Genomic DNA, 53407 nt, shown 5'->3' on the forward strand with positions numbered 1-53407 from the left:
ACGACAGCGAGCCCGTGACGTCGTGGTTCCGGGTGAACGTGACGGGCGCGGCCGACTGACGTCGCGCGCGTTCACCGGGGGTTCCCCCCGACGCCCTACGCTGTCCCCATGACGACCGAACGACCGGCGGGCGGCGACGGCGACGCCCTCGCGACCGCGGCGAGCCCGATCTTCGCCGACAGCTCTTCGGAGCGCACGATCCCGCCCGGTTGGGTGGCGTCGTGGGCGCTGTGGGATGCCGGCGGCGCGGCCTTCAACGCGGTCATCACCACGTTCGTCTTCACGGTCTACCTGACCTCCAGCTACTTCATCTCCCCCGGGCTGGTCTCCGCCCAGGACGCGGAGAAGAACGCTTCCGGGCCGGCGCATCACGCGGTCACCGGCGCGATCGCCGGCCTCTCCAGCGGGCTCGCGTGGGGGATCGGGATCGCCGGGATCGTCGTCGCCGTGCTCGCGCCGGTGCTGGGCCGGCGGACGGACGGGTCGGGACGCCGCAAACTGTGGCTGGGGATCAACACCGGCGTCGTGGTGGTCATCACCGCGCTGATGTTCTTCGTCGTCGGGGAGCCGTCCTTCTTCCTGTTCGGCGTCGTGCTCGTCGCTGTCGGGACCGTGTTCTACGAGATCGCGACCGTCAACTACAACGCGATGCTCGTGCAGGTGTCCACGCCGAAGACGGTCGGCCGGGTGAGCGGGCTCGGCTGGGCCAGCGGCTACTTCGGCGGCATCCTGCTGCTCGTCATCGTGCTCGTGCTGCTGGCGTCGCCCAACGGCGACGGCACGGGCGGCATCCTCCACGTCACCACGGACCAGGGGCTGAACTACCGGCTGGTCGCGCTGGTCGCCGCGATCTGGACGCTCGCGCTGTCCATTCCGGTGCTGCTGACGGTGCCGGAGGCGCCGGCCAACCGGCGGCTGCCGCGGGTCGGGTTCTTCGCGTCGTACGGGCTGCTGTTCCGCGACCTCGCGGTGCTGTGGAAGGAGAGCAGGAACACGGTGCTGTTCCTGATCTCGTCGGCGCTGTTCCGGGACGGGCTGGTCGGCGTGTTCACGTTCGGCGGCATCCTCGCCAAGGGCACGTTCGGCTTCAGCCAGTCGGGCGTGATCGTGTTCGCGATCGCGGCGAACGTGGTCGCCGGGCTGAGCACGGTGCTGTCCGGGCGGTTCGACGACCGGTTCGGTGCGAAGCCGGTGATCGTCACGGCGCTGGTCGGGCTGGTGATCGCGGGGCTCGCGGTGTTCTTCCTGCACGACGCCGGGGCGATCGCGTTCTGGATCTTCGGACTGGTCCTCTGCCTGTTCGTCGGCCCGGCGCAGTCGGCGAGCCGCACCTTCCTGGCCCGGGTCACGCCGGCCGGGCGTGAGGGCGAGGTGTTCGGGCTGTACGCGACGTGCGGGCGCGCGGTTTCGTTCGTGGCGCCGCTGCTCTTCGCGTTGTTCGTCGCGATCGGCGGGGCGCAGTACTGGGGGATCCTCGGGATCGTGCTGGTGCTGCTGGTGGGACTGGTGCTGCTGGTGCCGGTGCGGTCGCCGCGGTAGGTCCCGGGGCGCGCGTCGGTAACGGAGGAGATCCGGCGCGACACGCCGGGCCGGAGCGGTGAACGGAGGAGATCGCGGCGACCGGAGGGGGATGTCCTCCGTTGGCGGCGCGGGCGTGCGGTGCGGTGCGGGATGTCCTCCGTTGGCGGCGCGGGCGTGCGGTGCGGTGCGGGATGTCCTCCGTTGGCGGCGCGGGCGCGGTCAGCGGGGCCAGGCCTGGACGAAGCGGGCGAACAGCTCGGCGAAGGTGCGCGCCTCCTCGGGGGTGAACGAGGCCAGTGCGGTCTCGACGGCGGAGCGGCGGTGGTCCTGGACCTCGCCGAGCTGGGAGCGCCCGGCGGTGGTGAGCTGGATGAGGGCCCGCCGCGCGTCCGACGGGTCGGGGACGCGCCGCACGAGCCCGCGCTCGACACCCTCCTGCACGAGCCGGCTCGCGCGCGGCTGATCGACGCCGATGGCGGTGGCGAGGGAGCTGACCGAGAGCTGCCGGCCCTCCGCGTCGGCCGCGGCGAGCGCCTCCAGCATGCGGATGCGGGCGAAGCGGCCGAGCGAGCCGTCGCGCCCGCGGCGGCCGGGACCGGGGCGCGCGGAGTCGCCGAACGGACCCGGGAAGCCGCCGCCCCACGGTCCGCGGGCGCCCCAGGCGTGCGGGTCGAAGCCGTGCGAGGCGGGGTGGGAGTGGGCGTTGTGGTGGTCGTGGAGGGTGGCGCCGTTGCGGGCGTCGGTGTCGGCGTCGCCGGCGGTGGAGTGGGGATTGTGGTGGTCGTGGGCGGTGGCGCCGTTGCGCGCGTCGGTGTCGGCGTCGCCGGACGTGGAGTGGCTGTGGTCGCTGCCGTCGGCGTGAGCGCCGTCGTTCCCGTTCCCGCTGCGGTCCCGGTCGGACCCGGCACCGGCGGGGTCGGTGCGGCCGTGACCGCGGCCCGGGTAGCCGCCGTGGTCCCACGGACCCGTCGGGCGGCGGCGCGACTGGTCGCGGCGGACGGCGACCAGCGAGCGCTCGATGAGTGCGACCACGTCCGCTTCGGGCGAACGGCCCTGCTCTTGACGATCCTCAGCCATGCATGTAACTATACATTCACTTGTAATAGTACATAGAAAACGAAGGGAGTCTCCCGATGACGACCATCGACGACTCGAACACCCACGACTCATCCGACGCCCCGCCGTACTTCTGGTTCGGCGAGATCAGCGCACGCCTCCGGGCGCGGACCCGCGACGAAATCCACGAGCTCGACCTCGGCCGCCGGGGCTGGCGCGTGCTGCACACCCTCGCGGACGGCCCGGCCACCGCCGACGAGCTGTACGCCTCCCTGCCGCATCGCGGACGCCGAGGCCGCCCGTTCGGCGACCGGCCCTCCGGCGACCGTCCCCCCGGCGACCGTCCCTCCGGCGACCGTCCCTCCCAGGCGGACGCGCGCCCGGACGGCGACGCCCCCTCCAACGACGAGACCCACGCGGCCTCCGCACCGCGGGAGTGGCGCGGCCGCCCCGACTGGATGCGGCGCGAGTGGGAGCGCCGCCAGCAGATGTACCGCGCGTGGATGGAGCACGACAGCTCCCGCGCGCAGGGTGGACTCCCGGCTCACGAGGGGCACGACCATGGCGACGACCATGTCGGCCACGACCCCGACGACGGCCAGCTCGGCCGGCCGGACAACGAGCACGAGCACGAGGGCCACGAGCACGAGGGCCACGAGCACGAGAGCCACGAGCATGGCGATCACGAGCACAACCACGGCGACCACGACCACGACCACGACCACGACGACCACGCCCATCACCACCCGCACCACGACCACCACGGCGCCGAGCAGGCGTTCGAGCGCGGCTTCGAGCGGGGCTTCCTGCGCGGCGTCGAGCGCGGCGGGCCGTTCGGTCATGCCGGGCACGGCTTCGGCCCCGGCGGCTCCGGGTACGGCGGGTTCGGGTACGGCGGGTTCGGCCCCGGCCGCTACGGTCGCGGCTTCGGGCCCGGCCGGTTCGGTCCCGGCGCCTGGGGCCCCGAGCACGTCGGGCACGGCCGTCCCCCGTTCGTCGGCAGGGACGCGTACAACGGGCTCTGCCGTGGCGGCGTGGACCGCATCCTCGCGGACTTCGTCGAGCGCGGCTGGGTCTGGTTCGACGGCGACCGCGCGACGCTGACCGACGAGGGACGCGCGGCCCACGACGCCGCCGCCGAGCGCATCCATGCCGTACGCGCGAAGGTCACCGAAGGGATCGACGCCGCCGACCTGGCCACCACCCTCGCGACCCTGGAGGCGATGGCGCGCAACCTCGGGTGGACGCCTCCCGCCGCCCCGAACGACGGCACCGGCGACGGCATCCCGGCCGGCGCCGACAGCATCGAAAGCACCGACATCGACGAGGGCACCGCGGCCGACTGACCGCCTCCGCACACACCTACCGGCGGGGCGCGACCGTGAGGCCGCACCCCTCCGGCGTCGCGGCTCGCCCGCGCCTAGGATGGACGCATGACGTCACCGCGCGAAGAGGTCGTCCTGCTCGCCGAGGACGGCACCCCGATCGGGACCGCGGACAAGGCGACCGTGCACACCACGGACACCCCCCTCCATCTGGCCTTCTCGTGCCACGTGTTCGACGGCGAGGGCCGCATCCTCGTGACCCGCCGCGCGCTGGGCAAGGCGACCTGGCCCGGGGTGTGGACGAACTCGTTCTGCGGGCATCCCGCGCCCGGCGAGCCGATGGAGGACGCGATCGCGCGCCGCGCCGCGGACGAGCTCGGCACCACCGTCGAGAACCTCGCGCCGGTGCTCCCCGACTTCCGGTACCGCGCCACCGACGCCGCCGGGATCGTCGAGTACGAGGTCTGCCCCGTGTTCACGGCGACGATCGCCGGCGACCTGCGTCCGGCCGCCGCCGAAGTCGCCGAATGGGAGTGGGTCGACCCGCGCTCGCTGCTGTCGGCGGTGGAGGCCACACCCTGGGCGTTCAGCCCGTGGCTGACGCTTCAGCTACCCGCGCTCTACGCCGATGATGCACCCGAAGCTTCAGGTCAGCTGTGAGTCTGACTCACTATTTTCCACCTGTGTAATCGACTGTGGATAACTCGCGGCACGTATGCCACGCGCCGCATCCATTCGGAGACGAAGCAGTTCGCCGGCGTAGAAGTTGCAGCGCCGCACATTCACTGCGCAGGACGGATCAGCCGGTGCGTTCTGCGTCGATATGCTGCTCGAGCCACCACGTCCGGCCCTCGTCATTCGAGACCCAGCCGTCCCACTCGAACGACTCCGCGGTGATCTTCGAGAAGTTCCAGCGGATCGGCCGCCCGTCGGTCTGCGTGCCGTCCTGGCGGATGCCGTCGCGGCGATGCGGTGTGGCCACGAGGGTGCAGAAGTCGCCGGACGCCGCGCCGAACCAGCTCACCCGCCACGCGCCGAGCGTCGAGTCGTAGACGCGCACGGTCGAGCCGTGCGCGTCGAGCTCGCCGGGACGCGAGGGGTCGCGCGCCACCAGCACGTCCTGCACGGCCCTCCCCCCGAGCGTGTACGCGAACACCCACTCCTCGACACGCTCGGTCCACGCGCCGGAGGCCTCGTCCAGGAAACGGACGTCGGCCCGCCAGGCCCCGACGAGGCGCCCGAACAGGTGCATCCGCTGCGGACGCTCCGGGGTCGGCCCCTCCGCGATCAGGGCTCGCGCGAAAAGGGAATCGGTCGACTCGCTCATGGGCAGCCCTCTCGGGTCGGGGTCTAGCTGGACGGACGTCCGGCTTCGGTCGCGGACACGTCGGTGCGGTGGAAGTTGAGGTGCGAACGCGAGGCCGTCGGGCCGCGCTGACCCTGGTAGCGCGAGCTGTACTCCGCCGACCCGTACGGCTTCTCGGCTGCGGACGACAACCGGAAGAAGCACATCTGGCCGATCTTCATCCCGGGCCAGAGCTTGATCGGGAGCGTCGCGACGTTGCTCAGCTCCAGGGTAACGTGCCCCGAGAAACCGGGGTCGATGAAGCCCGCCGTGGAGTGGGTGAGGAGGCCGAGCCGCCCGAGCGAGCTCTTGCCCTCCAGCCGCGCGGCGACGTCGTCGGGCAGGCTCACCAGCTCGAACGTCGACCCGAGCACGAACTCGCCCGGGTGCAGGATGAACGCTTGATCCGGGTCCACCTCGACGAACCGGGTCAGCTCCGGCTGATCGACGGCTGGGTCGATGAACGGGTACTTGTGGTTGTCGAACAGCCGGAAGAAGCGGTCGAGCCGGACGTCGATGCTCGACGGCTGGACCATCGCCGGCTCGTACGGCTCCAGCGCGATCCGCCCGGCACCCAGTTCGGCCTTGATGTCACGATCGGAGAGAAGCACGCGCCCAGCCTATCGGGTGCGCCGGTACCGGCATCGGGGGTTACGCCGGAGGTCGGCAGTTCACAGCCGCAGCCCGCCCTCCAGGAACGAGAACGCCTGGTCCACGAGGTCCGCCAGCTCGGCGTCCGGGTCGTCGGCGAGCTGCGACAGCACGGCGAACATGCTGCCGACGATGGCCCCGGCGATCGTGCGGACGGCGAAGTCGTCGTGTCGGCGGCCGGCGCGGTCGGCGATCGCCTCGGAGACCAGCAGCATCGACTGGGAGAGCTGGTCGAGAATCGCGCCGCGCAGCGCGGGGACGTCGAGGACCAGGGCTAGTCGCTCGCGCTGCTCCTCCAGCTGCTCCGCGGTCAAGCCACCGAATGCCTCTCTCAGCGCGACGCGCATCGCCGCGACCGGAGGGAGATCCGCGGGCTGGGCGAGGAACGCCGCGACGATCTGCGGGTCGAAGTCGTCGAACAGGACCACCGACTCCTTGGTCGGGAAGTAGCGGAAGAACGTGCTCGCCGAGACCTCGGCCGCGTCGATGACCTGGTCGATCGTCGTCGCGTCGTAGCCCTGCTCGGTGAACAGGCGCAGCGCGTGGGACTGGATGGCCGCCCGCGTGCGCGCCTTCTTGCGCTCGCGGAGGCCGGGTCTGTCAGACGTGCCGTCCGGCATGCGTTCTCCTTCGGTCCGGGGTGAGGGTGGCGGGTGGCGTTGCGGCGGCCGCCGGTACGGGCGCCGCCGCGAGGTGCGCACCGCGCTCCACGCGCGGCAGGACCACCATCGCCATGATGCCTCCCGCGCCCGCGATGCCCGCGGAGACCCACAGCGACACGCTCATCCCCTGCGTGAACGCGTCGCGCACGGCCGCCGCGAGCGCAGTCGAGTGGAGGCGGTCGGCGACGGCGATCCCCGCGTAGACGCTGGACTTCGCCGCCGACGCGACCGCCGGCGGCACCGGGGCCGACGCGAACACCGAGGCGAGCTGCGCCGTGTAGACGGCGGCGACCACGCTGCCGAGGATGGCCGTGCCGAGCGGGGCGCTCGTCTTCTGCAGCGCCTGGACGACGCCGGAGCCCACCCCGCTGTGCTCGGCGGTCAGCCGGGACAGCGCGGCCGACATGGCGGAGGTGAGCGCGAGGCCCGCGCCCGCGCAGACCGTCGCCATCCAGGCCGCGATGACGACCTCGCTGGTCGAGCCGGTCGTCCACGAGCCGATCGCCGAGCCGGCCGCGATCACGACGAAGCCCATGGTCACCGTGGCGCGGAAGCCGATGGCCGCGGCGATCCGGGAGGCCGGCAGCGCGCCGATCAGCATGCCGCCGACGAACGGGAGCAGGCGCAGCCCCGAGGCGAAGACATCCACGCCCTGCACCGCCTGGAAGAACTGCGGCATCACGAACAGCAGCCCGACCATCCCCATCCCGGCGACCCCGGCGAGCGCTGCTCCCCCGGTGAAGGTCCGCGAGCGGAAGAGGGTGGTGTCGACCAGCGGCGAGCGGCCACGGCGGGTGAGCGCCACCTCCCACGCGACGAAGCCTGCGAGGATCGCGGCGCCGAGCACGAGCGCGGTGAGTGCCCCGGCGTCCGACCAGCCGTGCTGGCCCGCCTCGATGATCCCGTAGGTGAACACGACGAGCCCGGCCACCGACGCGAGCACACCCACCGCGTCGAACGATGGACGCTCGGCCGCCTTCGACTCGGGGACCAGCAGCGCCACGGCGACCAGTCCGATCGCGACGACCGGCAGGTTGAGCAGGAACACCCAGCCCCACCAGAGGTTGGCGAGCATCCAGCCGCCGAGGATCGGCCCGAGCGGCAGCGACAGGAAGTTCGCCGCCGCGAACACGCCGACCGCCTTGGGCCGGGTGGCGTCGTCGAAGAACACCGTCAGCGCCGACAGCGCCATGACCGCGACGCCCGCGCCCGCGACGCCCATCAGCAGCCGGGCGATCAGGAACACCTCCGGCGTCGTCGCGAACGCGCACAGCGCCGAACCGCCCCCGAAGGCCGCGAGCGACACGAGCAGCACCGCCTTGCGGCCGAACCGGTCGCCGAGGAGGCCGAGCGGCAGCACGGCGGCGGCCAGCATGAGCAGGTAGCCGGAAGAGAACCACTCCAGCTGCGTCTCGGACGCGTGCAGCGCGCCGGCGAGGGTCGGAAGGGCGATCGAGAGGACCGTCCCGTCGATCCCGACGGCCAGGACGCTCAGGCTCACGGCGCCGAGCGCCCACCATCTCCGGGTTTCCACGTTCATGACAGTCACCTCCTTTTAGATGGTAACTCCATTTTGGTAGTTTGTGTCAGTTTTTTGCGAGGGTTGCCTGCTCCTGCTCGGCGTCCGGGTGCGTCGGCAGGAGCAGCCGGCCGGTGTCGGCGTCGTACTCGAACAACTCGCCGTAGCGACCCCAGTCGATCGCGGTGTCGAGCTGCTGCTGGGCGTCATCCTCGCCGAAGTGCGCCCTGAGCTCGGCGAGGACGTCATCCGCGCGGATCGCCCCGGTCGTGGTGTGACGGAGGTCGCGGACGATGCGCCGGACCAGCGGTGCGGCCTCCATCGCCAGGGTCGCGAACTGCTCCTTCGCCCGCAAGAGGTCGGCGGCGGCGTACCGCCGGCCCTGCTCGGTGATCCGCAGTTCGGTGCCCTGCGGGCGGGCGAGCTTCAGGAGCTGCGCGGCGTCGACGACCGGGAGGAGGTCGTCGAGCTCGTAGCGGAGCTCGTCGGCGATCTCGGCCAGGCCCTCCGTGCCGCCGCGCTCGGCGAGCAGCTCGACCAGGCCGCCGAGCGAGCCGGTGCTCGCCGCGGGCAGCGGGAAGTCGATCTCGTTCGCCGTCGCGGCCGCGGCGGCGAGCGACACGCCGACGGCGGTGCCTGTCGCGCCTGCCGCCGACGCCGCCGCCGCCCGCGGCTCGGCCCGCTGCCCGGTGAGGATGCCGTACACCTCGTCCACGAGCGCCTCGAACTCCGGGCTGCGGCGGTCGCGCGGCTGCGGGAGGTCGACGGTCAGCTCGGCCTTGATGCGGCCGGGGTTGGAGTCGAGGACCACCACGCGGTCGGCGAGCTGGATGGCCTCCTCGATGTTGTGCGTGACGATCAGGGCCGTGCGGGTGGGCAGCGTGCCGTCGCCCCACATCCGTACGAGCTCGCCGCGCAGGTTCTCGCTGGTGAGCACGTCGAGCGCCGAGAAGGGCTCGTCCATCAGCAGCACATCGGGCTCCACGACCAGCGCCCGGGCGAAGCCGACGCGCTGCCGCATCCCGCCCGAGAGCTCCTTGGGGTAGGCCGACTCGAAGCCGTCCAGGCCGATCTGGTCGATCGCGCGGAGCGCGCGCTCGCGCCGCACCTCCGGGCGCACGCCCTTGGCCTCCAGCCCCAGCTCGACGTTCTCGAGCACGGTCAGCCAGGGCAGCAGCGCGAACGACTGGAAGACCAGCGCCGTGCCGGGGTTGGCGCCGTTGAGCTCGCCGCCCTTGAACGACACTGTCCCGGAGGTGGGCGCGATCAGCCCGGCGATGCAGCGCAGCAGCGTGCTCTTGCCGGAGCCGGAACGGCCGAGCAGCGCGACGATCTCGCCCTGGTGGATGGTGAGCGTGACGCCCGAGAGCACGGTCTTCTCACCGCCGTCGGTGGCGAACGACTTGGTGACGTCGCGGACATCGATGAGTGCGGTGTCGGTGGTGATCATGATGGGAGCCCTCCTCACAGGCTGAAGCGCTTCTCGGCGACCGCGTAGAGGCGGCGCCAGAACAGACGGTTGAGTCCGACGACGAAGACGGACATGACGATGACACCGACGAGCACGCGCGCCATGTCGCCGGTCTGGGTGGCCTCGGCGATGTACGCGCCGAGGCCACTCGCGGTGTAGGTGTGGTGGTTGTAGGTGACGACCTCGGCGACGATGGACGCGTTCCATGCACCGCCCGCCGCGGTGATCCCGCCGGTGACGTAGGCCGGGAAGATCGCAGGCAGGATCAGCCTCCGCCAGCGCTGTACCCGGCCGACGCCGAAGCTGTCCATCGCCTGCCGCAGGTCGGTGGGGATCGCGCTCGCGCCAGCGATGACGTTGAACAGGATGTACCACTGCGACCCGAGCGCCATCAGCAGGATGCCGCCGTAGTCGAGCGGGATGCTCGTCGCCACGAAGAACGCGATCGCGAACGGGAAGAGGAAGTTCGCCGGGAAGCTCGCCAGCAGCTGCACGATCGGCTGGGCCAGCCGGCTGATCCGCGGGTTCATGCCGATCCACACGCCGACCGGCACCCAGACGATGGTCGCGAACAGCAGGATGACGACGACGCGGGCCATCGTGACCGCGCCGAGCCCGAACGCCTGCACGAAAGCGCCGATCCCAAGCGAGCGCTCGATGAAGAGGTACGAGGCGACCGCGCCGACCACGATCGCGGCGACGACGACCACCGTCACGACCACGTCCAGCGCGCGCTTGCGCACCTCGGGCACCCGCAGCGGATGCTCGGCCAACCCGAACGGCCGGGTCGCCCTGTCGAGTCCCCGCCCGATCGGAGCGAAGCCGCGCTCCACGACGCGCGGCAGCCAGGACCGGCTGATCACGTCGAGGACGACGCTGCGCGGCCGGTCGGTGGGGGCGGTGTCCTCCTGGCGGAACCGCTCGGCCCAGGCGACCAGCGGACGCCAGAACAGGAAGTTCACGCCCAGCACCATGATCGCCATCGTGACGATGGCCCAGCCGACCCGGTCCAGTTGCCCGGCCTCCACCGCCGACGCCACGTAGGCCCCGACGCCGGGGAGCGCGAAGCTGTGGTTGTTGACCGTGATCGCCTCGGAGGCGGCCAGGAAGAACCAGGCTCCGCCGAAGCTCATCATGCCGTTCCAGACCAGCGGGATCATTCCGGACGGCACGTCGAGCTTCCAGAACCGCTGCCACTTCGTCAGCCGCATCAGCCGAGCCGCCTCATCGAGATCGCTCGGCTGGCTGGTCAGCGAGGCGTAGAAGGAGAAGGTCATGTTCCACACCTGCGAAGTGAAGATCGCGAACACCGCGGCCGACTCCAGCCCCAGCGTGGAGCCGGGGAACAGCGCGATGAACCCGGTCACGGTCACCGACAGGAAGCCGAGGATCGGGACCGACTGCAGGATGTCGAGCGCCGGCAGAATGATCTTCTCCGCGCGCGGCAGCCGGGCGGCGGCCGTCGCGACCATGAAGGTGAAGACCAGCGACGCGGCGAGCGCCGCGAACATCCGCAGCAGCGAGCGCAGCGCGTAGTACGGCAGCAGCGCCGGGTTCGTGTCGATGGACGACGGCACCTCGGTGAGCCGCACCGGGGCGGACGCGCCGGCGGCCGCCTGGATCACCAGGTAGAACAGCACGACGATGGCGACGGCGACCAGGACATCGATCCAGCGGAAGCGGACACGGCGGAGCGTGCCGGCGCCGGGGACAGTGCGGAGCAGGGGCATGACAAGACCTCCCTGGGCCGCGACCGGCGAGGGCCGGAGGCGGCAGAAGACGACAGGGGACGTGAAGGCGTCACCGTGCCGCGCGGAGGTCAGCGGAGGCCGGGCGTCGAACGCGCGGAAGCCGCCGGCGCCGGAGCGCAGCAGGGACGGGACGGACTATGGTCGTCGCTCACGGCGGGTCACCTCCTGGCGGTCGGGGGCAGGCGTGCGCCAGGTGTCACCCGCGGCCGTTCCTGGCCGGGGGCGAGACTCCCACGTAAGAGCTTCGGCACTGCGCAACGTATCCCGCAGATCCGCTCGGATCGCCGGAAGCCACTTGGGGTCACCCCTTAAGCCGGGGAGACCTGTCCTGATCTTGGGCGTCTCTCGACGTCGTGAGATCAGTGGCCTGTGTTCGCGCAGAAGCCTCACCTAACGAAGTTCTGCCAGAAGAACCGTAGCAGAGAACCCCGAGCGGCGGCTCGAACCCTTACGGAATCCATACGGGCCAGCGGCCCTCGGATCGCAGAAAGTCTTTTGCAGAATCTCTTCTGCGATTACACTGCACGGTATGACCGACGAGCCGAACCCGTTCCCCGAGCTCGATCCGGCCCAGGACGTGCTGCTCAGCCCCTCCGCCATGCGCGGGCTGGTCAACCCGCTGCGCCTGCGGCTGCTCGACCTCCTCCAGGCCGACGGGCCCTCCACCGCCACCGAGCTCGGCCGGCGAGTGGGCCAGTCGACCGGCGTCACGAGCTACCACCTCCGCGTGCTCGCCGAGCACGGCTTCATCGTGGAGGACGCCGAGCGCGGCAACGATCGCGACCGCTGGTGGCGCGCGGTGCACCGGTCGACCTCCTTCTCGTTCCGGGTGCCCGGCGACGCCGCCACCGAAGAGACCGTCGACCAGGCCGTCCAGTTCGTGCGGCTCAATGCCGAGGAGTCCCACCGGCGGGTGCTGGCCTGGGTGGACACGCTCTCCAGCCAGGTGGACGAGCTGCCGGAGCTGCCGTGGACCGTCAGCGACTGGCCGCTCACCCTGACCGTCGAGCAGGCGCGGGAGGTCACGGCAACGGTGCGCGAGCTGGTGACGCGGTTCCGGCGCGAGCCGGGGGCGGACGCCGGCGACGGGGTCCGGGTGCACGCGCAGTTCCAGCTGTTCCCGGAGCCATGAGCGGCGCCGCGCCCCGCCGCGCGCCCCTGCTCGGGCTGATCGGCGCCTACCTGGTCTCCGGCGCCGGCACGGCCCTGTCGGCCATCGCCATCCCGTGGCTCGTGCTCGTGGCGACCGGCAGCGCCGTCGCGACCGGCCTGGTCGGGTTCGCGGAGATGGCCCCCTACGTGCTGCTGCAGGCGACGGCCGGCCCGCTGGTCGACCGGGTGGGCCTGCGCCGCACCTTCCTGATCGGCAACCTCGTGGCGGCGACGGCGGTGTTCGCGGTGTTCCTGCTCGGCGCGCTCCACGACCTCCCCCTCGGCGCGCTGGTGGCGCTGGTCGCGGTGGCCGGTGCGGTCCGTGGCGCGGCGGATGCCGCCTCCACCCCGATGATCCCGCCGGTGGCCCGGCTGGCGCACTGGAGCGACGAGCGCGCGGTCGGGCTCTACGCGGGCGCGAACCGGGCGGCGCTGCTGGTCGGGATGCCGCTCGCGGGTGTGCTGGTCGCGCTGGTGGGGCCGGCGGTCACGATCCTGATCGACAGCCTGAGCTTCCTCTGCGCGGCGGTGATCGTGGCGGCGACGGTGCCGCGAGTCGAGCCGGCCCCCGAAACGGACGCGCCTGCCGCGGCGCCGCGCCTCGGCCCGCGCGCCTACTTCGCCGCGCTGCGGGAGGGGCTGCGCTTCCTCCGCGCGGACCGCCTCCTGCTCAGCCTCATGGCGCTCATCGTGCTCACGAACCTGCTCGACCAGGCGATGAGCGCGGTGTTCCTCCCGGTCTGGGCGCACGACCGGGTGCACGACGCGGTGGCCTTCGGGGTGGTCGGCGGCGCCTCCGGGCTCGGGATGCTCGTCGGCGTGCTGCTCACCGCATGGCTGGGCCAGCGGCTGCCACGGTGGCTGACGTTCGCGTGCTGCACCCTGCTGGCGTCGGCGCCGCCGTTCTTCGCGGTCGCGGGCTGGACGTCCGTCGTCGCCGTCGCCGCGGTGTTCTTCGTGTGCGGCGTCTTCGGGGGCGTCCCGAACCCGATCATCGGCGCGGTGCAATACGAGCGGGTACCCGCGCTGCTGCAGACCCGCGTGCTCGGGGCGATGAAGGCGAGCGCCTACCTGGGCGTGCCGTTCGGGTCGCTGCTCGGCGGCCTTCTTGCGCAGAGCGTCGGCCTGACGTGGGCGTGCGTGGCGGCCGGGGGTGTGATGCTGGTTGCGACGATAGCGCCGCTGGTGTTCCCGGTGTGGCGGCGGCTCGACCGGCCGCTGGTCGCCGCCGCTCGTTAGCAGGGGCGCCGACGCCGCGCGACGGGCCTCAGTACCCCGCGGGCCAGGCGAACGCCTTCGGCGCTGAGGCCGTCGTCCCCTTCTTCGCCACGACGATGTCGATGTCCTCGTGCGAGGTGAGCGTGATCGCGCGCGGGTCCCCGGTGTACGGCTTGCCGTTCACGAAGACGCTGACGGTCTGCCTGTCGACGCCGTCCCGGTAGGTCCCGACCTGGCCGGTCCCGAGCTTCTGACCCCACTCGTCGAACACCTCGCCCAGGGTGAAGGTCCGTACTTCCGCCGACTCGACGTGGATGATCCCGGACTCGTCGTGGGTGTGGATGGGCGAGATCCGCTGCTGCGCCTCGTCGATGCCGATGCCGGCGGGGACCGCGACAGGCGTGCCGTCCACCGTGACGGTCAGGTGCTGGTGGATGTGCAGCGCCGTCCCTTCGGCGGTCAGCATCTGCAGGCCCGCGGCGCGCACGGCCCCCTCCACGTCGGCGGGTGCGGCCCAGGTCGCCGCGCTCGCGGAGGGGGTGGGGGTGCTCGCACCGGAGCCGGACGCCGACGTCTGCGACGGGCTGTTCAGGACGACCCCGGCGATGATGCCGGCGACGGCGAGCACCGCGACCACGATGCCGCCGCCGATCAGGAACCCGCGACGGCGGACCCTGCGCTGCTCCTGCAGCCGCAGCTCGGCCGCGCGCTTCTGGGCCTCGAGCCGGCGGTCGCGCTTGGGGGTGTCGTTCATCCTCACAGTCAACCAAGCCGCCGCTGTGCGCGCGCCGCGCACTGCGTGCGAAAAGTCTGGGCGTCCTCAGGTTCCGACCCGAACGCCGCCACCGTCAGTCCTCGCCGATGTCCTCGTTCCACAGCTGCGGGTTCGCCGCGATGAACGCGCCCATCGTCTCGATCAGGTCCGGGTCGTTGACGACCGCGACGTCGACGCCGTGCTCGGCCAGCCAGTCCTGGCCGCCGAGGAAGCTGCGGTCGTCGCCGACGACGACACGGCCGATGCCGAACTGCTTCACCAGGCCCGAGCAGTACCAGCACGGCGAGAGCGTGGTGACCATGACGGTGTCGCGATAGCTGCGCTGGCGGCCCGCGTTGCGGAACGCGTTCGTCTCGGCGTGCATGGAGGCGTCGCCATCCTGCACCCGCCGGTTGTGGCCGCTGCCCAGCAGCCTCCCGTCGCCGTCGAACAGGGCGGCGCCGATCGGGATGCCGCCGTCCGCGGCGCCGCGCCTGGCCTCCTCGGCGGCCACGGCGAGCTTCTCCGCGTCGGTCGCGTAGACGCGGTCCTCGTCGACGCTCACGCGACCTCGTCCGCTGCGTCCACGCCGACGATCACGGTCGGCTCGGTGGCCAGCGACGCACCGAGCCGGACCTTGAAGGCCCGGAACAGCACCCAGTACAGGACGGCGGCGAGCAGGAAGCCGACGAGCGGCGTCAGGTCGCCGATCGGGAGAGCCTTGGCGACCGGGCCGGTGTAGAAAGTCTGGTTCGAGAACAGCAGGATGGACACGGCTCCGGCGACCACCAGCGAGATCCAGCCCGCCGGGTTCCGGTACTTCGCGTGGCTCGTTACCAGGCTCGCGATCTCCGTCCCGCGGCGCAGCAGCCGGTCGGTCAGCACGACGCCGAGCCAGGGCGCGATCCAGTACGCGATGACCAGGAGGAAGTTCTCGTACTTCGCTCCCGCGTCGGGCAGGGCGCTCCAGGCGATGAAGAAGCCGATGACGCCGAAGCCGAGGGCGACGATCGCCCGGCGCCAGGCGAACGGGATGCGGATGCCGGCCGCGAGGAAGGACATCGCGCCGGAATAGATGTTCAGCGCGTTCGCCGCGATGGCGCCGACCGCGATCGCGAGCAGCGTGAGGTCGCGGATGACCACCGGCATGCTGGCGGTGAACGAGGACGTCGGGTCGTCGGGGTTGAAGCCCGCGATCGTCGCCGCGGCGGCGCCGGCTGCCATCAGCACCACGCAGCTGATGAAGTTGCCGAGACCCGCCGCCCAGCCGATGACCTTCCGGCTGGCGTCGGCCGGGAGGTAGCGGCTGTAGTCGGAGGCGTATGGGTTCCAGCCGGCGGCATAGCCGAAGGCGGCGGCCGCGGTGAGCGTCCAGCCCGCGAAACTGAAGCCGCCGCCCTTGACCGGCGCGCCGAGGTTCGCGTGCAGGAACACGGTGATGGTCGCGACGAGGAAGATCGCGCCGAGGATGTAGGTGGCGTAGCGCTCGAACAGCTGCACCAGGTCGTGGCCGATGAACGCGACGACGACCTCCACGACGACCACGATCAGCAGCGACACCACGGCGGGCATCCCCGTGAGCGTGGTCAGGGCGAACGCACCGCTGACCGAGTTGACCGCGAACCAGCCGAGGCCGGCCATGACGGTGTTCAGCGCCGACGGGAGGATGTTCCCCCGGCTGCCGAACGCGGTTCGGCCGATGACCATCTGGGCGAGACCTTCGCGCGGGCCCCAGGTCGACAGAATCCCCTGCGTCAGGGCCCCGAGCGCGGTGCCGAACACCAGCGCCGTCATCGCCTGCCAGAAGCCGAGCCCGAAGAAGGCGACCGCGATCACGCCGACGAAGATCGTCGCGAACTCGAGGTTCGGCGCGGTCCAGGTGGCGAAGAGCTGCCACGGCGAGCCGTGCCGGCGCTCCGGCGGAATGGCCTCGATGCCACCGCTCTCGATGGTGGTCGCGCTGGGGCGACGGGTGTCTTCGGGCACTGTGCCGACCGGCGGCGTTCTCGTCATGCGTGCGAGCATACGAAATCCGTTGCGCTGCTGGGACGGAGTCGGACGCAAGGGCGGCAAACGTCACATGATGTTTACACGAGGCAAGCACCGCCGGCGATCCGGGCACTGCCGGTGGCGTGGGTAGAGTGGGGGACGACGCGGGGTGCCGCCCCCTCGAGGGCCGGCTGAGAACATACCCGTCGAACCTGATCTGGTTAGTACTAGCGAAGGGACGTCATCCGTGACCTCTTTCCGTCCATCCCTCGACGTGCCTGCACTCGGCGCGCCTGCGCTCGGCGATTCGCTGAGCGCGCTCCGGGCGCAGCCTCCCCTCGTGCAGTGCCTGACGAACATCGTCGTCGCCCAGTGGACCGCCAACGTGCTGCTGGCCGTCGGCGCGGCTCCCGCGATGGTCGACAACCCGCGGGAAGCGGCCGAGTTCGCGCCGATCGCGAGCGGCGTGCTGGTCAACCTGGGCACCCCGTACGACGACACGGCCGACGCGATGCGCGCGAGTGCGGCGGCCGCGTCCGCAGCCGGGACCCCCTGGGTGCTCGACCCCGTCGCCGCGGGAGGCCTGCGCTGGCGCACCGAGCTCGCCCTGGAGCTGCTGCGGTCGTCGCCCGCGATCGTCCGCGGCAACGCCTCCGAGATCCTGGCCCTGGCGGGAGGAGCGGGAGGCAAAGGCGTCGACTCGACGGACAGCCCCGAGGCGGCGCTGGAGGCCGCCCAGCAGATCGCGCGGACCTACGGCACGATCGTGGCCGTCAGCGGCCCGGTCGACCACCTCACGGACGGCGAACGCACGGTGCGGATCGCCAACGGGCACCCCTGGATGACGCAGGTCACCGGCGTCGGCTGCGCGCTGGGAGCGCTCATGGCCGCCTTCGCCGGCACCGGCGCCGACCCGCTCACGGCCGCCACGACTGCGACCGCCACGCTGACCGTGGCGGCGGACGAGGCGGCCGCGGCCAGCCAAGGCCCCGGCACCTTCGCCGTCGCACTGATCGACCGGCTGGCCGCGCTGACCCCCGAGGGCCTGGCCGCGGCCGTCCGCCTGTCATGACCGGGCGCACGTCGCTCGATCTCTCGCTCTACCTCGTCACCGACTCCCGCCTGTGCGGGAGCCGCGGAGTCCCGACCACGGTCGACGAGGCCATTGCGGGCGGCGTGACCGTCGTCCAGCTCCGCGACCCGGGCGCGTCCGACCCCGAGTTCCTCGCGCTTGGCCGCGCTGTGGTCGCCGCGGTGCGCGGGCGCGTGCCGGTGCTGGTCGACGACCGGGTGCACCTGGTGGCCGCCGTCGGCGCAGACGGCGCGCACGTGGGCCAGAGCGACCTGCCGCCCGTCGAAGCGCGCCGGCTGCTCGGCCCGGACGCCTACCTCGGTCTCTCCGTGCAGACCCTCGGCCACGTCGAGCGGGCGCGCACCCTGCCGCCCGGGGTCATCGACTATCTCGGGGTCGGGCCGGTCTGGCCGCAGGCGACCAAGCCCGACGCGGCCGAGCCGTGCGGCGTGGACGGACTCGCCGCGATCGTCCAGGCGAGCCCGTGGCCCGGCGTTGCCATCGGCGGCATCGGGATCGACCGGGCGCCGGAGGTGCGCGCCACCGGGGCGGCGGGAATCGCCGTGGTCAGCGCGATCTGCGGCCGGCCACAGGTGGCGGTCGCGACTCGTGCGCTGCGGAGCGCGTGGGACGGAGCGGCCGCATGAGACCTCCTGTCGCCCTCAGCATCGCCGGAAGCGACCCGTCGGGCGGAGCCGGCATCCAGGCCGACCTCAAGACGTTCAGTGCGCTCGGCGCGTACGGCGCGTGCGTGATCACCGCGCTGACGGCGCAGAACACCCGGGGTGTGCACGGCGTGCACGAGGTCCCCGCCGCTTTCGTCGGCGAGCAGCTGCGTGTGCTCGCCGACGACGTGAGGCTGGACGCGGTGAAGCTCGGGATGCTCGCCAACGCGGCGGTCATCGGAACGGTCGCCGCGTTCCTGCTCGAGAGCCCGCGCGAGGTCGTGGTGCTCGACCCGGTCATGGTGGCGACCAGTGGCGATCTGCTGCTGCGCGAGGACGCGGTCCAGGCGATGCGGGAGCTGCTCCCGCTGGCGTCCATCGCCACGCCCAACGCGCCGGAGGCCGCGGCCCTCCTGGACACGGCGGAGGCGGCCACGGTGGACGAGCTGGCCGATCAGGCGCGCGAGCTCGTGCGGCGCGGCGCACAGCGGGTGCTGGCGAAGGGCGGCCACCTCGACACCCCCGACGAGGTCGTGGACGTGCTCGCGGACCCCTCCGGCGTGACGCTGTTCCGCGGCCCGCGGATCGCCACCGTCAACACCCACGGCACGGGGTGCAGCCTGTCCTCGGCGCTGGCCGCGCTCCGGCCGCAGCGCGGCTCCTGGAGCGAGACGGTGCGCGACGCCCGGAGCTGGCTCGGCGCCGCACTGGCGGCGGCGGATGGGCTCGAGGTGGGGCGCGGCCACGGTCCGGTGCACCATTTCGCGCAGCTGTGGGAGGCGCGATGACGTTCACCGACCGGGCGTGGCAGGACATCCGGCCGATCCGCGATGCCATCGACGCACACCCCTTCCTGCAGGGGCTCGAGGACGGCACGCTGCCGCGCGCGGCCTTCGCGCACTACCTCGCGCAGGACGCGGCCTACCTCGGGGCCTACTCGAAGGTCCTGGCCGCGGCGGCCTCCCGGACCCACGATCCCGACGCGCTCGCGTTCTGGAGCCGTTCGGCGGCCAACGCGATCGCCGTCGAGCGACAACTCCACGCGTCGCACGGGGTGGACGCCGCCGCGGTGGAGGCCTCCCCGACCTGCGCCGCGTACACGTCGTATCTGCTCGCCCTCACGGCGACCGCCTCCTACCCCGTCATCGTTGCCGGAGTTCTGCCGTGCTTCTGGATCTACGACGATGTGGGGCGTCGCCTCGCGGAGCGGCTCGGCGACCTCGGCGGCCATCCCTACGGCGACTGGATCGGGACCTACGGCGACCCCGCCTTCGCCGACGCCACTGCGACCGCCCGCCGCTTGGTGGACGACGCCGCCGAGTCGGCCGCGCCCGCAGACGTCGCACGGATGCGGCAGGCGTTCACGACCGCCTCGCGGTACGAGTGGATGTTCTGGGACGCCGCCTGGCGCCGCGAGGAGTGGCCGGTCTGATCCCGTGCGCCGCCGTCGTCAGAACATGACGGCGACGGCGGCCGGGAGGCACGCGACGATCGCCGCCAGGGCCAGCAGGAGCGTGTCGGCGCGGTGCCAGGGCGCCGGCTCGGCCCACGTCCGGCGGTAGCCGTGCGCGTGCGCGGCCGAGAACCCGCGCGCGTCCATCGCCACCGCCATCCGCTCGGCCGTGCGCAGCGACTGCACGAGGACTCCGAAGGTCAGCCCGGCCAGTTCGCGGGCGCGGGCGAGCGGATTCCGGCCGGCCGCCACTCCGCGGATGCGGCGGACGCCGCGCAGCCGGCTCCAGTCGGCCGTCAGCCGGTCGAACTGCTGGAGCGCCGCCGTCGCCGCGACGACCGGGCGCGCGGGCAGCCGGAGCCGTTGGGCCAGATGGTCGCCCAGCTCCGATGGGCGGACGAGCCCGGCCAGTGCCACACCCGGGAACACGAAGAACGCGATGCGCAGGCCGGCCGTCAGGGCGGCCTCCGGGCTCTGCCCCTGGCTCAGCAGCCACGACGAGAACCCGACGGACGCGACCGCGATGAGGCCGGGGACGAGCCGTCTCACCGGAACCCGGACATCCCGCATCACCAACGGCATCAGCGCGAGCCAGCCGGCGATCCCCACTGCCGCGGAGGCCGGCGAGACGACCCCGATCGCGCCCACGACGAGCAGCACGGCCGCCGCCAGCAGGGACAGCGGGCCGCACCGTGCGGCGAGGCCGCGCCCGGGAGTGGCCGCTGCGTCGCCACCGAACGAGCGCGCGGTGTCCGTCCCGGTCGGGCGGATCAGCTCCTGAGCGGCGCCGGGCCGGAGCTCGAGGATGCGGTCTGCGAGCGCGATCAGTTCCCTGTCGTGACTGGCCACGATGACCGCTACTCCGGCGCTCCGGGCGGCCGCGATGACGCCGGCGACGGCGCTCCAGGTCAGGCGGTCCTGGCCAACCGTCGGCTCGTCCAGCACGAGCAGTGCCGGCCGGGCGCCGATCGCCTGCGCGATCGCTGCGCGCCGCAGCTGGCCGCCGGAGAGCCGGTGCGGGTCCGCGTCGGCCAGCGCGCCGAGACCGAGCGCCGCCAGGAGCTCGTCCGTACGCCGGTCGACCTCCTCCGCGCTCGCGCCGCTGCGGGCCGCCCCGAGCCGGACGTCCTCCCGCACAGTCGCCCCGAGCACGGCGAGCTCCGCGTCCTGCGGCGCCCAGCCGATCCGACGCACGATCCGGGCCGAGCTCCAGACGTGCGGCCGTTCCTCGCCGCCCACGGCGAGCGCCGCCGCCACCCGCACCTTGCCCGTCGCCGGCGCGCGCAGTCCGGCGAGGAGGGCGCCGAGCGTCGACTTGCCGGCACCGCTCGGGCCCACGAGCGCGAGCACTTCGCCCGCGCGCACGTCGAGTTCGAGCGTGCCGAGACGCGCGCGCACCGCCACCTCGCCCGCTGGCACCGGCAGCTGCGGCGCGAGGAGGCCGGCGTCCAGCCTGGCTGGAGCGGGTGCCGCGAACCCGGGCACCCAGACTCCGCTCGCGGCGAGGCGCGACCCGTGGCCGACGAACACCTCGTGCGGGTCGCCATCGGCGACGATCGTCCCGTCCTCGCCGAGGGCGACGACGCGGTCGATCACCGGTAGCCATTCCTGGGCGTCGTGCTCCACGACGACCAGCGTCGAGCCGGAAACCGCGACGGCTTCGGCGACGGCCGCGCGGACGGCGCGCGCGGCCTCCCGGTCGAGCATCGCGGTCGGCTCGTCGAGCAGCACGACGCGCGGGCCGAACACGAGTGCGCCCGCCAGGGCCAGTCGCTGCGCCTCCCCGCCCGACAGCGCCCGCACCGGATGACCGAGCGGCTGCGCCAGCCCGACATCGTTGAGGGAGCGCCGGACGGCCGCCCACAGCTCGCCGCGTGGAGTGCCCGCGTTCTCCAGTCCGAAGGCCACGTCCCGGCCGATCGTCTGCGCCACCGCCGCATCCCGGGGATCCTGCAGCAGAAGGCCGGTCATCGTGTCGGCCGGCGCCGCCCCGTCCACGAGCACGGCGCCGTCGTGGTCGCCGGAGCCGGCGGTGTCGAGCGCGGCCAGCGATCCGGCGATCGCCCGGAGCAGCGTCGACTTCCCGCATCCGCTCGGCCCCACCAGGAGAACCCGCTCGCCCGGTGCGATCTCCAGCGAGAAGTCGGCGAAGACGTCCTCCCGTCGTCCGGGCGGTCGCCAGGTGAAGCCGCGGAACCGGATGGGCGCCCCGCCCGTCATCGTCGCGATCGCTCAGGCCTTCCGGACGCGACGCTCGAGGTGCTCCTGCCCGGCGGGGAACGCGTTCAACGCGCCGGATCGCGCGAGCGCACGGGTGAGCGCCCAGCCGCCGACGCCCGCGATCGCACCGCCGGAGAGGACCCCCGCTGCCAGGTAGACCAGCTTCCACGTCCAGGAGTAGGCCGGCACATACGCCCACCACTCGTAGCAGGCGATCTCCAGCGCGGCGGAGAGCATCCCGCCCCCGATCGCCGCGACCAGGCCGAACGAGCGCCACAGCAGGAGCGCGAAGACGATCTCGACCCCGACGCCCTGCAGGAAGCCGGAGAGGAGGACGCCGACGCCCCACTGGTTCCCCAGCAGCAGTTCGACGTTCGCGGCGACCAGTTCGGTGAGCACCGCCGCGCCGGGTCGGCGGACGACGAGCGCACCGAGCACCGCAGGGACCAGCCACACGCCGAGCGCGAGTTCGCCCGCGGGCGGGAAGCCGGCGGTGACCAGCGTGACGCCCGGGTAGACGAAGGTGTCGAACGCCCAGAACACCACCCCGAACGCCACGGCGATCATGGCCGCGCTGATCAGGTCGATCGCCCGCCACCGCGCGAGCGGTCTGCGCGCCAGCACGTAGCCTCCGGAGGGGCGCGCTGCCGTGCCGGAGGTCGTCGTCGTCGTGTCGCTCATCGTGGTGAGCTCTCCTCTTCCCGTTCCATGGACGATGGGGACGACAGGAGGGCGTCGCACGGACGACACCACTGGTCGCGCGCTGCAGACGTGAGAATTTCGACTCCCTTCGCCGGTGCTAACCGGAGCAGGTTCCGAGGGTCAGCGGCATGCCGCACTCTCAGCGCCCTGAAGGCGCTCCCCTGTCGTTCAGCACAATGCTAGACCACGCCACCCGCCGCCCGGCCGGCCAGGATCTCCGCGGCGTCCCGTGCCTCCTCCCGGAGTGCGTGCGCGACGGCGGCGACCGCCGGATGGCGCAGCGAGTCCGGGTGGACGACCATCCAGTACGGCAGGGTGGCGCGGAGTTCGCCGGGCAGCAACCGGACCAGGTCGTCGTGGCGGTCGGCCATGAAGCACGGCAGCAGCCCGATGCCGGCGCCCGCGCGGGTGGCCTCCACGTGCACGAACACGTTCGTCGAGGTCAGCGCGTCGCGCATCTGCGGGGCGAGGCGGCGCGGCAGGTCGAGGTCGTCCACTTGCAGGATCGAGTCGATGAAGTAGACGAGCGGGTGCTGGAAGACCTCCTCCGGCGTCGTCGGGGTGCCGTTCCGTTCGAGATAGTCGAGGGAGGCGTACATCCCGAGCGCGTACGAGCCCAGTTCGACCGTGTGCGCGCGACGGGTCTCCGGCCGCCCGACGACGATCTCGATGTCCAGCCCGGAGCGGTGCTGCAGCGCCCGCCGGGTGACGGTGAGGATCTCCACCGACAGGCCGGGATGCTGCCGCCGGAGCGCGGCGATCGCCGGTGCGGCGATGTACGCGCTGAAGCCGTCGGTCGCCGACATCCGCACCACACCGTCGATGGGGTCGGCCTCCGCCTCCGGTCGCGTCAGCGCGGCCACGGCCGACTCGATGCGGCCGGCGACGTCCACCGCGCGGCTGCCGAGCGGCGTGAGCTCCCAGCCGCCGGACGCCTGCGTCAGCAGCCGTCCGCCCAGGGTCTCCTCGAGCGCGTCGATCCGCCGGGAGACCGTGGTGTGGTCGACGCCGAGCTGCTCGGCGCCCGGGCGAACCGGCCCGCCCGCGCCACCGCGAGGAGCACGAGCAGGTCGTCGGACTTGGGCTTCTTCGACGCGTCGATGCGTGTAATGTCCGTGCGTGCAAGATCCATGCGTGCAATTATGCACACCGCGATCGCATGGTTGGGCATTGATACGCATCCCCAGCCCCGGGAGACTGGCCCGCGGATGTCACCGTCGACATCGAAGGAGAGAGTATGGAAACCACCGCGAGTCCCCGCACCCTCAAGACGATCGTCGCCGCGTCGATGGCCGGCACCGTCGTCGAATGGTATGAGTTCTTCCTCTACGCCACCGCCGCGAGCCTGGTCTTCGGCACATTCTTCTTCCCCGCCACCGGCAGTCCGCTGGACGGGGTCATCGCCGCCTTCGTCACCTACGCTGTCGGCTTCATCGCCCGCCCGCTCGGCGGCATCGTCTTCGGGCAGATCGGCGACCGGTTCGGCCGGAAGCCCACGCTGCAGGCGACCATCATCATCGTCGGCGTCGCCACGTTCCTGATGGGCTGCCTGCCCGGTTTCGCGAGCGTCGGCTACTGGGCGCCCGCACTGCTCGTCGCGCTGCGGTTCATCCAGGGCTTCGCGCTGGGCGGCGAGTGGGGCGGCGCGGTGCTGCTGGTGGCCGAGCAGAGCCCCGACCGCACCCGCGGGTTCTGGGCGAGCTGGCCGCAGGCCGCCGTCCCCGTCGGCAACCTCCTCGCGACCCTCGTGCTCCTCATCTCGTCGTGGGTGATGTCCCCGGAGGCGTTCCTCAGCTGGGGCTGGCGGATCGCGTTCTGGCTGTCCGCCGTGATCGTCCTCGTGGGCTTCTACATCCGCACCCGCGTCAGCGAGGCGCCGATCTTCATCGAGGCGCGGGCGAAGGCCGAGAACGAGCAGCGCTCCGGCTACGGCGTGGGCCAGGTGCTCAAGCGCTACCCCGGCGGCGTACTGAAGGCGATGGGCCTGCGCTTCGCGGAGAACATCTTCTACTACATCGTGGTCAGCTTCACGATCGTCTACCTCAAGGCCGCGCACGACTACAACACCGGGCAGCTGCTGCTCGCCCTGCTGGTCGCGCACGTCGTCCACTTCCTGGTCATCCCGCAGGTCGGCCGCCTCAGCGACCGGGTGGGACGCAAGCCCGTGTACCTGATCGGCGCGGTGCTCAGCGCCACCTGGGCGTTCTTCGCCTTCCCGCTGTTCGACACGCTCAACCCGCCGCTCATCGTGCTCGCGGTGACCATCGGCCTCGTATTCCACGCCTTCATGTACGCGCCGCAGCCGGCCATCATGGCGGAGCTGTTCCCGACCCGGATGCGCTACTCGGGGGTCTCCCTCGGCTCGCAGGTGGTGTCCATCGTGGCCGGCTCGCTCGCGCCGATCCTGGCGACGGCCTGGCTGAAGGACTACCACAGCTGGCTGCCGGTGGCCGTCTACATCGTGATCGCCTGCGTCGTGACGCTGGTGGCCGTGTTCACGCTGCGCGAGACGAAGGGCATCTCGCTGGAGGCCGTCGACCAGGCCGACGCCGCCCGCGGCGTCCCCAGCGCCGCGCCCTCCGTCGCGCGCTGACCACGATCCACCCCCACCGAAAGGCACCACCATGAGCCCGTTCCAGGGACGCCGCGCACTCGTCACCGGCGGCGCGAGCGGAATCGGCGCAGCCTGCGCCCGCGCGTTCGCCGCCGCAGGCGCGCACGTCACCGTGGCCGACATCGACGGCGACGCGGCCTCCCGCGTCGCCGCCGAGATCGGCGGCGAGAGCTGGAAGGTCGACCTCGCTGACACCGGCGCGCTCGCCGGCCTCCGGCTGGACACCGACATCCTCGTCAACAACGCGGGCATCCAGCACGTGAGCCCGATCGAGGAGTTCGACCCTGAGCGGTTCTCGCTGATCCTCCGGCTCATGCTGGAGGCGCCGTTCCTGCTCATCCGAGCCGCGCTGCCCGGGATGTACGAGCGCGGCTTCGGGCGCGTGATCAACCTGTCCAGCGTGCACGGCCTGCGCGCCTCGAAGTACAAGGCGGCCTACGTCTCGGCCAAGCACGGCCTGGAGGGCCTGTCCAAGGTGACCGCGCTGGAGGGCGGCGAACACGGCGTGACGAGCAACTGCATCGACCCGGGCTACGTGCGCTCCCCCCTCGTGGAGAAGCAGATCGCGGACCAGGCCCGCCTCAACGGCATCGGCGAGGACGAGGTGCTCTCCCAGGTGCTGCTCGCCGAGTCGGCCGTGAAACGGCTGGTCGAGCCGCACGAGGTCGCAAGCCTCGCACTCTGGCTCGCCGGACCCGACGCGGGGATGGTCTCCGGCGCGAGCTACACGATGGACGGCGGGTGGAGCGCCCGATGATCGCGGCGGGAATCGACAAGACGGTCAGGTCGGCGGCGGAGGCCGTCGCCGACATCCCGAGCGGCGCCTCCCTCGCGGTCGGCGGGTTCGGGCTGTGCGGCGTCCCGATGGCGCTCATCGACGCGCTGCTCGCCGCCGGCGTGGACGACCTCTCGGTGGTCAGCAACAACTGCGGCGTCGACGACTGGGGCCTCGGCGTGCTGCTCGCCGCCCGGCGCATCCGCACGATGACCTCCTCGTACGTGGGCGAGAACCGCGAGTTCGAGCGCCAGTACCTCAGCGGCGAGCTGGAGCTGGTGCTGACCCCGCAGGGCACGCTCGCCGAGAAGCTGCGCGCCGGGGGCTCGGGGATCGCCGCATTCTTCACGCGCACGGGCGTGGGCACGCTGGTGGCCGAGGGCGGTCTCCCCCGCCGCTACGCGCCGGACGGCTCGGTCGCGGTGGCGTCCCAGCCCAAGCAGGTGCAGACGTTCGAGGTCGGCGGCGTCCGCGAGGAGTTCGTGCTGGAGGAGGCCATCCGCACCGACTTCGCGCTCGTGCACGCCGAGGTCGGCGACCGGGCCGGGAACCTGCGCTTCCACGCCTCCGCGCGCAACTTCTCCCCGCTGGCCGCGATGGCCGGGCGGATGTGCGTCGCCCAGGTGGAGCGGCTGGTCGAGCCCGGCGAGCTGGCGCCCGACGACATCCACCTGCCCGGCGTCTACGTGCACCGGGTGCTGGAGGTCGGGGAGGTCGAGAAGCGCGTCGAGCGGCTCACCGTCGCGGGGGCGGGGGCCTGAGATGCCGCTGACCCGCGAGCAGCTGGCCGCGCGCGCCGCCCTCGAGCTGTCGGACGGCGCCTACGTGAACCTGGGCATCGGCCTGCCCACCCTCATCCCCAACCACCTCCCGGCCGGGCGGTCGGTCGTGCTCCAGTCGGAGAACGGCATCCTCGGCACCGGGCCCTACCCCGACGCCGGCGCGGTCGACCCCGATCTCATCAACGCCGGCAAGGAGGCCGTCACCACCATCCCCGGCGCCGCCTTCTTCGACTCGGCGCTCAGCTTCGGGATGATCCGCGGCGGCAAGATCGACGTGGCGGTGCTCGGCGCGATGCAGGTGTCCGCGGGCGGCGACCTGGCCAACTGGATGATCCCGGGCCGGATGGTCAAGGGCCCGGGAGGCGCGATGGACCTCGTGCACGGCGCGGGCCGCGTCATCGTGCTGATGGAGCACGTCGCGAAGGACGGCAGCCCGAAGATCGTGCCGGAGTGCACGCTGCCGCTGACCGGACGCGGGGTGGTCGACCGCATCATCACGGACCTCGCCGTCATCGACGTGACGGCCGACGGCCTCCGGCTCGTCGAGCTGGCGCCCGGCGTGGACCTGAGCACGGTGCTCGACGCCACGGCCGCGCCGCTGGAGGTACCGAGCGAGCGGACACCGGCGGCGGCCCGCTGACCCTCACTGCGCCGGCGGCACACTCCTCGGCAGCTCGACGGTTGCCCGGGTGCCCCCGGTCGCCGGGGACTCGAGCCGCACCGAGCCGCCGTTGCGCTCGACCAGCTCCGCGACGATCGCGAGTCCGAGCCCCGTCCCCGGGACGGCGTCGCGCTCCATGCCGGGCGCGCGGTAGAACCGGTCGAAGGCGTGCGCGAGGGTCTCCTCGCTCATCCCCGGCCCGGTGTCCGCAACGACGACCGTGACCGTCGCGTCGTCGGCGGACGCGGTGACCGTCACGCTGCCGCCCTCCGGCGTGAACTTGACGGCGTTGGCGACCAGGTTGGTGAGGATGCGGCCCACATCGCGCGGCTCCGCCCGGGCGAAGCCGGCGCGGCCCGCCGTGGACAGCTCGATGCGCTTCTTCGAGGCGATCACGCTCGACGCCCGCACCACGTCGCCGATCTGGGCGTCCACATCGGCCTCGGCCGCGGAACCGGCCCGCCGCACCGACGGCTCGCCCAGGGTCAGGAGGTCCTCGACCAGGGAGGACAGCCGGACCGCGTTCCGGTCGATCACCTCCACCCAGGCCTTCTCCTGGTCGCCGAGCGCGTCCGACTCGGCGAGCAGCTCGCAGAACCCGACGATGCTGGTGATCGGAGTGCGCAGCTCGTGGCTCGTCGTCGCGACGAAGTCCTCGCGCTGCCGCTCCAGGTCGATGCGGGTCGTGCGCGCCGCCTCCTGTTCGCGTTCGGCGGCGAGCGTCGCCGCCTGCATCCGGAGCGTGTCGGTCACGTCGACGAACTGGACGGCGAACCGGTCGGGCTCGTCCGGGATGCCGTTCGCCGCCACGGTGAGCGTGCGCGGGTCCTCGCTCACCGTGACGGCGATCCCGTCCGCGAGGGCGGTGCGGGCGGCGGTGGCCAGCTCGCCCGCCCATCGCCGGCCGCTTCCCGCAGGCAGCAGGGCGTCAGCGGTGGGGTTGCTCCAGATCACGCGCAGTTCGTCGTCCCGGGAGCGCTCCGCGATCAGCAGTCCGATCGAGGACTCGACCGCGCTGCCGGAGAGGAGCCGGGTGGTGGCGAGAAGCTGCCGGGAGGTCGCCCGCAGCTCGTACTGGGCTGCCGCCAGGACGATCGCGAAACCGGAGAAGGTGACCAGGAAGGTCTCCGCGAGCGCCGCCCGCTGCGCGAATTCCAGGGCGGCGTCGTTGAACGGGCCGCCGCCGGCGATCGTGAGCCCGAGGATCGCCGCCGACGCCAGCAGGGTCTCGGTGACCACCACGCGGATGGGGAACCGGAAGGCCGCCCAGGAGAGCACCGGGTACGGCAGGAACGCGAGCGGGAGACTCGTGCCGGGGTGGAAGACGACGACGATCACGGCCGCGAGCGCGACGCCCTGAACCATCATCTCCAGGACGGTCGCGCGCACCGGGAGGGCTGCCGGGAGCAGCCCGAACGGGGCGATCATGAACACGGCAGCCGCGTGCGAGGCGGCGACGAACGCCGCCGTGGGGAAGAAGTCGCCGCCCTCGAATACGGCGACGGCCGCGGCGGCCAGCACGCCGATCGCGATCGCGCCGGCGACCACGGCGGCGGCGAACTTCAGCGCGGAGTCGAGATCGCGCAACCGGAACCCGGGGCCGCCCAGCCGCGCCAGGATCACGAAGACCACCAGCGCTTCGACGGTGTTCGCCAGTCCGAAGGCGGACGAGATCAGGACCGGTCGCCCGGCCGCGGCGTTCGCCAGAGCCGTGACCACGAAGATCGCGCCCAGCGCCCACCCCCGCTCCCTCCGACCGCGCACGAGCAGGACGAGCAGCACCGAGAGGCCGGCGGCGGGCCACCAGATCGCGACCTGGCTGCCGGGCGGCGCCAGCCGGACGCCCAGCACCGACGCGGCGAAGATGAGCACCACGGCGACCAGCCAGCCCCACTGCGGGAAGGCGGCGCGCGACCGATCGGCGTCCTCTTCGCCGGCGAGAGCGATGTCGACGGGGCTGTGGGTCACATCAGGGACCGTACCCGCGGGCGGCGTCATCGCCGCGCAGGCTCGCCCTCCGCCCGACGGAGGCGTACGGTGCGCTGACGACAGGAACCGACGACAGGAAGGACGACGACCGATGACCGATCGCGACGCACACCACCCCGACCCCGACGACCTCCCCGACGGCTCCGGCACCCAGTCCGAGGACCCGGACGACGGCGCGGACACCGCCTCGGGCGGCGGGGCGGACGACCGCTAGCGCAGCGCCCGCACGATACGCGCCGCTCCCCGCGCGGGCAACCGGGTACGTCCTACCCGGTGCCCGCGTAGCGTCCGTTCCGAATCCTCAGGCCGCCTGAGCGAAGGAGGGGCCATGCCCGACAGCCAGTACGAGTTCGACAACCCCGTCGACCGCTACCCGCACATCCACCCGCCGGAGACGCAGGTCCCCGAACCGGGTCGCGACAGCGAGCTGGACCCGCCCGCCGACCACGGCGAGTCCAGCTATGTGGGCACCGGCCGGCTCACCGGCCGCAAGGCGATCGTCACCGGCGGCGACTCCGGGATCGGCGCGGCCGTCGCCATCGCCTTCGCCCGGGAGGGCGCGGACGTCGCGATCGTGTACCAGCCGGACGAGGAGGTCGACGCCCAGGCCATCGCGGAGCAGATCCGCGGCGCGGGGCGGACCGCGCTGACGATCCCGGGCGACCTGACCGACCGGACCTTCTGCGACCGGGTCGTGCAGCGCACGGTGGACGAGTTCGGCGGCCTCGACATCCTGGTCAACAACGCAGGCAAGCAGCTGTTCTGCCCCGACCTCGGCGAGCTGCCGGACGAGCAGTTCGACCAGACCATGAAGACCAACGTCTACGCGATGTTCTGGCTCACCAAGTCCGCGCTGCCGCACCTGGCCGCCGGCTCGACGATCATCAACACGACCTCGGTGCAGGCATACCTCCCGAGCGAGCTGCTTGTGGACTACGCCACCACGAAGGCGGCGATCAACACCTTCACGAAAGCGCTGGGCCAGCAGCTCGCGCCGAAGGGCATCCGCGTCAACGCCGTGGCCCCTGGACCGATCTGGACGCCGCTGCAGATCAGCGCGGGCCAGCCTCCCGAGAAACTGCCGGACTTCGGCTCGCAGACGCCGCTCGGCCGGCCGGGGCAGCCGGCCGAGCTGGCCCCGGCGTACGTGTTCCTGGCGTCGCCGGAGTCCAGCTACGTGGTCGGGGAGACGCTCACGGTCACCGGCGGGATGCCGACGCCGTGAGCGCCTCCCCGCCCGCGGTCACCGCGTCGCCGGCCGCCGGTTCTCGGCGCTGACCATCCAGGCGAGCTGCTCCAGGCGCTCGATGACCTGATGCAGGATGTCGGCCGAGGTCGGGTCCTCCTCGTCGACCTCGTCGTGCACCGAACGCATCGTGCGGACGACGGCCTCCAGCCGTTCGGTGACGAGGTCGACCGCCTCGGCGGTGTCGACCTCGCCGCCGGGGAACTCGGGGAGCGACGTCGTCTCGGCCACCGTGCGCGACCGCCCGTCGGTCGTCGCGTGCAGGGCGCGCAGCCGCTCGCCGACGGTGTCGCTGAACTCGCGTGCGGCCTCCACGATCTCGTCCAGCTGGAGGTGGAGGTCGCGGAAGTTGCGGCCGACGATGTTCCAGTGCGCCTGCTTGCCCTGCAGCGACAGCTCGATCAGGTCGACCTGCACCCGCTGGAGGTCGCGGGCGAGGGCGGCGGAGGCCACGAAGCCCTTTTCCGCGTTCTCACGCCGGGTCTGCTGCTCGCCGCGCCCGGCGTTCTCGTTCGTGTTCGTGTTCGTGTCGGCCGGCATGGCGTCCCTTCTTCCCTGGCGTCCCGGTGGACGCTCTCCCTGGGCACGGTAGGCCCGTGAGCCGACGCACGCGACCGCCTTCCACCGCCGGGAGGGCGCGCGTACTGTCGTCGCCGGTCGAGGCGTCGCCGTCGGGCGTCGCCCCGCCGGGACGGAGGATGATGAGAGCGTTCGTCGAGGCCGCGTGCTGGTTCGTGGCCGGGATGGTGGTCTGGATGGCGACCGTGTCCGCCATCACCCTGGCAGAGACGATCGTGGCCGTCTGCACCTCCGCGGCGCTGGGCGTCTTCGCCGTCGTGGCCCGGCGGGCGATGGGGCTGCGGTTCCGCCCCTCCGCGGCGTGGCTACGCTGGGGGCTGCTCGTGCCGGTGGCCGCGGTCGCGGACTTGGGACGCCTCTTCGCCTGGATCGCGCGCGGCGCGCACGACCCGGCCGAGCAGGACGCGCTCGTGCGCCGGCACGTCCCGGCCGGGAACGCTCCCGAGGCGGTCGGGCATCGCGCCGGCGCGATCATCGCCGTCTCCGCCACGCCGGGGTCCTGCGTCGTCGACACCCAGGACGACGGCACGTTCCTGCTGCACCGGGTGGTCGGCGGTCCCCCGTCGCTCGACGAGCGGGTGTCGTCGTGAGCCCGGTCTGGGAGGTCGCGATCGGCGTCCTCATCGTGGCCGGCCCAGTGGTCGGACTCGTCCTGGCCGCGCGCGGTGAAGCGGTCGGGCGGCTTGTCGGCCTCCAGCTGGCCGGGGTGACGACGGTGATGATCCTGGTGGCGGTCGCTGTCGGGGACGGCCAGACGTCGTACCTGATCGTGCCGCTGACGCTGGCCGTGCTGCTGACGACGGGCACGCTCGTGTTCACCCGGCTGATCCGGCAGCGCAGCCAGCGGATCGCTGACGCGCGAGCCACGGACGGCAACGGCGACGGCGGAGACGGACCGAAGGGCCAGCGCTCGTGATCGCCGTGCTCACCTGGGTGCTCGTCCTCCTCGCGCTCGCCATCGTCGGGTTCTGCGCGATCGGCGCGCTCGTCGCACGCCGCCCGCTGACCCGGCTGCACTTCCTCGCGCCGATCACCACCATCGCGGTCCCGCTGTTCTGCCTCGGCGCCGCGCTCCCCACCGGCTGGAGCCTCGGGACCGCGACCATCGTCGCGATCGCCGTCGTGGTCGCCGCGGGCAGCCCGGTGCTCACCGCCGCGGTCGCCCGCGCGCTCGCGGCCGACGCGGGCATCGAGGTCGGGAGGTCGCCCGAATGAGCGTCCTCATCGTGATCGCGCTCGTCGCCGCGCTGGGCGGCGCCGCGGTCGTGGTCTTCACCGACGACCCGGGCCGGCAGGCGGTCGTACTCGGCGTCTACGGTCTCCTGCTCACCGTCTTCTTCATGGTGCTGCAGGCGCCGGACGTCGCGCTCAGCCAGCTCGCGGTCGGCACCGCGGTGACGCCGCTCATGGTGCTGCTCGCCGTGCGGAAGGTGGCGCAGTCGAAGCGTCGGAAGCGGGACGACCGATGACCCGGCGCGTGCGGATGACGCTGCTCTGGGTGGGCGTGCTCGGCATGGCCGTGTTCTTCGTGCTGGTCTGGCTGCCGCTGCCGCCGTTCGGCGGCACCTGGCATCCCTACCGCGACCTGGCCGTGACAGCCGCGTACGCGCACTCGACCGCGAACGTCATCTCGTCGGTGAACTTCGACCAGCGCGGCTTCGACACGTTCGGCGAGGAGAGCATCCTCGTGGCCTCGATCGCCGGCGTCGCGGTGCTGCTGCGCGCCGGGCACGAGGAGGAGCGGGTGAAGCCGGACGACCGCGGCCGGCTGCTGGACTCGACGCGCGTGCTCGTCTACGTCTTCCTGCCGCTCACGCTGCTGATCGGGGTGGACGTCGTCACCCACGGAGCGGTGACCCCGGGCGGCGGATTCCAGGGCGGTGTGGTGCTCGCGACCGGCCTCCACCTGCTCTACGTCGGCGGCCGTTTCCCGCTGCTGGAGCGCTTCCGGCCGCTCGACCTGTTCCCGCCGGTGGAGTCGGCCGGGCTCCTGCTCTACGCTGCAATCGGCCTCGCGGGGCTCGCGCTCGGCGGCTCGTTCCTCGCCAACGTCATCCCGCAGGGGACGATGGCCGACCTGGTCTCCTCCGGCACCGTGCCGCTGCTGAGCGTCGCGGTCGGGATGGCGGTCGTGAGCAGCATCATCCTGCTCCTGGCGCACTTCCTCGACCAGGCGCTCGTGATCCGCGAGAAGGACCCGGCGCCGTCCGGCGACGCCCCCGACCGAGGAGCCGCTGCGTGAGCATCTTCCCGTATCTCGTCGCCGGCGCGATCGTGCTGCTCGGCATCGTCGGCATCGCCCGCAGCCGCGACCTCGTGCACACCGTGGTGTGCCTGTCCGTCGCGCAGTCCGGCACCTACGTGTTCCTCATCGCGGCCGGCTACCAGTACGGCGGCCTCGCACCGATCTTCGGGTCCGGCGTCGGGCGGCACACGCCGGTGGTCGACCCGATCGTCCAGGCGCTGACCCTGACGGACGTGGTGGTCTCGGCCGCGGTGACGTCGATGCTTCTCGCGCTCGTCGTGCAGATCGCCAAGCGCCGCCGCACCGTGGCTCCCGACGAGCTGTCGAATCTGGAGGGCTGACCCGGTGACGACCTCCGCCCTCGCGAGCACGCTGCCGCTGCTCATCGTCGTGCCGATCGCGTTCGGCTGCGTCGTGCTGGCCCTGGGCCGCTGGCTGCCGTGGCGGCTCATCGAGCTACTGTCGCTGCTGGGCGCCTGCGTCTCCCTCGTCCTCGACGCCGTGCTGCTCGCGGGCAACGGGCAGGCCCGGATCGCGGAATGGCTGGGCGGCTGGACCCCGACGCACGGCGTGAGCGTCGGGATCGCGCTGGTCTGCGACCAGGTCACCGCCGGGCTGGCCCTGCTCGCCGCCGCCCTGGTGGTCGCTGCTGTGATCTTCTCCTGGCGGTACTTCGAGGGCTCCCGCACCCAGTTCCACGGCCTGCTGCTGTTCTTCCTCGGCGGGATGACCGGGTTCGTCCTCGCCGGAGACATCTTCACCATGTTCGTCTTCTTCGAACTGATGAGCGTCGCCGCGTACGCGCTGGCCGGGATGAAGATCGAGGACCCGTCCGCGGTGCAGGGCGCGATCAACTTCGGGATCGTGAACTCGCTGGCCGCCTATGTGTCACTGATCGGCGTGGGGACGATCTACGCGCACACCGGCCAGCTCAACCTCGCGGAGCTCTCCCGCACGCTCGCGCACCAGCACGGCCCCGTCGTGGTCCTCGGCTTCGTTCTCATCTGCACCGGCTTCCTCGTCAAGGGCGCCGTCGTCCCGTTCCACTTCTGGCTCGACGACGCGCACGCCGTCGCGCCGACCCCGGTGTGCGTGCTGTTCTCCGGGGTCATGGTCGAGCTCGGCCTGTACGGCGTCGCGCGCGTGCTGGGCGTGGCTTTCGCCGCTCCGCTCGGCGCGCAGGCCGTGCAGCCGTTCCTGCTGGCGCTCGGGGCGCTGACGGCGGCGGTGGGCGCGGTGATGTGCCTCCTCCAGCGCCACCTCAAGCGTCTGCTCGCGTTCTCGACCATCGCGCACGTCGGGATGTTCTTCCTCATCCTGGGCGTCGGCGGCCGGAACGCGGGAGGCGCGCTGATCGTCTACCTGCTCGGGCACGCGGCGGTGAAGGGGGCGCTCTTCCTGCTCGCCGGGATCCTGCTCAACCGCTACGGCAGTGTGGACGAGATCACCCTGCACGGCCGGGCACGGCCGCTCCGGTTCGTGGGGATCCTCTACGGGCTCGCCGCGCTCGCGCTGGCCGGGCTCCCGCCGTTCGCCACCGCGGTCGGCAAGTCGATGGCGGACAGCGCGGCCGACGACGCCGGGCTGGGCTGGGTGCCGTTCGCGCTGCTGCTGGCCTCCGCGCTGACCGGGGCCGCGGTGCTGCGCGCGGGCGGGCGCGTCTTCCTCGGGATAGGAGCGGTGCCCGAGGGGATCGAGGCGGAAGGCATGAGCGGGGACACGGAGCTGATCGAGGTGCGCATCGACGGCGAGCGCACGCCGTCGAGCATGCTGGCGCCTCCCGCCGTGCTCGTCGGCTGCGCCCTCGTGCTCGGTCTGCTGCCCGGGTTCCCTGCCTCCGCCGTCGTGGCCGCGGGGCGCTTCCTGGACAGCGCGGGGTACGCCGGCGCCGCGCTCGACGGGCGCGCGGGGTTTGCGTCGAGCGCGCCTCCCGCGGTCGACGTCTGGTCGCCATTGGCGCTCGCGATGGCGGCGCTCACCCTTCTCGTCGCCGTGGGCGTCGCGGCTTTCGACCTGTTCGGCGTGCGCACGCGGGTCCGTCGGGCAGTGGACGCCGTCCTCCGCGCGCCCGCGCGCGTGCTGCGGCGAGCGCACTCCGGCCACGTCGGCGACTACGTCGTCTGGCTCGTCCTCGGCGTCGCGGCGATGGGGTTCGGCCTGCTCGCGCTGACCTGAGCGTACTGTGTGCGGCATGACGCACACGTCCGAGGACCTCAAGCGCCGCGGCGGCTGGCTGCCGCACGATCAGGACGAACTGGAGGCCTGGCTGGACGGCCGGATCGACCAGCTCGGCGACGACGACACGGCGCCGTACCGGCATCCCGTGATCCAGGAGTTCGCCGACCTCATCGACCGGGACGCGATCGTCCGCATGTATCTGACGCGGATGATCCAGGAGGTGCCGAAGACCCGCCAGTACAGCGCGCGCCACATCGAGAGCGTCGGCCAGCTGCTGCGGCTGATCGACGGCGTGCTCGACACGGCTCCGGAGTTCAGCGAGGGCGCGATGGTCACCACGCCGCTCACGGGCATCCTCGACTGGACGATGGGGACCACCTCGGGGATGGCCGCCTACCGCGACCCGCGGGTCAACGCGATCCTCAAGAAGGTGCTGGACGCCTGGGCCGAGTTCCTGAACGGGCCGGACTCCCTCTACGTGCTCAACGACTCGCCGGAGGGCTGGATGTCCGAGAAGGCGCGCGAGGTCGTCGGCATCGACCAGTTCCAGCACGACCCCGACGCCGAGCACTGGGGCTTCACCTCGTGGAACGACTTCTTCACCCGCCGGCTGAAGGAGGGCGCACGGCCCGTCGACTCGCCCGACGACGACGCGGTGGTGGTGAGCGCCTGCGAGTCCACGCCGTACCGGATCAGCCGCGACGTCGCCCGGCACAGCGAGTTCTGGATCAAGAGCCAGCCCTACTCGCTGCAGGACCTGCTCGCGGACGACGAGTCCGTGGACGAGTTCGTCGGCGGGACGGTGTACCAGGGCTTCCTCAGCGCGCTCAACTACCACCGCTGGCACAGCCCGGTCGCGGGCACCATCGTCCGCGCCTTCGTGCAGCCCGGCACGTACTTCTCCGAGGCCGACTCGGAGGGAGCGGAGGCGGTGGAGGCGACGGCCTCGCAGGGCTACCTCGCCCACGTCGCCGCCCGCGCGATCATCCTGATCCAGGCGGACAACCCCGCGATCGGCCTGATGGCGGTCGTCCCGGTGGGCATGGTGGAGGTCTCCTCCTGCGTGATCGGCGACGACATCGTGCCGGGTCACCATGTTGAGAAGGGCGACGAGCTGGGCTATTTCCAGTTCGGCGGGTCCACCGAATGCCTGGTGTTCCGGCGCGGGGCAATCCGGGAGTTCGCGCTCGGCGCGATCCCGCAGCCGGGCGCAGCCGATCCGTCCGTGCTGAAGGTGCGCTCGAGGCTCGCGGTGGCGGCGGGGTAGTCGGGGCGCCGGAGGCCTGCCGCGCGCCTGCTCAGACGATCGTCAGCGCGCCGAGTGGTGGCGGCCCGGCGACCTTGATTCCGGATGCCGCGCATGCGTCGGCGCCGTTCATGTGCCGGCGCTCGGCGTACCTGTCGCCGGCGGGGCCGGCCTTGCCGAAGAGCGCGATCGCGGTCGCTGCTCCGGTCGTGTACGCGGAACCGTAGAAAATCCCGTCGAAGCCACTGGCATCGAAGGTCCGCGCCCACTCCTGGGGGATGGCGTAGTCGGCGCGCGTCACCAGTTCGCGGACGATGCCGAAGTCGACCGCGCGCGCGCCGCTGACGGCAGCGCAGCGGTAGTTCGACGGAACGGTGATGACCGAGACGACGAAGGAGTCCGCCAGCTTCCGGGAGACGACGCGGCTCGCGCTGACCTGGTCGCGCAGTTTCTCCCGCACCGCGGTATCCACCTTCGTCGCCGCGTAGCACGTGCCGCGGTCGTCCCGCAGATTGAACCGGCCGTACTCGCTGCTGTCGAACCACCAGGCGCTTCGACGGGGCGCGTGCGCGCGGAAGATCGTGGAGGTCGCGTGGACTCGTCGTTCCGGGAATGTCCGATAGCTGCGTGCAGGGTCCGGCGGGCCCTGGACTGCCGTCACGCGGCCCAGCCCACTGCCGCGAGCTCGGCGTCCCGGACGACGCCTTCAACGTCTCCAGCGGCGAGTCGCTCGATGTTCCGACGCCTCGGCGGCTCCGCACCCTCTGCGACGACGGCCGACAGGTCCGGCACGGGTGTGTTCAGCCACTGCGCCCACGTCCACGGATCGTCCGGAGCGCCGAGCCGGAGCTTCGCGAGCACCTCGCGCAGGCCGCGCACGAGAGCCCCATCGACGACCTGGAAAGCCGGATACACGTAGTGACCATCCGAGGTCATCAGACGAAGCAGGCGCCCCTCGCCGACAGCCTTCGACAGCGCCGCGCGGCTCGTCCCGAGCTCACGCTGCAGCGACCCGCTCGTGTAGCACGGGCCGACGATCTCCGGCCACGGGCTCGCAACCGGCAACCGGCTGACCAACTGAGCAGCGACCTCATCCGCGTCGCCGAGCTGCACCAGCTCCGCGCCCTGGTCGACCAGTTCGAGCAGCCGAACGCGAACGGCGTCCGAGATCTCGTCAACGCGATGCTCTTCGACCTCACGGCGGAACACCGGCCGACGCTCGGGAGAAACGGTGCTCATCCGGGGCTCCCATCCATGTCAACACGTCAACTACGTCAACTAATCCTGCCACCCGGCGTCAACTGCGTCAACCGCGTCAATCCGACGACTCAGGTCACGAGTCCCCGCAGGTAGTCCGCGTACCCGTCGGGCGCTCGCCCGGCGAGCCGGCTCGAGGTGGTCACGGGATGACGCTCGCTCTCGGCCACGGGGCAGCCGGCCGCGCGCAGCCGGGACACCAGATCGACATCCTCGCCGACGAAGAGCGGCAGGAACCCGCCGACCCGGAGATACGCGTCCGCTCGCACGCCGAGGTTGGCGCCGTGCACATGGCCCAGCGTCGCTCCGGGCCCGTGGCTGCGCTCCCACGCCCGCCGGCGCGCCGGATCCAGCTCCGCCAGGTGCGGGACGACCGCACCCACGTACGCCTCCGAGCCCTTCGCTGCACGCAGATGCTCGCGCAGCCACGAGCGCGGGACCGAGCTGTCCGCGTCCGTGAACGCGATCCAGGTCCGCTCGGGCGCCGCGTCGACCTGGGCCAGCCCGGCGAGGACGGCGTCGTGCCGGCTGCGGCCGACGTTCCCGTAGTCCCGCTCGATCGCGAAGACGCCCGGGAAGCCGTGAACGACCTCCGCCGACCCGTCCGTGCAGGCGTCGAGCACCACGACCACGGACGATGCGACGTCGACCGACTCTCGGGCGCGCTCGATGGAGCGCAGGCAGCCGGCGAGCGTGGACTCCTCGTCGCGGGCGGGCACAGCGACGAGGACATGGTCGACCGTCACCCGAAGACCTCCAGGAGGAACTCCTCGTCGTGGTGCTGCACCAGCACACGGAGGCCCGAGCGGGCGGCGAAGGCGGCGTGAGCGTCCCAGCCGGACTGGGCGAAGTCGTCGGCGTGCCCCGTCCAGTGGCACAGCACCACCTGGCCGCCCTCGGCGAGCGACCCGAGGATGCGATCGATCGTCGCGGCCCACTGGTCGGTCGCGAGATAGTAGGCGACCTCGGAGACGACCACGAGGTCGAACGAGCCTTCCGGCCACTCCTCGGGCACGCGCATCCGCTGCACCACGACGCCGGCGGCTGCGGCAGTGCGCTCCGCGGCGAGCGCCACCGCGGTCGGCGCACTGTCGACGCAGACCAGCGCGTCGCACCGCTCCGCCAGCAGCGCCGACATCTCCCCGTTGGAGCAGCCGATCTCGAACCCGCGGGCATAGCGCTCCTTGGGGAGCACGGCGCACGTGAGCGTGCGCTTGCGGCGCTCGTACCACCGGGTCCGCACCGCCCAGGGGTCGGCGCTGACCCGATGCAGCGCCTCGAAGTGATCGCCGATCGCGCTCTCCTCCGGTTCGAACAGCACCTCGCGGCCGTGCACGGCCCGCTCGACGAACTCCGCCGTGAGCACCCCCTCCGGGTTGGCGGAGGAATGCAGCTGGCTGGCGAACGCGGCGAGCGCGGCACGCTTGCGCGCGCGGGCCGAGGAGGTCAGCTCGACCTCGCTGGCACGGTCCCACGGCAGGTCGTCGGGCGAGCCCCACTGCCACAGCCAGACCGGGTAGAGCAGGAGCCGGTCACCGTGCACCGCGCACACGGCGGCGACCTCACGGCCGAGCGTCCTGTGGTCGCCGTGCCGGTCACCCGGCCAGGGCGCCAGCACGAGCGTCGTGGCGCTCCGGCGGGGCTCCAGCGCCAGGTCGATCCCGTCGCGGAGGAGGTCCGCTTCGTGCTTGAGACCGCCGTCCGTCAGGCCGAGCACCGTCAGGTCGGTGGTCGTCCCGAGACGCGAGAGCGCGGACGTCAGCTCGACCACGCGGTCGTCGCGCTCGCTCGTCGCGACGATCACCGAGATGTCGATGCCGAGCTCGCCGGCCAGGACGAGGAGGCCGCCCACCCCGAGCGTCTCGTCGTCGGGATGCGCGGAGAACACGACGATCCGCGTGAAGCCCGCGAGCCAGTCGCGTGTGCGGAGAGGCACGGCCGACCAGCGCTCCGGGTCCTCCCAGACCACGGCAGGAGTCGTCGCCACGAGCGGGTCGAAGGTCACCATTGGAGCAGTCCTCCCGCCAGGTGGGCCGCCAGCGAGGCGTCGTCGCGCCCGCGGTGGTATTGGGACACGTAGAGTTCGAGGTCGGCGCAGCGGCGGGCGAGGTCCTCGTCGAAGGCCAGGGCGGCCGGGCCCAGCACGTCGCGGGCGGCGTCCAGGGTCGCGACGACCGTGTCGGCGATGGTGCCGCGGACGGCGTGAGCGAGCACGGCCGCGTCCGCGACCCGCTCCTCGTCGATCCGCGCCGCCGCATCCTCCAAGGCCAGCCGGCCGGCGTCGAGGCGGCGGTAGAGCTCGCCGGTCCGCGCCGCGAGGATCGCGTCGTCCGGCCGTTTCCGGGTGCGGGCGATCAGCGCGTCCACGACCGGGAGGCAGCCGCCCCACCAGCAGGCCGCGACGCCGATCGCGCCCCAGCGGAAGCCCGGGCGGTCCAGGTACCAGCCGTCGCCGCCGACGGGGCGCGCGGGCGAATGGTCGAAGTCGACCGGTCCGCTGACCACCTCGCTGAGGCCGCGCGCGACCCACTGCGCCGGCTCGGCCGTCACCCCGGGCGCCCCCATCGAGACCGCGAACATCCGGCGGCCGCCCTCGGGCGTGGCCGCGGTGACGAGCGCGCTGGTGAGCCGCGCGGCGAGCGAGCACCAGGGCTTGCGGCCGCGCAGCACCCAGCGGTCCTGCTCGGGGCAGGCGAGCAGCGTGGCGTCCGGACCCTCGGCGGCGAACACGCCCCACGTCGTGCCCTGCTCTGGTTCGTGGGCGTCCGCCTCCGCGAGGATCGCCACCGCGTCCAGGTGCGGCTCGATCACCCGGGCGGCCGTGACATCCACCGCGGCGATCCGGGCGAGGCCGCGGAAGCGCTCCGCAGTCCGGCCCGACCCGGGGAGCGGCAGCAGGGCGCCCGGCGGTGTGGCGCGCAAGGCGTCCAGCAGCGGCGCGACCCGCCCTCCGCAGTGCGCTGCGGCGTCGAGGTAGGCGTCCAGCCCGGTCATCGTCGTCTCCTGAGCCATCATGCGACGATCAGCGCCTGCGGCGCCGCCTGCTTCATCCGGGTGCGCAGCCAGCGCAACTGCACGGAGGTCTCGGAGTCGCAGTCGCTCACGACGTCCAGCAACTCCTGATCGCGCAGGGCCATGGCGGACTGGTTCACCATCGTCCAGGTGATGTCGGTGAGGCTCGCGAGCAGGTAGAGGTCCTGGAGGTCGCGCAGCAGGCCGAGCGGGCCGGAGCGCGGCTTGGAGATCGCGTCGGCGCGCAGGCGCTCGGGCTCGTCGTCCGCAGGCGAACGGCCGATCCGTGCGATCACCGGGTCGAGCTTGGCGCGATGCGCGTCGCACTGGGCGGCGAGGCTGCGGCAGAGGTGGTGGACGTCCGGCTCGTCGCCGTGCGCGTCCGCCACCTGCCGGAACGACTCGGCGAGCGTAGACTCCGACTCCGCCAGCAGGGTCAGATACACCGGGAGCTTCATCGGTCCCCCTCCCATTTGCGCAGCTGCACGGCCGCGGACTTGAACACGGGTTGTTTGGACACGGGGTCCCACTCGGTCGCGGTCAGCTCGTTGGCGGCGGTCGGATGCCGTTCCTCCGCACCGGGAGGGGCGTCGAAGTACCCGTAGTGGAACGGCGCGAACACGGTGCCGGGCTTGATGCCCGAGATGCGGACCGGGGCGACGAGTCGACCGCGCCGCGAACGCACCTCCACCAGCTCGCCCTCGGCGAGCCCCTGGGCGGTCGCGTCCTCCTGCGCGACCTCCAGCCAGACAGCCGGCGCGGCCTCCTGCAGCTCGGGGCTACGGCCTGTCTTGGTGCGGGTGTGGAAGTGGTACGCGCTACGGCCGGTGGTCAGCCGCAGCGGGTACACGTCATCCGGCGGCTCGTGCGGGCCCGTGAACTTCGCCGACTTGAGCATCGCGCGGCCGTCCACGCCGAGCGCCTTGTACGCCTCCTCGCCGACGCTCGCCCCAGTGAGCAGGTCGTGACCGAAGCTCTCGCAGTAGTCCGGGCGCGACGGGAAGTCGAAGTCCGTGTAGAGCCGGGTGACGCTCTCGGTCTCGCCCTCCCGGCGCGGCCAGTGGATGCCGGACTCGCGGCGCAGGTCGCCGTAGGAGATGCCGGTGTAGTCGCACGGCCGCCCGCGGCTGCACTCCTGCCAGGCGCGGTAGGCGTCCTCGGGGCCGGTCCACTCCAGCAACGGCCGGCCGTCGTTGCGGCGGAAGTCCATCCGCCGGGCGTAGTCGAGGAAGATGTCGAGGTCGGAGCGCGCCTGCCCGGGCGGCTCGACAGCCTTCTCGGACAGGTGCACGGTGCGGGTCGCGTTGGTGAAGGTCCCGGTCTTCTCTCCCCAGCCCGCCGCCGGGAGGACGACGTCCGCCAGTTCGGCGGTCTCGGTGAGGTAGAGGTCCTGCACGACGAGGAACAGCTCCTCCTTCGCCAGGATGTCCCGGATGCGCGCCAGCTGCGGCAGCGAGACCGCCGGGTTGGTCGCCGACACCCACAGGAACGAGATCGAGCCCTGCTCGACGTACCGGAAGAGTTGCATCGCATGCGTCGGCGGCGCCCAGTGCGGAATCACCAGCGGGTCCACGTCCCACAGCGCCGCGAGCTGCCGCACGTGCTCCGGGTTCTCCCAGTTGCGGAAGCCGGGCAGGTCGCCGTCGGCGCCGGCCTCGCGGTTGTTCTGCGCGGTGGGCTGCCCGTTCATCTGGAGGATGCCCGCGCCGGGACGGCCGAGCATGCCGCGGAGCAGGTGGAGGTTGTTGACCTGGCATGAGGAGGCGGTCGCCTGCGGCGCCTGGTAGAAGCCCTGCAGCACCGTGGAGAGGACGCGCTCCGAGGTCGCGAAGATACGTGCGGCCTCCCGGATGTCTGCTGCCGAGAGGCCGCACACCTCGGCGGCGTGCTCGGGCGTCCACTCCTCGCACTGCGCGCGCAGGTCGTCGAAACCGACGGTGTGCGCGTCGACGAACTCCGCGTCCACCCAGCCGTTCACGATCAGCTCGCGCACGAGCGCGAGCATCAGGGCCAGGTTGGTGCCGGGCTTGAGCGCCAGGTGCACATCCGCCCGCTGGGCCACCGGGGTGTTCCGCGGGTCCACCGCGACGAGCTTCGGCGGGTTCGGGCCGTCGAGCCGGTCGAGGATGTGCGCCCAGGTCACCGTCTGGGTGGCCGCCATGTTGTGGCCGTACAGGAACAGCGCGTCGCAGTCGTCGATGTCCTCGTAACAGCCCGGCTGACCGTCGGCGCCGAAGGTCTCCTTGAGCGCGGTGGCGGCGGTCGCCGTGCAGAGGCGGGTGTTGCCGTCCATGTGGGGCGTGCCGACGCCGGCCTTTCCGAGCACCGCCAGCGCGTAGTACTCCTCGAGGAACAGCTGGCCGCTCGTGTAGAAGCCGTGGCTCAGCGACCCGACCGTGTCCAAGAGCTCGCGGCTGCGAGAGACGATCGCCTCCATCGCCTCGTCCCACGTCGCCGGGACGAGCTCGCCGTCGCGGCGGACGAGCGGGGTGGTGAGCCGGTCGGAGCCGCGCATCCCCTGCCAGCTGCCGTACAGCCCCTTGGGGCCGAGGCGGCCGCGGTTGATCGCGTCGTCCGCCCGGCCGCGCACTCCGACCATGACGCCGTCCTTCACGGCGATGTCGAGGCCGCAGCCATTGCTGCACAACACGCACGCCGACCGCACCCAGCGCTCGACGTCGGCCTCTGTCACTCCATCGGCGAGCGCCTGATCGACACGGGTCGGCCACTCGGCCCCTGGTCGGAACGGGGTGCGGGTGCCCCACACGTCGGCGATCCGGGTCTTCTGCATGAACCCACCGTCGCCCGGTATCCGCAGCGCACAACCCCTTGCGCGGAGACCGCGAAGGTGTGCGCTCCTGCAACAGCCGCGCAAACGCACGCAACGGCTGTACAAGTGCTACCCCTGAAGATTCGTCAGTCAAGGGGGTCGCTACCCCCCGAATGGAGGACTCTGCTCGTACGGGCGACGTCCCGACGGGGCCACTCGGTCTCGACCACACCCGAACACCGCAACCTGGGGAGGCTCATTACCCATGGATGACAAGACGAAGACCGCTGGACTGCTACTGGGCGGCTATCTGCTCGGCCGCACGAAGAAGCTGAAACTGGCGCTGCTGATCGCCGGCGTGATCGCCGGAAGGAAATTCGCCCCGGCCCTGCTCGAGAAGGGGAAGGAGCTCCTGGCGTCCTCCCCGGAGGCCTCCGGCCTGCTCGAGCAGATCACCGGCAAGATGGCCGGCGCCCTCAAGGACGCCGGCGTGGCGGGAGCCTCGAAGGGGATCTCCGCGCTGACCAACAAGATCCAGAGCCGGACCGACCGCCTCAACGGCGAGGGCGCCGAGGAGGAGGAGCCGGACGAGGACGAGGAAGAGCCCGTCGACGAGGCGTCCGAGGATCAGGAGGAGCCCGCCGACGAGGAGGAGGCCCCTGACGAAGGCGAGGAGGAAGAAGAGCCCGCCGACGAGGGCGAGGAAGAAGAGCCCGCCGACGAGGACGAGGAAGAAGAGTCCGAAGAGGACGAGGGCGAGGAGGAGCCGAGAAGGCAGCCGGCGCGGACACGGAGCGCGGCCGCGGGGTCGTCGTCCTCCACGCGGAGTTCCTCGTCCACCGCCAAGAAGCCGGCACAGCGGTCGACCTCGAAGGCGTCGGGCTCGAAGACGTCGAGCTCGGGGAGCAAGTCCTCCGGCGGCTCGTCCTCGCGTGGCTCGTCCTCCGGTGGATCGTCCAGCGGACGCTCGTCCTCCAGCGGATCGTCCAGCGGACGCTCGTCCTCCGGTGGATCGTCCAGCGGACGCTCGTCCTCCAGCGGCTCGTCCAGCGGCGGCTCGTCCGCCAAGGCCGCGCCCCGCCGCAGCAGCTCGTCGACGTCGTCGTCGAGCGGCAAATCGCAGGGCACCCGCGCCCGCCGGACGGCCAAGTAAGGAGTCCCGATATGGCTGAGAAGACCTCCGAGTCGCTGACGGACAAGTTGCCGCTCGGCGAGCTGATGGACAGCACTGTCAAGTACGGGAAGTCGCTCCTCGGCAGCGGCCTCCGCAAGGCCTCCGAGAAGGTCGAGGACATGACCGGCAAGCTGAGCGATTTCGCCAGCGGCGAGTCGTCGGGCGTGACCGGGAAGGCCACCAAGGCCGGTGTCGAAGCCGCTGCCAAAGGCGAGAACCCCGCCAAGGCCGCGATCGGCGGCGCGGTCTCCGGAGTCAAGGACAAGATCAAGGACGCGTTCACCGGCGGCGGCGGTTCAGGAAGCAAGAATCAGAAGCTGGTGAACATCGTCGAGGAGATCGACGTGGGCGTCCCGATCACGGTCGCCTACAACCAGTGGAGCGAGTTCAACGAGTGGTCCGACTTCATGAAGAAGGTGGAGAAATCCGACCACGACGACAAGGAGGAGCGGAAGGTCCACTTCAAAGGACAGGTCTTCCTCTCGCACCGGACGTGGGACGCGACGATCAAGGAGATGGTGCCGGACGACCGCATCGTGTGGAAGTCCACGGGACAGAAGGGCCACCTCGACGGCGCCGTGACGTTCCACCCGCTGGCGCCCCGGCTGACCCGGATCATCGCCGTCGTGGAGTACTACCCGCAGGGGCTCTTCGAGAAGACCGCGCAGATCTGGCGCGCGGTCGGCCGGCGCGTGCGCGTCGAGCTGAAGCGCTACGTGCGGCACGTGATGACCACGACGATCCTCGATCCGGACAGCGTCGAGGGCTGGCGCGGCGAGATCCGCGACGAGGAGATCGTCCGCACCCACGACGAGGTCGTGGAGCAGGAGCAGGCCGAGCGCGAGGACCAGGAGAACGACGAGAACCAAGGTTCCGACCAGGACCAGGGTTCCGATGAGGACCAGGGTTCCGACGACGAGTACTACGACGAGGAGGAGCCCGCCGACGAGGAGGAGCCCGCAGACGACGAGTACGAGGACGAGCCTGCCGACGAGGAGGAGCCCGCAGAAGACGAGGGCGACTACGACGACGAGGCGCCGGAAGACGAGGAGGAGCCCGCCGAAGAGGAGGAGGCGCCGGAAGACGAGGAGGAGCCCGCCGAAGAGGAGGAGGCGCCTGCCGACGAGGAGGAGGCGCCCGAGGACGAGTACGAGGACGAGCCCGACGCCGAGGACGCCGAAGAGCCGGCGGACGAGGAAGACGAATACGAAGACGTCGACGAGCAAGAGCCGGCGAGAAGGTAGGAGAACGCCATGACCATGACCCAGTCCCGCGGCGGCTACGTCGAGCGCCCGCAGGCCAGTTCGCTGGCCGACGTCATCGAGATCATCCTCGACAAAGGTCTCGTGATCGACGCGTACGTGCGCGTCTCCCTGGTCGGCATCGAAGTGCTGACCATCGACGCCCGCATCGTCATCGCGAGCGTGGACACCTATCTGCGTTTCGCCGAGGCGACCAACCGGCTCGACCTGACCAAGCAGGGCGGGAAGGACCTGCCGGGCCTCATCGAGGGGATGCAGGAGAGCGGGGCACGTGGCAAGACCAGCGGCGCCGTCTCCGGGATCAAGGACGCGATCACCGGCGGCAAGAACAAGGACGACGACGACAACGACAAGAACGACAGACACTCCGACCGGAGCGGCGACAACGAGGAGGGCGAACGTCGCCCGACCCGTCGCCGGGCCCCGAGCCGTAGCGAATGAGCGGCCACGATCCGGCGGACCAGTATGTCTACGGCATCGTGCGCGCCGGGACACCGCTCCCGGCGTCGCCCGGTGTGGGCGGCGAGACCGTCGGCCTCCTGGAGGCCGGCGACCTCGCCGTCCTCGTGACACCGGTCGCCGACCCCGACGAGCTCGGCACGCCGGAGAACCTGCTGGCGCACAGCACCGTCCTGGACCGCGTGGCCGCCGAGCACGCTGTTCTCCCGATGGCGTTCGGGACCGTCGTCCCTGATGCAGACGCCCTCGTGCAGGAGGTCCTCCCGAGCATGCGGGACGACTACCTGGACCGCTTGAGGCGGGTCGAGGGAGCGGCGCAGTTCACCGTGCGGGCCCGCTACGTCGAGAACGTCGTGCTGGCGGAGGTGATCAGCGAGAACCCCGAGGTCGCGCGTCTGCGCGAGGCCACCGCCGGAAAGGGCGAGGACGAGGCGTACTACGACCTGATCGAGCTGGGCCGGCTCGTGGCGGACGCCATCGAGCGCAAGGCCGCCGTGGACGCACGCACGGTGTCCGACCGGCTGTCACCGCTCGCGCGGGACGCGGTCATCCGTGACCGGCGCGGCAGCGAGGACGTGATCGAGCTCGTCGCGCTCGTCGAGCGGGGCGCACAAGCGGAGTTCGAGCGGGCCGTCGACGGTCTGGCCGCGGAGACGGCGGGCCGGATAGTCTTCCGGCTGCTGGGGCCGCAAGCGCCCTACGACTTCGTGGGAGAGGTGTGACGCCATGGGGTTGTTGACCAGCCTGGTCGGCCTGCCGCTCGCGCCGCTCAGGGGAACCATCTGGGTCGCCGACCGAGTGCTCGAGGAGGCGGAGCGCAAGTACTACGACCCGGGCGTGATCCGGCGTCAGCTCGAGGCCGTGAGCGAAGCCAGGGAGGCCGGCACGATCTCCGACGAGGACGCTCGCGCCCTCGAGAAGGAGCTCGTCGCCCGGCTCATCGAGTCCAAGACCCGTCCACGCCGGGAGGAGTAGCGAAATGGCGATGAATCCGGCGAAAGCCGCCCAGAAGGCGATGCAGCAGTTGCAGGAGCTGACCCGTCGCGACGTCGAGGGCGTGGTCGGCATCGAGAAGAAGGACGACGGCGGCTGGACGGTCACCGTCGAGGTCGTCGAGAGCCGTCGCATCCCGGACACCACCGACGTCCTGGCCGAGTACGCGGTGGAGGTCGACGCCGAAGGCGACCTCACGACCTATTCCCGGCAGAAACGGTACCTGCGGGGCCGCGCGACCGGCGAGTGAGGGGGCGTTCCGTGATCCCCGAGCAGAACAAAGCGATGCAACCCCAGAAGGCGATGCAACCACAGAAGTCCGGCGACAACACGCTCACGCATGTGATCGAGACGCTGCTGGACAAGGGGCTGGTCATCAACGCCGACATCACCGTCGCGGTGGGCGGCGTGGAGCTCCTCGGCATCCGGATCCGGGCCGCGCTGGCGTCCATCGAGACGGCGGCGCGGTACGGGCTGGAGTTCCCCTCCGGGACCGAGCGCGACACGATCGCCTGGCGGGAGGCGATCGAGCAGAAGGAGACCTGCCCGGCGTGCGGCAAGCGCGCGCCCCTCCAGCAGCTGCTCAACGAGTTCTGCCCCTGGTGCGGCTGGCAGAGCGCGCAGTCCAAGGCGCTGGAGCAGTCCGGCTCGTCGGACGGGTGAGGCACCATGACGATGACGACGGACACCCCCCTGGAGCCCACGCGGACGCCCCTGGAGCCCACGCGGGACCAGCATGCGACCCTCGCGGCGCTGGTCGACGTGCTGCTCGACAAGGGGGTCTATCTGGATCTCGACCTGATCATCACGGTCGCCGATGTGCCGCTGATCGGCGTCAATCTGCGGGCCACGATCGCGGGCATGCAGACCATGCTCGACTACGGAATGATGCGGGAGGTGCGCGGCAATGCCCCTGAACGTGAATGAGGACAGCCTGAAGAACGGGCTGCTCACGCTCGTCGTGACGCTGGTCGAAGTCATCCAGGGCGCCCTGGAGACCCAGGCCCTGCGGCGGATGGAGAGCGGCGACCTGACCGAGGAGGAGCAGAACCGCCTCGGCGAGGCGCTGCTTCAGCTCGACGCGGCGATGGCGCAGCTCAAGGAGGACCACGGGATCGCGGAGTCCGTCGCCGAGCTGCGGTCCGGCCTGGACGACGTCGTCGACGATGTGGTCGGCAAGTTCCTCGACACGAGGCTGCGCGACACGAGGCTGCACGACACGAGGCTCCAGGGTTGACGGCCACGCCCGACGCGCCGGGGCTGTACCTCTACGCGATCATCCCGGAGCCCGCCTCCCCGCCGGAGCTCGGGGCCGGGATCCGGGACGCGCCACTCGACGTCGTCTCGGCCGCCGGGCTCGCAGCGGTCGTCCACGACGGCCAGGTCGGCCCGCTCACCGGCGACGACGACGACGTGAAGCAGTGGATCGTGCGGCACAGCGAGGTGGTGGAGCGCGCCTGGGCGCTCGGCGACACCGTGCTTCCGGCGACCTTCAACGTGATCGTGGCGCCCGGCGAGGGAGAGTCGGCCACGGAACGCCTCCGCGGCTGGCTGACCGACTCCGCCGGCGCCCTCACCGCCCGGCTGCGCGCTCTCACCGGCCTGGTCGAGCTCCGGGTGGAGATCGCCCTCGACCAGCACGTCGTGGGTGGGCGGAGCGCCGAAGCCACCGAACTGCGCGACTCCCTGGCCGAACGTCCTCCCGGGGTCCGGCGCCTCCTGCAGAAGAAGCTCGACTCCCTCGAGCACGACGCGGCCGACCGGCTGGCGAACGACCTGTACGCAGACTACCGGCGGCGGCTGGCCGCGCTCAGCGTCGACGTCTCCGAGAACCGGCGCGCCCACCCGCGGCCGGGGTACGTGACCGTGCTCGACCTGGCCCTCCTCGCCGAGCGAGGAGCGGTGGAGTCGGTCGGCGCCGTGCTTGCCGCGATCCGTAGCGAGGAGCCCGCGGCGGAGGTGACCTTCATCGGGCCGTGGCCGCCCTATTCGTTCACGGACGCGCTCGACCTCGGGGCCACGGCTCAGCTGCCGTCGTCCTCGTAGGCGTCGAACGACGGGAATACCACCGCGTCGACTCCGGAGGCCCCGGAGTGCACCGGCTGGTGCGACCGCGAGCCTTCGCGACGGGATGGACGGTTCGCGACCCTGACGAAGAAGCCGGGCATGGCAGTCTCCTCGGGTTCCCTACGCCACGGGCACGATCATCACACCCGCGTAGCCGAGCAGCCACTCCTCCTCGGTCGCCGGGTCGAGTTCGCCGACGAGAACGTCGACGCCGAAGCCCTCCTCGAGCGCCACGAAGCCGCGCGCCAGCACCTCCGCCGGCTGCCGGAGCCGGAAGCGCCCCGACACCTCGCAGTCGCGGAGCACCCGCTCGTAGAGGGCGGCCTGGCGGGCGATCAGTGTCACGTGCTCCGCGGCGGCCGCCTCATTGCGGAGCACGATCGGGGTGAGCTCGTAGAGCAGCCGGCTCGTCTCCTCGGCGTGACCGGGCCACGGGATCCCCGACCGGATACACGCGGCGAGCTTGTCCTCGAGCGAGCCGGCGGCCTCCACGTGCGCCTCGCGGAGGGCGATGTACTCCTCGCCGCCCTGAGCGAAGGCGGCGGTGTAGAGCTCGCGGACATCGGGGTAGTAGTAGAGGACGGAGGCCGACGTGAGGCCCGCCTCCTCGGCGATGTCCGCGAGCCGCAGACCGCTGGCGCCGTGCCGCAGCACGGCGCTGGAGGCGGCCGCGATGAGCTGGTCTCGTCGCTTGGTCTGTTCCTTCGGCCGGGCCATACGTCGATCGTCGCACACCACGCCCCCCGGCGACCGTCGGCTTGACATCGCGCAGTTAATTACATAAATTTCGTTTAATTTATTCGTCCGCCCCTCGTGGGCCCAGCGGAATCCGGTTAACGATGACCCGACCCCTCTCCCTGGCACTGGTGCAAGCACCGGCCGCCCCGCACCACGACGTGGACGCCTTCGCGGTCCACCTCGGCCGACTCACCCGCTCGCACCCGGACGCGCACCTCTTCGTCTACCCGGAGTTGCACCTCGCCGACGCCGGGGCGGAGACCCCGGCCGACCCGGTCGAGCAGATGGCGGCGCTCGCGCAGCCGCTCGACGGCCCACTGGACCGCGAGCTCGCCCAGGTCGCGGGCGACCTCGGCGTCTGGCTGATCCCCGGCAGCTTCTACGAGCGCGGCGCGGACGGCCGGATCTACAACACGGCGACGGCCTACTCCCCCGAGGGGCGCCGGGTGGCGGCCTACCGCAAGATCTTCCCGTGGCGGCCGTACGAGAAGGCGGCGTCCGGCTCCGAGTTCGTGGTCTTCGACATGGCCGGGCACGGCCGGATCGGGCTCTCCATCTGCTACGACGCCTGGTTCCCGGAGACGAGCCGGCACCTCGCCTGGATGGGCGCCGAGCTCATCGTCAACGTCGTCCGCACCCCCACAGCCGACCGCGCGCAGGAGGTGACCCTCGCGAAGGCGAACGCGATCGTGAACCAGGTCTTCGTGGCCAGTGTGAACGCCGCCGCCCCGGACGGGCTCGGCCGCAGCCTCCTCGCCGACCCGCAGGGGCGGGTCCGGGTCGAGTCGGCGAGCTCCGAGTCGACCGTGCTCACCGACACGATCGACCTCGACGAGGTCGGGCTGGTCCGGAGCTTCGGGACCGCGGGCGTGACGCGGCCGTGGAGCCAGTTCGACCACGACGACGCCTCGATCCCCCTCCCGCTCTACGACGGCCGCATCTCCGCGTCGCGCTGGAGTCCGAGCACCGCGACCCTCGAGGAGGCCGGCGCATGAGCACGGCTCCGCACCTGACGGCCAAGCTGTCCCTGTCCTCCATCGTGCTGTTCGGCGTCGCGTACATGTCGCCGGCGATCGTCATGCTCACCTTCGGCGTGATCGCCGGCGCGAGCGACGGCACCTCGCCGACGTCGTACATCATCGCGGCGGCGGCGATGTCGCTGACCGCGCTGAGCTACGGCCGCATGGCCCGGCTCTACCCGGCGTCGGGCTCGGCGTACACCTACGCCCGCAAGACCATCGGGGCGAACGTGGGCTTCCTGGTCGGCTGGGCGATCCTGCTCGACTACTTCTTCCTGCCCATGGTGGCGTGGCTGATCCAGTCGGTCTACCTCAACGCCCAGTTCCCGTCCGTGCCGGTCTGGGTCTGGCTCCTCATCAACATCGTGGTCACCACGGTCGTCAACGGGCTCGGCATCGTGCTCGCCGACCGGGTGAACAAGACGCTCATGACGCTCACCGGGCTGGGCATCGCCGCCTTCGTCGTCCTCTGCGTCGGCCACCTGACCGGCTCCCACGTCGCGTCGCTGAGCGCGCCGCTGTGGAACTCCAGTAGCACCATCGCGGCGGTCTCGGCCGGCGCGGCGATCGCCGCGTACTCGTTCCTCGGCTTCGACGCGATCAGCACGCTGAGCGAGGAGACCGTGAACCCGGAGCGGAACATCCCCCGCGGCATCTTCCTCGCGGTGGTGATCGGCGGCCTGATCTTCGTGGTCGTCTCCTACGTGATGCAGCTCGTGCACCCCGGCGGCCAGTTCAAGGACCCCTCCACGGCCTCGTACGCGATGTCGGTGCTCGTCGGCGGCCCGGTGTTCGCCAACATCGTGAACCTGGTCGTGATCGTCGGAGGATTCGCGTCGGCCATGGCGATCCAGGCGAGCACCAGCCGCCTCATGTACGTCATGGGCCGCGACGGTGTGCTGCCCCGGCGGTTCTTCGGGCGGCTGAGCGCGCGCTTCCAGACACCGCTGCTGAACCTGATCCTGATCGGGGCGGTCGCGATGTTCGGGCTCGGGCTCTCGCTCGACACCGCGACGTCGTTCATCAACTTCGGCGCCTTCCTCACGTTCACGATGGTCAACGTCTGCGTGATCGTGCACTTCGTCCGGCTGCGCAGGAACCGCGAGCGCCCGTCGATCGCGAAGTTCGCCGTCCTCCCGGCCATCGGCGCGCTCGTCGACCTGTACCTGCTCACGCAGCTCGGGCCGATCGCGCTGTACCTCGGGATCGGCTGGCTGGTCATCGGCGTGATCTACCTCGCGGTCCTGACCCGCGGCTTCCGCCGACGGGCGCCGGAACTGCGCGTCGAGGAGACGGACGGGGCCGCGGCCCACCCGGAGGCGACGAGCGCAAGGGGTTGAGCCGCGCCCGCGGAGCGCTTGGATCGGAGGCATGAGACCTTCAGTGCTCCAACGGCTCACCGACCGGGGCGGGTCAGCGGGAGCCGGCGCCTACGCCGCCGTGCTCTCGCTGATCGTCCTGGCCGCCTCCGGTGCGATCGGGCTGCTCTTCGCCGCCCCCTGGATGTTCCCCAGCCTGGGCGCCACCGTCATGGTGATGTTCGGGTCGCCGCGGCATCCCACAGCCCGTCTCCTCAACGCCGGGGTCGGCCACGCTGTCGGCCTGGCGGCAGGGACGCTGTGCTTGTTCCTGTTCGGGCTGAACGGCAAGCCGTCGGCCCCCGTCGGCGGACTGACCCCGGCCTACCTGGGGGCGGCGATCCTGTCCGTCGCGATCACGGCGTTCGTGCTCGGAGCCCTCGGGCTCCCGCACCCGCCGGCAGGCGCGACGACGCTGATCGTGAGCCTGGGCATCATCGCGACGCCCGTCGGCATC

The 53407-nt window shown here is 71.8% G+C and carries 60 protein-coding genes, 1 pseudogene and 3 riboswitches (2 of these 64 cut by a window edge); of the genes and pseudogenes, 37 read left to right on the top strand and 24 right to left on the bottom strand.

What is annotated here, in order from left to right; genetic code table 11:
• Together AC1ROW_RS09700 and AC1ROW_RS09705 are read left to right on the top strand one after the other, a co-directional pair.
• Positions 1-59, top strand: the final stretch of a protein-coding gene (locus AC1ROW_RS09700) for a DUF2461 domain-containing protein (protein ID WP_493018675.1). Its footprint begins 574 nt before the window's first position; 59 of the gene's 633 nt are visible here — the last part of the coding sequence; the start codon falls outside the window, past its left edge; its stop codon occupies positions 57-59.
• Between the two features lie 49 nt (positions 60-108).
• Positions 109-1539, top strand: coding sequence for an MFS transporter (locus AC1ROW_RS09705; protein WP_493018676.1), 1431 nt, complete (start codon positions 109-111; stop codon positions 1537-1539).
• Positions 1540-1740: 201 nt separating this feature from the next.
• On the opposite strand, the gene AC1ROW_RS09710 is transcribed toward AC1ROW_RS09705, so the two are convergent.
• Positions 1741-2598, bottom strand: a complete 858-nt coding sequence (locus AC1ROW_RS09710; RefSeq protein WP_493018677.1) for a MarR family winged helix-turn-helix transcriptional regulator — start codon at positions 2596-2598, stop codon at positions 1741-1743.
• A gap of 56 nt (positions 2599-2654) precedes the next feature.
• Between AC1ROW_RS09710 and AC1ROW_RS09715 the strand changes: the two genes are divergently transcribed.
• Positions 2655-3923 carry a hypothetical protein gene (locus AC1ROW_RS09715; RefSeq protein ID WP_493018678.1) on the top strand — a complete coding sequence of 423 codons (1269 nt, stop codon included), beginning with the start codon at positions 2655-2657 and terminating at the stop codon, positions 3921-3923.
• Between the two features lie 87 nt (positions 3924-4010).
• Positions 4011-4562 (top strand): isopentenyl-diphosphate Delta-isomerase, encoded by a 552-nt coding sequence (idi, locus tag AC1ROW_RS09720; protein WP_493018679.1) that lies wholly within the window; start codon positions 4011-4013, stop codon positions 4560-4562.
• 139 nt (positions 4563-4701) lie between these two features.
• Here the strand turns inward: idi and AC1ROW_RS09725 are convergent, their stop codons facing one another.
• The 6 genes from AC1ROW_RS09725 to AC1ROW_RS09750 are packed head-to-tail and all read right to left on the bottom strand — an operon-like array spanning position 4702 to position 11280.
• On the bottom strand, positions 4702-5229 hold the full coding sequence (locus AC1ROW_RS09725) for a hypothetical protein (protein WP_493018680.1): 528 nt from the start codon (positions 5227-5229) through the stop codon (positions 4702-4704).
• A gap of 23 nt (positions 5230-5252) precedes the next feature.
• The gene (dcd, locus tag AC1ROW_RS09730) at positions 5253-5858 is read right to left on the bottom strand and encodes a dCTP deaminase (RefSeq protein ID WP_493018681.1); all 606 of its coding nucleotides are present in this window, start codon (positions 5856-5858) and stop codon (positions 5253-5255) included.
• A 60-nt stretch (positions 5859-5918) separates the two neighbouring features.
• Positions 5919-6518: an acyl-CoA-like ligand-binding transcription factor gene (locus AC1ROW_RS09735; RefSeq protein WP_493018682.1), complete on the bottom strand. Its 600-nt coding sequence runs from the start codon at positions 6516-6518 to the stop codon at positions 5919-5921.
• Positions 6499-8100 carry an MFS transporter gene (locus tag AC1ROW_RS09740; RefSeq protein WP_493018683.1) on the bottom strand — a complete coding sequence of 534 codons (1602 nt, stop codon included), beginning with the start codon at positions 8098-8100 and terminating at the stop codon, positions 6499-6501. Before AC1ROW_RS09740 ends, AC1ROW_RS09735 begins: the two co-directional genes overlap by 20 nt.
• A 46-nt stretch (positions 8101-8146) precedes the next feature.
• The gene (locus AC1ROW_RS09745; RefSeq protein ID WP_493018684.1) at positions 8147-9529 is read right to left on the bottom strand and encodes an ABC transporter ATP-binding protein; all 1383 of its coding nucleotides are present in this window, start codon (positions 9527-9529) and stop codon (positions 8147-8149) included.
• Between the two features lie 14 nt (positions 9530-9543).
• Positions 9544-11280, bottom strand: coding sequence for an ABC transporter permease (locus tag AC1ROW_RS09750; RefSeq protein ID WP_493018685.1), 1737 nt, complete (start codon positions 11278-11280; stop codon positions 9544-9546).
• A gap of 243 nt (positions 11281-11523) precedes the next feature.
• Positions 11524-11706, bottom strand: a riboswitch (M-box (ykoK) riboswitch).
• 124 nt (positions 11707-11830) lie between these two features.
• On the opposite strand from AC1ROW_RS09750, the gene AC1ROW_RS09755 reads away from it, so the two are divergent.
• Both AC1ROW_RS09755 and AC1ROW_RS09760 read left to right on the top strand, forming a co-directional pair.
• Positions 11831-12433 (top strand): helix-turn-helix domain-containing protein, encoded by a 603-nt coding sequence (locus AC1ROW_RS09755; RefSeq protein WP_493018686.1) that lies wholly within the window; start codon positions 11831-11833, stop codon positions 12431-12433.
• On the top strand, positions 12430-13692 hold the full coding sequence (locus tag AC1ROW_RS09760; protein ID WP_493018687.1) for an MFS transporter: 1263 nt from the start codon (positions 12430-12432) through the stop codon (positions 13690-13692). Before AC1ROW_RS09755 ends, AC1ROW_RS09760 begins: the two co-directional genes overlap by 4 nt.
• A gap of 28 nt (positions 13693-13720) precedes the next feature.
• Here AC1ROW_RS09760 and AC1ROW_RS09765 read toward each other — a convergent pair whose 3' ends face one another.
• The 3 genes from AC1ROW_RS09765 to AC1ROW_RS09775 form a co-directional block, all read right to left on the bottom strand.
• Complete coding sequence (locus tag AC1ROW_RS09765) at positions 13721-14425, bottom strand: hypothetical protein (protein ID WP_493018688.1); 705 nt, start codon at positions 14423-14425, stop codon at positions 13721-13723.
• 94 nt (positions 14426-14519) lie between these two features.
• Complete coding sequence (locus tag AC1ROW_RS09770) at positions 14520-14990, bottom strand: nucleoside deaminase (RefSeq protein WP_493018689.1); 471 nt, start codon at positions 14988-14990, stop codon at positions 14520-14522.
• Positions 14987-16438, bottom strand: coding sequence for a purine-cytosine permease family protein (locus AC1ROW_RS09775; RefSeq protein ID WP_493018690.1), 1452 nt, complete (start codon positions 16436-16438; stop codon positions 14987-14989). Before AC1ROW_RS09775 ends, AC1ROW_RS09770 begins: the two co-directional genes overlap by 4 nt.
• Before the next feature lie 131 nt (positions 16439-16569).
• Positions 16570-16670: riboswitch (TPP riboswitch) on the top strand.
• On the opposite strand from AC1ROW_RS09775, the gene thiM reads away from it, so the two are divergent.
• From thiM to AC1ROW_RS09795, 4 genes are all read left to right on the top strand, one after another.
• The gene (gene thiM, locus AC1ROW_RS09780) at positions 16662-17486 is read left to right on the top strand and encodes a hydroxyethylthiazole kinase (protein ID WP_493018691.1); all 825 of its coding nucleotides are present in this window, start codon (positions 16662-16664) and stop codon (positions 17484-17486) included. Its footprint overlaps the riboswitch before it by 9 nt.
• Entirely contained in the window at positions 17483-18133 is a 651-nt protein-coding gene (gene thiE / locus AC1ROW_RS09785; RefSeq protein ID WP_493018692.1) for a thiamine phosphate synthase, read from the top strand. Before thiM ends, thiE begins: the two co-directional genes overlap by 4 nt.
• A complete protein-coding gene (gene thiD / locus AC1ROW_RS09790) occupies positions 18130-18939 on the top strand; it encodes a bifunctional hydroxymethylpyrimidine kinase/phosphomethylpyrimidine kinase (protein WP_493018693.1) in 810 nt (269 codons plus the stop codon). The genes thiE and thiD overlap by 4 nt, the downstream gene beginning before the upstream one ends.
• On the top strand, positions 18936-19583 hold the full coding sequence (locus AC1ROW_RS09795) for a TenA family protein (RefSeq protein ID WP_493018694.1): 648 nt from the start codon (positions 18936-18938) through the stop codon (positions 19581-19583). The genes thiD and AC1ROW_RS09795 overlap by 4 nt, the downstream gene beginning before the upstream one ends.
• A gap of 18 nt (positions 19584-19601) precedes the next feature.
• Here AC1ROW_RS09795 and AC1ROW_RS09800 read toward each other — a convergent pair whose 3' ends face one another.
• The 3 genes and pseudogenes from AC1ROW_RS09800 to AC1ROW_RS09810 all read right to left on the bottom strand — a co-directional run bounded on the left by AC1ROW_RS09800 (position 19602) and on the right by AC1ROW_RS09810 (position 23658).
• Positions 19602-21824 carry an ATP-binding cassette domain-containing protein gene (locus AC1ROW_RS09800; protein ID WP_493018695.1) on the bottom strand — a complete coding sequence of 741 codons (2223 nt, stop codon included), beginning with the start codon at positions 21822-21824 and terminating at the stop codon, positions 19602-19604.
• A 12-nt stretch (positions 21825-21836) separates the two neighbouring features.
• Positions 21837-22505, bottom strand: a complete 669-nt coding sequence (locus tag AC1ROW_RS09805) for an ECF transporter S component (protein ID WP_493018696.1) — start codon at positions 22503-22505, stop codon at positions 21837-21839.
• An 87-nt stretch (positions 22506-22592) separates the two neighbouring features.
• Positions 22593-22699, bottom strand: a riboswitch (TPP riboswitch).
• 6 nt (positions 22700-22705) lie between these two features.
• Positions 22706-23658, bottom strand: a pseudogene (locus AC1ROW_RS09810) (LysR family transcriptional regulator).
• A 105-nt stretch (positions 23659-23763) separates the two neighbouring features.
• On the opposite strand from AC1ROW_RS09810, the gene AC1ROW_RS09815 reads away from it, so the two are divergent.
• Genes AC1ROW_RS09815 through AC1ROW_RS09830 form a run of 4 tightly spaced genes read left to right on the top strand, consistent with a single transcriptional unit; the run spans position 23764 to position 27337 of the window.
• A complete protein-coding gene (locus AC1ROW_RS09815; RefSeq protein ID WP_493018697.1) occupies positions 23764-25119 on the top strand; it encodes an MFS transporter in 1356 nt (451 codons plus the stop codon).
• A 31-nt stretch (positions 25120-25150) separates the two neighbouring features.
• Positions 25151-25897: a 3-hydroxybutyrate dehydrogenase gene (locus AC1ROW_RS09820; RefSeq protein WP_493018698.1), complete on the top strand. Its 747-nt coding sequence runs from the start codon at positions 25151-25153 to the stop codon at positions 25895-25897.
• On the top strand, positions 25894-26676 hold the full coding sequence (locus AC1ROW_RS09825; RefSeq protein WP_493018699.1) for a CoA transferase subunit A: 783 nt from the start codon (positions 25894-25896) through the stop codon (positions 26674-26676). Before AC1ROW_RS09820 ends, AC1ROW_RS09825 begins: the two co-directional genes overlap by 4 nt.
• 1 nt (position 26677) lies before the next feature.
• Positions 26678-27337 (top strand): 3-oxoacid CoA-transferase subunit B, encoded by a 660-nt coding sequence (locus AC1ROW_RS09830; protein WP_493018700.1) that lies wholly within the window; start codon positions 26678-26680, stop codon positions 27335-27337.
• Between the two features lie 3 nt (positions 27338-27340).
• Here AC1ROW_RS09830 and AC1ROW_RS09835 read toward each other — a convergent pair whose 3' ends face one another.
• Positions 27341-29326, bottom strand: coding sequence for an ATP-binding protein (locus tag AC1ROW_RS09835; protein WP_493018701.1), 1986 nt, complete (start codon positions 29324-29326; stop codon positions 27341-27343).
• Between the two features lie 112 nt (positions 29327-29438).
• On the opposite strand from AC1ROW_RS09835, the gene AC1ROW_RS09840 reads away from it, so the two are divergent.
• Both AC1ROW_RS09840 and AC1ROW_RS09845 read left to right on the top strand, forming a co-directional pair.
• Positions 29439-29561 carry a hypothetical protein gene (locus AC1ROW_RS09840; RefSeq protein WP_493018702.1) on the top strand — a complete coding sequence of 41 codons (123 nt, stop codon included), beginning with the start codon at positions 29439-29441 and terminating at the stop codon, positions 29559-29561.
• Between the two features lie 114 nt (positions 29562-29675).
• Positions 29676-30572 (top strand): SDR family oxidoreductase, encoded by an 897-nt coding sequence (locus AC1ROW_RS09845; protein WP_493018703.1) that lies wholly within the window; start codon positions 29676-29678, stop codon positions 30570-30572.
• 18 nt (positions 30573-30590) lie between these two features.
• Here the strand turns inward: AC1ROW_RS09845 and AC1ROW_RS09850 are convergent, their stop codons facing one another.
• On the bottom strand, positions 30591-31133 hold the full coding sequence (locus AC1ROW_RS09850; RefSeq protein ID WP_493018704.1) for a Dps family protein: 543 nt from the start codon (positions 31131-31133) through the stop codon (positions 30591-30593).
• Positions 31134-31294: 161 nt separating this feature from the next.
• On the opposite strand from AC1ROW_RS09850, the gene AC1ROW_RS09855 reads away from it, so the two are divergent.
• Genes AC1ROW_RS09855 through AC1ROW_RS09890 form a run of 8 tightly spaced genes read left to right on the top strand, consistent with a single transcriptional unit; the run spans position 31295 to position 36862 of the window.
• Positions 31295-31762 carry a hypothetical protein gene (locus tag AC1ROW_RS09855; RefSeq protein WP_493018705.1) on the top strand — a complete coding sequence of 156 codons (468 nt, stop codon included), beginning with the start codon at positions 31295-31297 and terminating at the stop codon, positions 31760-31762.
• A complete protein-coding gene (locus AC1ROW_RS09860) occupies positions 31759-32088 on the top strand; it encodes a monovalent cation/H+ antiporter complex subunit F (protein WP_493018706.1) in 330 nt (109 codons plus the stop codon). The genes AC1ROW_RS09855 and AC1ROW_RS09860 overlap by 4 nt, the downstream gene beginning before the upstream one ends.
• Positions 32085-32387 (top strand): monovalent cation/H(+) antiporter subunit G, encoded by a 303-nt coding sequence (locus AC1ROW_RS09865; protein WP_493018707.1) that lies wholly within the window; start codon positions 32085-32087, stop codon positions 32385-32387. The genes AC1ROW_RS09860 and AC1ROW_RS09865 overlap by 4 nt, the downstream gene beginning before the upstream one ends.
• Positions 32384-32641 (top strand): Na(+)/H(+) antiporter subunit B, encoded by a 258-nt coding sequence (locus tag AC1ROW_RS09870; RefSeq protein WP_493018708.1) that lies wholly within the window; start codon positions 32384-32386, stop codon positions 32639-32641. Before AC1ROW_RS09865 ends, AC1ROW_RS09870 begins: the two co-directional genes overlap by 4 nt.
• On the top strand, positions 32638-33414 hold the full coding sequence (locus tag AC1ROW_RS09875) for an MnhB domain-containing protein (protein ID WP_493018709.1): 777 nt from the start codon (positions 32638-32640) through the stop codon (positions 33412-33414). Before AC1ROW_RS09870 ends, AC1ROW_RS09875 begins: the two co-directional genes overlap by 4 nt.
• Positions 33411-33758, top strand: a complete 348-nt coding sequence (locus AC1ROW_RS09880; protein WP_493018710.1) for a sodium:proton antiporter — start codon at positions 33411-33413, stop codon at positions 33756-33758. Before AC1ROW_RS09875 ends, AC1ROW_RS09880 begins: the two co-directional genes overlap by 4 nt.
• Before the next feature lie 4 nt (positions 33759-33762).
• The gene (locus tag AC1ROW_RS09885; RefSeq protein ID WP_493018711.1) at positions 33763-35592 is read left to right on the top strand and encodes a complex I subunit 5 family protein; all 1830 of its coding nucleotides are present in this window, start codon (positions 33763-33765) and stop codon (positions 35590-35592) included.
• 16 nt (positions 35593-35608) lie between these two features.
• Entirely contained in the window at positions 35609-36862 is a 1254-nt protein-coding gene (locus AC1ROW_RS09890) for a phosphatidylserine decarboxylase family protein (protein ID WP_493018712.1), read from the top strand.
• Positions 36863-36893: 31 nt separating this feature from the next.
• Here the strand turns inward: AC1ROW_RS09890 and AC1ROW_RS09895 are convergent, their stop codons facing one another.
• From AC1ROW_RS09895 to AC1ROW_RS09925, 7 genes are all read right to left on the bottom strand, one after another.
• Positions 36894-37502, bottom strand: a complete 609-nt coding sequence (locus tag AC1ROW_RS09895) for an RES family NAD+ phosphorylase (RefSeq protein WP_493018713.1) — start codon at positions 37500-37502, stop codon at positions 36894-36896.
• On the bottom strand, positions 37499-38080 hold the full coding sequence (locus AC1ROW_RS09900; protein WP_493018714.1) for a hypothetical protein: 582 nt from the start codon (positions 38078-38080) through the stop codon (positions 37499-37501). Before AC1ROW_RS09900 ends, AC1ROW_RS09895 begins: the two co-directional genes overlap by 4 nt.
• 89 nt (positions 38081-38169) lie before the next feature.
• Complete coding sequence (locus AC1ROW_RS09905) at positions 38170-38844, bottom strand: glycosyltransferase family 2 protein (protein ID WP_493018715.1); 675 nt, start codon at positions 38842-38844, stop codon at positions 38170-38172.
• On the bottom strand, positions 38841-40106 hold the full coding sequence (locus tag AC1ROW_RS09910; protein WP_493018716.1) for a PIG-L family deacetylase: 1266 nt from the start codon (positions 40104-40106) through the stop codon (positions 38841-38843). Before AC1ROW_RS09910 ends, AC1ROW_RS09905 begins: the two co-directional genes overlap by 4 nt.
• Positions 40100-41092: an acyl-CoA dehydrogenase family protein gene (locus AC1ROW_RS09915; protein WP_493018717.1), complete on the bottom strand. Its 993-nt coding sequence runs from the start codon at positions 41090-41092 to the stop codon at positions 40100-40102. The genes AC1ROW_RS09910 and AC1ROW_RS09915 overlap by 7 nt, the downstream gene beginning before the upstream one ends.
• Positions 41093-41109: 17 nt before the next feature.
• Entirely contained in the window at positions 41110-41568 is a 459-nt protein-coding gene (locus tag AC1ROW_RS09920) for a hypothetical protein (RefSeq protein ID WP_493018718.1), read from the bottom strand.
• Positions 41565-43901, bottom strand: coding sequence for a molybdopterin oxidoreductase family protein (locus AC1ROW_RS09925; protein ID WP_493018719.1), 2337 nt, complete (start codon positions 43899-43901; stop codon positions 41565-41567). The genes AC1ROW_RS09920 and AC1ROW_RS09925 overlap by 4 nt, the downstream gene beginning before the upstream one ends.
• A 244-nt stretch (positions 43902-44145) precedes the next feature.
• Between AC1ROW_RS09925 and AC1ROW_RS09930 the strand changes: the two genes are divergently transcribed.
• The 10 genes from AC1ROW_RS09930 to AC1ROW_RS09975 are packed head-to-tail and all read left to right on the top strand — an operon-like array spanning position 44146 to position 49814.
• Positions 44146-45033 carry a hypothetical protein gene (locus AC1ROW_RS09930; RefSeq protein ID WP_493018720.1) on the top strand — a complete coding sequence of 296 codons (888 nt, stop codon included), beginning with the start codon at positions 44146-44148 and terminating at the stop codon, positions 45031-45033.
• An 11-nt stretch (positions 45034-45044) separates the two neighbouring features.
• A complete protein-coding gene (locus AC1ROW_RS09935; RefSeq protein ID WP_493018721.1) occupies positions 45045-46298 on the top strand; it encodes an SRPBCC family protein in 1254 nt (417 codons plus the stop codon).
• A gap of 9 nt (positions 46299-46307) precedes the next feature.
• The gene (gvpJ, locus tag AC1ROW_RS09940) at positions 46308-46757 is read left to right on the top strand and encodes a gas vesicle protein GvpJ (RefSeq protein ID WP_493018722.1); all 450 of its coding nucleotides are present in this window, start codon (positions 46308-46310) and stop codon (positions 46755-46757) included.
• Positions 46754-47497: a GvpL/GvpF family gas vesicle protein gene (locus AC1ROW_RS09945; protein WP_493018723.1), complete on the top strand. Its 744-nt coding sequence runs from the start codon at positions 46754-46756 to the stop codon at positions 47495-47497. The genes gvpJ and AC1ROW_RS09945 overlap by 4 nt, the downstream gene beginning before the upstream one ends.
• 4 nt (positions 47498-47501) lie before the next feature.
• A complete protein-coding gene (locus AC1ROW_RS09950; protein ID WP_493018724.1) occupies positions 47502-47750 on the top strand; it encodes a gas vesicle protein GvpG in 249 nt (82 codons plus the stop codon).
• Positions 47751-47754: 4 nt separating this feature from the next.
• A complete protein-coding gene (locus tag AC1ROW_RS09955; protein ID WP_493018725.1) occupies positions 47755-48018 on the top strand; it encodes a gas vesicle protein GvpO in 264 nt (87 codons plus the stop codon).
• A 35-nt stretch (positions 48019-48053) separates the two neighbouring features.
• Positions 48054-48431 carry a gas vesicle protein gene (locus AC1ROW_RS09960; protein WP_493018726.1) on the top strand — a complete coding sequence of 126 codons (378 nt, stop codon included), beginning with the start codon at positions 48054-48056 and terminating at the stop codon, positions 48429-48431.
• A gap of 12 nt (positions 48432-48443) precedes the next feature.
• A complete protein-coding gene (locus AC1ROW_RS09965) occupies positions 48444-48695 on the top strand; it encodes a gas vesicle protein (RefSeq protein WP_493018727.1) in 252 nt (83 codons plus the stop codon).
• Entirely contained in the window at positions 48676-49005 is a 330-nt protein-coding gene (locus tag AC1ROW_RS09970) for a gas vesicle protein K (protein ID WP_493018728.1), read from the top strand. Before AC1ROW_RS09965 ends, AC1ROW_RS09970 begins: the two co-directional genes overlap by 20 nt.
• Positions 49002-49814, top strand: a complete 813-nt coding sequence (locus tag AC1ROW_RS09975; protein WP_493018729.1) for a GvpL/GvpF family gas vesicle protein — start codon at positions 49002-49004, stop codon at positions 49812-49814. The genes AC1ROW_RS09970 and AC1ROW_RS09975 overlap by 4 nt, the downstream gene beginning before the upstream one ends.
• Here the strand turns inward: AC1ROW_RS09975 and AC1ROW_RS09980 are convergent.
• Together AC1ROW_RS09980 and AC1ROW_RS09985 are read right to left on the bottom strand one after the other, a co-directional pair.
• The gene (locus AC1ROW_RS09980) at positions 49793-49936 is read right to left on the bottom strand and encodes a hypothetical protein (RefSeq protein WP_493018730.1); all 144 of its coding nucleotides are present in this window, start codon (positions 49934-49936) and stop codon (positions 49793-49795) included. The two genes, AC1ROW_RS09975 and AC1ROW_RS09980, sit on opposite strands and share 22 nt — an antisense overlap.
• Positions 49937-49955: 19 nt before the next feature.
• Positions 49956-50552 (bottom strand): TetR/AcrR family transcriptional regulator, encoded by a 597-nt coding sequence (locus AC1ROW_RS09985; RefSeq protein ID WP_493018731.1) that lies wholly within the window; start codon positions 50550-50552, stop codon positions 49956-49958.
• A 122-nt stretch (positions 50553-50674) separates the two neighbouring features.
• On the opposite strand from AC1ROW_RS09985, the gene AC1ROW_RS09990 reads away from it, so the two are divergent.
• The 3 genes in view from AC1ROW_RS09990 to AC1ROW_RS10000 are tightly spaced (at most 31 nt apart) and all read left to right on the top strand, a layout consistent with a single transcriptional unit that may run on beyond the window.
• Complete coding sequence (locus AC1ROW_RS09990; protein WP_493018732.1) at positions 50675-51568, top strand: carbon-nitrogen hydrolase family protein; 894 nt, start codon at positions 50675-50677, stop codon at positions 51566-51568.
• On the top strand, positions 51565-52932 hold the full coding sequence (locus AC1ROW_RS09995) for an APC family permease (protein WP_493018733.1): 1368 nt from the start codon (positions 51565-51567) through the stop codon (positions 52930-52932). The genes AC1ROW_RS09990 and AC1ROW_RS09995 overlap by 4 nt, the downstream gene beginning before the upstream one ends.
• Before the next feature lie 31 nt (positions 52933-52963).
• Positions 52964-53407: the 5' portion of an HPP family protein gene (locus tag AC1ROW_RS10000; protein WP_493018734.1), read on the top strand. Its footprint extends 99 nt past the window's final position; the window shows 444 of its 543 coding nt (coding positions 1-444); the start codon lies at positions 52964-52966; its stop codon lies beyond the right edge, outside the window.

The organism is Leifsonia sp. GW821-FHT13C09 (assembly GCF_058806435.1).

Coding starts and splice junctions, on each gene's coding strand:
- AC1ROW_RS09705 (WP_493018676.1), top strand. CDS start 109: ATGACGACCGAACGACCGGCGGGCGGCGACGGCGACGCCCTCGCGACC.
- AC1ROW_RS09710 (WP_493018677.1), bottom strand. CDS start 2,598: ATGGCTGAGGATCGTCAAGAGCAGGGCCGTTCGCCCGAAGCGGACGTG.
- AC1ROW_RS09715 (WP_493018678.1), top strand. CDS start 2,655: ATGACGACCATCGACGACTCGAACACCCACGACTCATCCGACGCCCCG.
- idi (WP_493018679.1), top strand. CDS start 4,011: ATGACGTCACCGCGCGAAGAGGTCGTCCTGCTCGCCGAGGACGGCACC.
- AC1ROW_RS09725 (WP_493018680.1), bottom strand. CDS start 5,229: ATGAGCGAGTCGACCGATTCCCTTTTCGCGCGAGCCCTGATCGCGGAG.
- AC1ROW_RS09735 (WP_493018682.1), bottom strand. CDS start 6,518: ATGCCGGACGGCACGTCTGACAGACCCGGCCTCCGCGAGCGCAAGAAG.
- AC1ROW_RS09740 (WP_493018683.1), bottom strand. CDS start 8,100: ATGAACGTGGAAACCCGGAGATGGTGGGCGCTCGGCGCCGTGAGCCTG.
- AC1ROW_RS09745 (WP_493018684.1), bottom strand. CDS start 9,529: ATGATCACCACCGACACCGCACTCATCGATGTCCGCGACGTCACCAAG.
- AC1ROW_RS09750 (WP_493018685.1), bottom strand. CDS start 11,280: ATGCCCCTGCTCCGCACTGTCCCCGGCGCCGGCACGCTCCGCCGTGTC.
- AC1ROW_RS09755 (WP_493018686.1), top strand. CDS start 11,831: ATGACCGACGAGCCGAACCCGTTCCCCGAGCTCGATCCGGCCCAGGAC.
- AC1ROW_RS09760 (WP_493018687.1), top strand. CDS start 12,430: ATGAGCGGCGCCGCGCCCCGCCGCGCGCCCCTGCTCGGGCTGATCGGC.
- AC1ROW_RS09765 (WP_493018688.1), bottom strand. CDS start 14,425: ATGAACGACACCCCCAAGCGCGACCGCCGGCTCGAGGCCCAGAAGCGC.
- AC1ROW_RS09775 (WP_493018690.1), bottom strand. CDS start 16,438: ATGACGAGAACGCCGCCGGTCGGCACAGTGCCCGAAGACACCCGTCGC.
- thiE (WP_493018692.1), top strand. CDS start 17,483: ATGACCGGGCGCACGTCGCTCGATCTCTCGCTCTACCTCGTCACCGAC.
- thiD (WP_493018693.1), top strand. CDS start 18,130: ATGAGACCTCCTGTCGCCCTCAGCATCGCCGGAAGCGACCCGTCGGGC.
- AC1ROW_RS09795 (WP_493018694.1), top strand. CDS start 18,936: ATGACGTTCACCGACCGGGCGTGGCAGGACATCCGGCCGATCCGCGAT.
- AC1ROW_RS09800 (WP_493018695.1), bottom strand. CDS start 21,824: ATGACGGGCGGGGCGCCCATCCGGTTCCGCGGCTTCACCTGGCGACCG.
- AC1ROW_RS09805 (WP_493018696.1), bottom strand. CDS start 22,505: ATGAGCGACACGACGACGACGACCTCCGGCACGGCAGCGCGCCCCTCC.
- AC1ROW_RS09815 (WP_493018697.1), top strand. CDS start 23,764: ATGGAAACCACCGCGAGTCCCCGCACCCTCAAGACGATCGTCGCCGCG.
- AC1ROW_RS09820 (WP_493018698.1), top strand. CDS start 25,151: ATGAGCCCGTTCCAGGGACGCCGCGCACTCGTCACCGGCGGCGCGAGC.
- AC1ROW_RS09825 (WP_493018699.1), top strand. CDS start 25,894: ATGATCGCGGCGGGAATCGACAAGACGGTCAGGTCGGCGGCGGAGGCC.
- AC1ROW_RS09830 (WP_493018700.1), top strand. CDS start 26,678: ATGCCGCTGACCCGCGAGCAGCTGGCCGCGCGCGCCGCCCTCGAGCTG.
- AC1ROW_RS09840 (WP_493018702.1), top strand. CDS start 29,439: ATGACCGATCGCGACGCACACCACCCCGACCCCGACGACCTCCCCGAC.
- AC1ROW_RS09845 (WP_493018703.1), top strand. CDS start 29,676: ATGCCCGACAGCCAGTACGAGTTCGACAACCCCGTCGACCGCTACCCG.
- AC1ROW_RS09850 (WP_493018704.1), bottom strand. CDS start 31,133: ATGCCGGCCGACACGAACACGAACACGAACGAGAACGCCGGGCGCGGC.
- AC1ROW_RS09855 (WP_493018705.1), top strand. CDS start 31,295: ATGAGAGCGTTCGTCGAGGCCGCGTGCTGGTTCGTGGCCGGGATGGTG.
- AC1ROW_RS09870 (WP_493018708.1), top strand. CDS start 32,384: ATGAGCGTCCTCATCGTGATCGCGCTCGTCGCCGCGCTGGGCGGCGCC.
- AC1ROW_RS09875 (WP_493018709.1), top strand. CDS start 32,638: ATGACCCGGCGCGTGCGGATGACGCTGCTCTGGGTGGGCGTGCTCGGC.
- AC1ROW_RS09890 (WP_493018712.1), top strand. CDS start 35,609: ATGACGCACACGTCCGAGGACCTCAAGCGCCGCGGCGGCTGGCTGCCG.
- AC1ROW_RS09900 (WP_493018714.1), bottom strand. CDS start 38,080: ATGAGCACCGTTTCTCCCGAGCGTCGGCCGGTGTTCCGCCGTGAGGTC.
- AC1ROW_RS09910 (WP_493018716.1), bottom strand. CDS start 40,106: ATGGTGACCTTCGACCCGCTCGTGGCGACGACTCCTGCCGTGGTCTGG.
- AC1ROW_RS09915 (WP_493018717.1), bottom strand. CDS start 41,092: ATGACCGGGCTGGACGCCTACCTCGACGCCGCAGCGCACTGCGGAGGG.
- AC1ROW_RS09920 (WP_493018718.1), bottom strand. CDS start 41,568: ATGAAGCTCCCGGTGTATCTGACCCTGCTGGCGGAGTCGGAGTCTACG.
- AC1ROW_RS09925 (WP_493018719.1), bottom strand. CDS start 43,901: ATGCAGAAGACCCGGATCGCCGACGTGTGGGGCACCCGCACCCCGTTC.
- AC1ROW_RS09930 (WP_493018720.1), top strand. CDS start 44,146: ATGGATGACAAGACGAAGACCGCTGGACTGCTACTGGGCGGCTATCTG.
- AC1ROW_RS09935 (WP_493018721.1), top strand. CDS start 45,045: ATGGCTGAGAAGACCTCCGAGTCGCTGACGGACAAGTTGCCGCTCGGC.
- gvpJ (WP_493018722.1), top strand. CDS start 46,308: ATGACCATGACCCAGTCCCGCGGCGGCTACGTCGAGCGCCCGCAGGCC.
- AC1ROW_RS09945 (WP_493018723.1), top strand. CDS start 46,754: ATGAGCGGCCACGATCCGGCGGACCAGTATGTCTACGGCATCGTGCGC.
- AC1ROW_RS09950 (WP_493018724.1), top strand. CDS start 47,502: ATGGGGTTGTTGACCAGCCTGGTCGGCCTGCCGCTCGCGCCGCTCAGG.
- AC1ROW_RS09955 (WP_493018725.1), top strand. CDS start 47,755: ATGGCGATGAATCCGGCGAAAGCCGCCCAGAAGGCGATGCAGCAGTTG.
- AC1ROW_RS09960 (WP_493018726.1), top strand. CDS start 48,054: ATGCAACCCCAGAAGGCGATGCAACCACAGAAGTCCGGCGACAACACG.
- AC1ROW_RS09965 (WP_493018727.1), top strand. CDS start 48,444: ATGACGACGGACACCCCCCTGGAGCCCACGCGGACGCCCCTGGAGCCC.
- AC1ROW_RS09970 (WP_493018728.1), top strand. CDS start 48,676: ATGCCCCTGAACGTGAATGAGGACAGCCTGAAGAACGGGCTGCTCACG.
- AC1ROW_RS09980 (WP_493018730.1), bottom strand. CDS start 49,936: ATGCCCGGCTTCTTCGTCAGGGTCGCGAACCGTCCATCCCGTCGCGAA.
- AC1ROW_RS09985 (WP_493018731.1), bottom strand. CDS start 50,552: ATGGCCCGGCCGAAGGAACAGACCAAGCGACGAGACCAGCTCATCGCG.
- AC1ROW_RS09990 (WP_493018732.1), top strand. CDS start 50,675: ATGACCCGACCCCTCTCCCTGGCACTGGTGCAAGCACCGGCCGCCCCG.
- AC1ROW_RS09995 (WP_493018733.1), top strand. CDS start 51,565: ATGAGCACGGCTCCGCACCTGACGGCCAAGCTGTCCCTGTCCTCCATC.